Here is a 57,671-nt window from a genome sequence, read left to right as displayed (position 1 = left end):
TGTGTTGGTTCGGTAACGAGGCACGAAATTAAAAAGCGCGTATTATCATAAGGTTACCGGAATATTACCAATTTCAACAGGAAGCAGGTAATGCAATACAGAAAAGCTTCGATAGGCCGATAAACAAAAGGATGCCAACCCATTACTAATTGTTTTATATTTTTACACCGAAAATGTTAAAAAAACCGATCGTGAATTTCTCCTTTCCTGCATCCGTCCGAAAAAGCCTTTTATCGCTCGCATTATCGATTGCCGCCGTTCCCGGCTTCAGCCAGACCGACAGCGTTGTTACGGCAGCAGAACCGGCGCCGCTCCCTGCAAAAGAGAAAGTTTATCAATTGCACCGCAAATATGAGCTGAGCGGTTCGGCGGCCCTGGTCGTCGCTTCCTATTTCGGCTTCCGAGCGCTGGACCGTACCGCTACCATGACTGCCGATGAAGTCGCCCGGCTCAATGTAAAAAACATCAATAGTTTTGACCGGCCGGTCACGACAATGAATCCCGCCAACTTTGAAAGGGCGCAGGCACGGTCCGACTTCTTCCTCAATTTTTCGATTGCGAGCCCGGTATTACTTATGATGGATAAGAAGATGCGCAAAGACTGGCTGGACCTGCTTACGCTTTATGCCGTAAGCCATGCTGCCGATAATGCGCTTTATTTCGCCGCCGCTTTTTCTGTAAGACGGGCCAGGCCATTTACCTATATCCAGGAGATCCCCATGGAACTGCGTACCGGCGAGGCCAAAAGCAATTCATTCTTCAGCGGGCACGTATCCTTCGCCGCTACTTCGACCTTCTTCCTGGCCAAAGTATTGACCGACTATCATCATATCCGCGGCTGGCAGCGTATTGCCATTTTTTCGGCAGCGGCGATACCACCGGCTATGGTCGGTTATTACCGGATGCAGTCTGCACGCCACTTCCGCACCGATGTGCTCCTGGGCTTACTGGTAGGCGGCACCTCGGGTATTGTTATTCCCGAACTGCACCGCATTGCCAAAAAGCATGAGAACATCTCCATGGCTCCTTATTTCGCACCGGGCGGCGCCAGCGGTCTTACCCTAAATTTCAAATTGTAAGCAGTATAACATACTACCAGCCTATATACAAGGATACATTGCCCAGGCGCTGATGCCCGAAGCCATCGACCGCTTTGGAGAGGATACGCTGGGTAAAGGAAAGGCTTATATTGCCGTAACCCAATACCAGACCAAGGTCCAGCCGGCGGGACAGGCCATGATTGACGCGGGCGGCATCGTTCTGTTTATAATAATCTGATTTGCCACCGAACACGCCGCCTTCCAGCACCGCGTTATAACCGACCCAATCGAGCGCGGGCCGGGCAACCAGGTAAAGCTGCAGCTTGTTACGGTTACGGAAAGGCTGTACATACTGCTGCAGCAAGCCATCGAAGTAAGGTAGCATTTTACCGATACGCAATTGCGCATACACCGAAGCGCCATCCATCATCGTGCCCAGCATACCCTGGGCCCCGGTGGTAATATCGAGCAGGCGACGGTATTGCCAGAGCTGCTTTTCGGCGGCTATATTGATGTTCAGCAGGATATCGGTAGGATATTGGTAAGGCCAGCCCTGCGGATCGGGCGAGGCAATCACCTTATGAATGCCCTTCTGTAACTGTTCGGCCAGCGAAGCCCTACCCATAACCCCCAGCACGATCTCGGTCTGCAGGTTAAACTTCCGCACCGGGTCAACCGAATGCAGGCTATGACTCACAAACAAGGCGCCGGAATACGGCCAGTCTTCAACATCAGGCTGGGCAGCACGGATATCTTCCGGCGTATACATGATCTGCATCAGGCTCCAGCCATAGGTATTTACGGCAGCTTTGCCCGCCCTGGGCATCAGCCTGTCGGGCAGGAAACGCGGTGTGCCCGGCCGGGTATAATAATAATCGAACCGGGTACCATTGGTATACCCCTTATCGGATAAAGCGCCGAAAAGCTTGATGGCATCATTATCTTCATACACGCGGAACATATGCCTGCTGGCTGTGGTATCCTGTGCAAGGGCATGAAAAGGTATACAAAAGAAAAACAGCAACAGCCGGCTGATCTGGTTCATAAGGAGAGGGGTTGAAACAGCAAAGTTCAGCTTAGTATACAAACAGGATATTATTATTGTTCTATAGAATCATACCGTTTTGTAAGGACTGGTACCGCAACACGCCGGGAGCCTTTTTAAGCCTTATCTTTGTTGCATGTACGAAGCTATCAACCGCTACATCGGGCTGTGCGCCAACTTTACACCGGGAGAGACCAGTTATTTCAACTCCCTGTTGCAGTTTCGCAAGGTTAAAAAGAAGACCCTGCTGTTGCAGGAAGGCGAGGTCTGTAATTTTGAAGCATTTGTCAATAAAGGTTGCATCCGCAACTATTATATCGACGAAAACGGCGCCGAGGTTACGCTCCAGTTTGCTATCGAAGACTGGTGGGTAAGTGATATCGCCAGCTTCCACGACCGTAAGCCGAGCCATATGTTTATCGAAACCCTGGAAGACTGCGAAATACTGGTATTGACGCCCGAAACCAAGGAAGAGCTCTTACATAAGGTGCCGAAGTTCGAACGCATGTTCCGGCTGATGGTACAACGCAACCTGTCGCGCATGCAGGAACGCCTTTTCCAGACCATATCGACCAATGCCACCAATAAATACCTCGACTTCCTGGAACGCTACCCGAGCATCCCGCAACGGGTGGCTCAACATTATATCGCCTCCTACCTGGGCATGTCGCCCGAGTTCCTGAGCAAAGTCAGGACACGGCTGGCCAAAAAATAGGCCCTTTCATTTTCTTGTCCTGGTTCAATGGCCAGGCATGTTATTTCTTTGAATTTTGTGTTCAGCAAACAAAAAAATTACTGATCATGGAAAGAAAAGATTTTATCCGGAAAGGCCTGATGGGCACCGGCGTATTCGTAGCCAGCGCAGCTTTTGGCAATGTCCTTAAAAATGATATCGACGAGCTGAAAGAGCTTGACCCCGTTGGATTCAACCATTTGCCCAACCCGGCCACAGCCGTTAACCCCAGCACCGTACTGCATAAAGCCGATACCCGCGGGCACGCCAACCATGGCTGGCTCGACAGCCATCATACGTTTAGTTTCGCCAATTACTATAACCCCGACCGGATGCATTTCGGCGCGTTACGGGTATTGAACGACGACCGCGTAGACCCGGGTATGGGTTTTGGCAGGCATCCGCACGACAATATGGAGATTATATCCATACCGCTGGAAGGCGATCTCGAACATAAAGACAGTATGGATAACGTAGCCGTGATCCGCCATGGCGATATCCAGGTAATGAGCGCCGGTACCGGTGTGTTTCACAGCGAATACAACAAGAACGAAGATCAGCTGACCCGCTTCCTGCAGATCTGGTTATTCCCGAATAAAAAGAATGTAACACCCCGGTACGGCCAGCTCAGCCTGAAACTTGAAGACCGCCACAACCGCCTGCAGCAGGTCCTTTCGCCCAGCGCCGATGATGAGGGGGTATGGATCCACCAGGATGCCTGGTTCCATATGGGTAAGTTCGAACAGGGTGTAAGCAGCGAATACCGGGTTAAGAAAGCGGGCAATGGCGTATATGCCTTCGTGATCGATGGTGATTTCAGTATCGAAGGCCATAACCTTAACCGCCGCGACGGCCTGGGTATATGGGATACCGACCGCATCAGCCTTACCGCACAATCGCCCGGCGCCGAAATCCTGCTGATCGAAGTGCCCATGGTATTATCCTGATCTTAAAAAACAAACCAGTATTATGTTACAGAAAACAGAGATCCTGTATATAGGCTGCAACGAAGCTATCCGGGAGTTGGTCGTACGGCTGATCAACCAGGAAGAAACGTGGCAGGGAAGCGGCGCGGGCACCGGCGAAGAGGTTGCGCTGTACCTCGCGACCACGACACCGGCATTGGTTTTATTGGGCAACGGCCTGGACGAAACGGAAGAAGCGCGGCTCTGCGCACAGATCAGGACAGCCAGCCCGCAAACCCGCATCGTACAACATTATGGCGGTGGCAGCGGTTTATTAAAGGGCGAGATCCTGCAGGCCCTGTCCGCCGGGCAAGTGTAAGCCCGTTTTGATTTTCTTGTCCTGGTTCAATGGCCGGGGATCGAAAGGTTCCGAATTTTACATCATAAAACAACAAACATGGAAAATAACATTTTAGGCATACATCATATTACGGCTATTGCCGGTGATGCCAAACGCAATTTTGATTTTTATACCCAGGTACTCGGATTAAGGTTTGTAAAAAGAACCGTCAACTTCGATGATCCGCAGACCTATCACTTTTACTTCGGCGACGAACAGGGAACACCCGGTACGATCCTCACTTTCTTTCCCTGGGGCGACCGCGTGCGCAGGGGCAGCAATGGATCCGGCATGGCCACCGCCATCGGCTATTCCGTACCGCAGGACAGTCTTGACTTCTGGGCCGACCGCCTTACCGCCAATTTTACACCCGTAACCCGGGGTACGCGTTTCGGACAAGCGTTCCTGTCCTTTGCCGATCCCGACGGACTGCAGCTGGAGCTGATCGCCACCGATGCCGCTACCGACGACCGTAAGCCTTATGTAACAGAAGCCGTGAGCGCAGCTGTAGCCACCAAAGGTTTCTTCAATACCACGCTCACGTTAAACAGCATTAAAGCCACAGCAGCGATCCTTACCGAAGTGTTCGGTTATAAGCTGGTGGCACAGGAAGAGAACCGTTACCGTTATGCGACCGACAGTATTGCAACGGCCAATGTGATCGACCTGGTGGAACTGCCGGTGGAACCCAGGGGAATAGGCGCCGGTGGCACAATCCACCATATTGCATTCCGCGTAAAAGACGACCAGACGCAGATGGCTTATCGCGACAAAATCCAGAAACTGGGCCTGAACATTACGCCGCAGATCGACCGCAACTATTTTCATTCGCTGTACTTCCGCGAACCGGGCGGTGTATTGTTCGAGATCGCTACCGATAACCCGGGCTTTACTGTAGACGAACCGCTGGAAGAACTCGGCCAGCATTTGAAATTGCCGGTTCAATATGAAGACCAGCGTGCGCTGATCGAAAAACACCTGGTACCCCTGGATTAAAAGAGGTACCCTTTAACCGGAATGTTTTACCTTAATCAAAAATAATCCTATGGACTTTCAACCCTTAAAATATATCTACCAGCCTTCGGGCGATAAAGCGGCCTATACCCTGTTGCTGTTGCATGGCACAGGGGGCGATGAACAGGACCTCCTGCCCCTTGCACCTAATTTCGGGAAAGGGCTTAATGTACTCAGCCTGCGCGGCAACGTTTCGGAAGGTGGTATGCCCCGGTTCTTCAAACGCCTGGGTATGGGCGTCTTCGACGAACAGGACCTAAGCTTCCGGACCCATGAGCTGGTAGACTTCGTACAAACACTGGCCGGAAAAGAAGCGTTCGATCCCGCGAAGATCATTGCGCTGGGTTATTCCAACGGCGCCAATATCATCGGCAGTATCCTGACCCTGTATCCTGCCTTTCTGAAAGGTGCGATCCTGTACCGGCCCATGCAGCCTTTCCGGTCGCCTGCTGCCTTCAGCAATACGCTTCATACGCCGGTGTTTGCCAGCAACGGCGCCAGCGATCCGACCATTAACCAGGCGGATACCGAACGCTACCGCACCCTGCTGCAGGATGCCGGTTACGACCTGAGCGCCTATACCTTCAATACCGGCCATAACCTGAGCCACGAAGACCTTAACCAGTCTATCGCCTGGTTCCATAAATATTTTGGCTGATGGAAACCTACCGGATCACGAGGATCTATGCCGATGCAGCGGGCGACAGCCATTTCCAGGACCTGGAAATCCCGCTGCAGGATAGCGGGCCGATCGGCTTCCTGTCTACCGGAGTTACAGCGGGCCAGGTCATCTTCCGCAAAGTAAACGAAGGTTATGATTACGATTTTCACCGGGCCCCGGCCCGGCAATATATCGCACTGATGGACGGCGAGATTGAGATAGAAACCTCGCTGGGCGTGGTACGGCGTTTTGGTCCGGGCGAGGTACTACTCGTCGAAGACACCCGCGGCAAGGGTCACCGTAGCCGCAACCTGCAAGCGGCCGTGCGTCAATCCATCTTTATTACCTTACCGCCTTCGGATTGATTAAAATCAATAAATAAATTTCCATTTGGCGGGTAATAAAATCTAGCTGTAGTTTTGCAGCGTAATGAACAACTACACGATCCATATCCTTTCAGCCAGTGGCAACACCATGTGTTGTACCTGTTGTTGTATCCCAAAGGCTATGTGCTGATATTACTCCCCGTAAATAACAATACTGACAGCCTTCTTAACCGGAAGGCTTTTTTTATCCCCTTTTCTTTTACCTTTTATGTACCGGTCGCTTTCTATAATGTGTTCCATGTGTTGTTGCAGCCCTGAGGGCTGTTGCGGAAGCGTATACCTGTAAATGTTGTACAACCATTCTACCGGCCCCTCCGCAAAACAAGCGCAGGGGCTTTTTTCATTTTCATCCCTTTTAAAAAACATCTTAGTTTATGTCATCCCGCTCTTGCTCTTGTTGTTGTATGCCTTCCCCACCGGGGTAGCACCAGTGCGTATAAGTCTGTATACAGACCGCTGTAAGCCCTGCTGCACCTGGTGTAGCGGGGCTTCTACATTACCGGTCTTCATGACCGTTTCGTTTCCAATGTTTAAACAAAAAAAATAAAAAAAATGTCCTTCATTCAAAAACACCCGAAACTCTTGCTGCTCTTTGCTTTTGCAAGTATTTATATTATCTGGGGCTCCACCTTTCTCGCTATATCCTACGGTTTGAAAGGCTTTCCGCCTTTCCTCCTCTCCGGCCTGCGCTTCCTGATTGCCGGTATTATCCTGTTGGTATGGCGCGACCTTAAAGGCGAACGTACCTCCAGCTTCCGCGACTGGAAGAAAAACGGCATTACCGGAATCCTCATCCTGACGGGCGGTACAGGACTTGTAACCTGGGGGGAACAATATATTACCTCTACCGAAGCGGCTATTGCCATCGCTACCGGGCCATTCTGGTTTATCGCGATCGACCGCAAAAACTGGAAAAACTATTTTTCCAATATCAGCACCATTGCCGGGCTGATCGTAGGTTTTGCGGGCCTGTTGCTGTTCCTGAACGACAGCATCCACAGTGCGGGTGGCGCTGCGCCCAAGACCATGCGTATAGCGGCTTTCGCTGTACTGGCCCTGAGCTCCATCTCCTGGGTACTGGGCTCCCTGTATTCCAAGCATTACCGGGCCACCCACTCCACCTTCAAGAACATCTCCCAGCAACTGGTCGTAGCTGGCGTGGCTTCTTTTATCATCGCCACCTTCAGGGGCGAGTGGCATGCCTTCCCGGCAGCTACAATACCGGTATCCGCCTGGCTGGGCCTGGCTTTCCTCGTATTCTTCGGATCTATCGTAGCGTATATTTCCTATATCTGGCTGTTGAGTGTAAAACACCCGGTGATCGTAAGTACCCATACCTATATCAATCCTGTAGTGGCGGTACTGGCGGGCTGGTTGTTCCTCAACGAAAGCATTTCGCTGCTGCAACTGGCCGGGCTGCTGGTCATCCTGGCGGGCGTATTGCTGACCAATGCCGCTTCCTACAAGATCAACAAACGCCTGGTGGTCAAGATCCGCCGCGCATCCCGAACGCTTTTTTCCTCACCCTCCGGCGATAAATACCTGGTAGACTTTTAAAAATTATGCTGAAGAAATCTATAGAACGCCTGCAACTGGAAGCAGGACAGAGCGGGCAACACAGCCTGAAACGAAGCCTGGGCGGTATTAACCTGGTCGCGATCGGGATCGGTGTAATTATCGGCGCAGGGCTGTTTTCGCTGACCGGTATCGCTGCGGCGGGCAACTCGGGCCCCGCCGTTACCTTATCTTTTCTTATTGCCGCAACGGGCTGTGCCTTCAGCGCTTTATGTTATGCCGAGTTTGCCGCTATGGTACCGGTTGCAGGCAGCGCCTATACCTATGCCTATGCCACGCTGGGCGAGCTTTTTGCCTGGATCATAGGCTGGGACCTGATCCTGGAGTATTCGGTAGGCGCCGCAACCGTGGGCATCAGCTGGTCGCAATACCTCGTCAAGTTCCTGGATCAATTGGGTATACACCTGCCGCCGCAGCTTACCCATTCGCCTTTTGAAACTGTATTGGGACCAGGCGGTCAGGCCATCCAGACCTGGATCAACCTGCCGGCCGTGCTGATCATTGTGCTTATTACCGGTATCCTCATCAGGGGCACGCGCAGCTCGGCGCTTTTCAATATTATTGTCGTAACGCTGAAAGTAGGCGTAGTATTGGTTTTCATCGGCCTGGGATGGCGGTATATCGACCCGGCCAATTACCATCCTTATATACCGGCCAATACCGGCCACTTTGGCGAGTTTGGCTGGAGTGGCGTATTACGCGGCGCCGGTGTCGTGTTCTTCGTCTTTATCGGTTTCGATATCGTGGCCACCATGGCCCAGGAAACGCGCAACCCGCAACGCAATATGCCCATCGGCATCCTGGGTTCGCTGGTGATCTGTACTTTATTGTTTGTACTGTTCAGTTATGTAATGACCGGCCTGGCACATTATACATCGTTTAAAAACAATGCAGCGCCGGTGGCTGTTGCTATCGCGCAGACGCCTTACCTGTGGCTGGGTTACGCCGTAATCCTGGCGATCCTGATCGGTTATACTTCGGTGATCCTGGTCGATCTGCTGGGCCAGTCGCGGGTATTCTATGCCATGAGCCGCGACGGCTTACTACCCGATGTATTTTCTAAACTGCATCCGAAGTTCCGCACACCGGCTACTTCGAATATCCTGTTGTGTATGTTCATCAGCCTGTTCGCGGGTTTCGTACCCATCAGCGTCGTGGGGGAAATGACGAGTATCGGTACCCTGCTGGCCTTTGTAATGGTCTGCCTGGGTGTGTTGATCCTGCGTAAAAAAGCGCCGGATACGCCAAGACCTTTTAAAACGCCCTTTGTACCGGTAGTGCCCCTGCTCGGTATCGGTACCTGCCTGGTGATGATGGTCTCGCTGCCGGCCGGTACCTGGTTACGGCTGGCGGTATGGCTGGCCATTGGTTTCGCGATCTATTTCGGCTATGGCAAACGGCACAGTAAGTTACGGCAGGAGCTGGAAGACCCTGCTGCAGCGCATCCTGTTGAAGCAACGCAGGAGGTGTAAATCAAAATAAACCAAATGGGGGACTAACCTGAGGGGAGCAGGTAGCGCCTGGTTCATACAACGGACCAGGCTCCCTTTTTGTTGGTGACAATACCAACAAAGGCGGAGATTATAAATGAGGGATTAACCTGGGTGAAGCTGGTAAGGCCTGGTTCATATAATGAGCAAGGCTCCCCTTTTGTTGGTGAAAACACCAACAAAGGCGATACACCAACAAAGGCGGAACACCAACAAGGGCAAAGTCTCCACAAAGGGAAACAGCGCAAGCGCTGATGCCCGGCCTGCTATAAGCCGATGGCGATAAGGTAAAAAAATAAGCCGGTCCTGGGAACAGGACCGGCTTGCGCAAAAAAAACAAAACCAATATGCAAAGTTAAAAACGGGGAGCAACGTGACGCACCCAGCCCAACAATTTGCCGACACGGGCCAATACGGGATAGATATGTTTCTGGATAAAAACAGGGATCCCCGATTGGTAATATTCGCTTTTAACCTGGCTCAGGATATAAGCTTTTTCAAAAAAGGCAACAATACCCGGGCGGTTACGCTTCGCCGCAGCGCTGATCTCGTCGAACAGCCAGGGCGTATGCAGCGCGGGTTTCAGCATTTCTCGGAATTTAACTTCCGTTTCGTCTGCATTATAAAAAGCATGACTCGTATTGGGAGGGATCTGGAAACGCTGCCCGGGACGGATCACGACCCGCCGGTCGGGCAACATAATACCCAGCGTCCCGTCTATAGCTTCGATACAGGCCGTCTGCAAAGGATAAGTATGCAGCGCTTTCTCTGAAGCATATTGTGGCAAGGTTGCGATCACCTCCGCATATTCCCTGTTCTGTTCATCAGTTTTCGTTCTGAAACCGGCCAGGGGTACCGGTAAAGTTGGATTATCCGGGATCATGGTCATTTCTGTTTTAACGGTGATTATTTCCAGCCGCCGCCGAGCGAACGGTACAGATCGACTACGGCATTGAGCTGGTCTCTTTTCAGCATGCTGATCTCGAGCTCGCTCTTCAGCACATTACCCTGTGCGGTGATTACCTCGAGATAGGTAGCCATACCATTCTGGAACAACAGGCTGGCATTGGATATTGCCTGCTGCAGGGTGGCTACCCTTGCATTCGCGATCGCATATTGCGATTTAAGTTTGTCTATTTTCACCAGGGCATCAGACACCTCGCCCACCGCAGCGAGCACGGACTGGCGGAACTGTAATACCGCCTTTTCGCGCTCTACACCTGCCAACTGGTACTGCGTACGCAATTGCTTTTTCTGGATCAGCGGCTGGGCAAGGTTCCCGGCCACGGTACCAAATAAAGAAGCCGGTATATTGAACCAGTTGCTGGCCTTAAAGGCATTGACACCACCGTTTGCGGTAATGCTCAGCGTAGGATACATATTGGCTTTGGCGATGCCCACACGGGCATTGGCAATATCGAGCTGCAGCTCTGTGCTGCGCACATCCGGCCTGCGGCTCAGCAAGGCAGAAGGCAAGCCGGTACCCGGGTTTTCGGGAAACGCTACATTTTGCAAACCTGAGCTGTGTTTCAGTTCCGCAGGCAGTTCGCCGGCCAGGATGCTCAGGGCATTTTCCTGGATGGTGATGTTTTGCTCGAACTGGGGTACCAATTGTGCGGCTTCCAGCCGCTGGGCTTCGGCCTGTTGTACGGCCAGCGAGGTAACTTGTCCGGCATCGAACTGCAGGCGGATCATACGCAGTGTGCTGTCGTTGAGTGCCAGGTTCCTGCGGGCCACGTCCAGCTGGGCATCCAGCATCAGCAGGTTGTAATACCCTTTGGATACGCCGGCTACGATATCGGTCTGCACCAGCTTACGGGCTTCGCCGGTCTGCAGGTAAGCGGCAAGCGCGGCCTTTTGCTGGTTACGGATCTTACCCCAGATATCGGCTTCCCAGGACAGTACCAGGCTGGCCGAATAATCTTCGATATGCCGGGTACCGAGAAACTGTCCGAGGCTCAGCCCGTTAAGGCTGTTATCGGAGGGCCTCGATGTGCTGGCGCCCGCTTGTATACGGGCATCCGGCACATAACCCCATTTCGTTTGCTTCAGTTGCAATTGCGCGGCTTCTATATTTTTAAGCGCCAGCTGCATATCGTAATTCTGTTCCAGCGCCTTACCGATCAGTTGTTTCAGGGTAGCGTCGGTAAAGAAGCTTTGCCAGGGCAGATCGGCAATACCCGCGGAATCGGTGGCCTGGCCTGCATTCCGGAAGGTTACGGGCAAACCGGTATCCGGTGTTGCCACATCTTTCGATACCTTACAGGCACTCAGGAATACCAGGGCGAGGATGAAAAAATATTTATTGATAGACTGGTTCATGTTCTTTGGCATTTAATTTTTCTTCTTGTTCGTGATGCAGGACGCCTACCGGTTTACCCGATACTTTTTCCTGCAGGTACTGGAATAGGATAAATAAAACTGGGATGATAAAGAGACCGAGCACGACACCGCTGATCATACCACCGGCGGCGCCGATACTGATCGAGTGGTTACCCATAGCCGACGGACCGTTGTCGCTCATCATCGGCACCATACCCACCACGAAGGCAAGCGAGGTCATAATGATCGGGCGCAGCCTGAGTTTGGCAGCTTCGAGCGCCGCAGCCAGCAGGCTCTTACCCGCCCTGCGCCGTTGTACTGCAAACTCTATGATCAGGATCGCATTCTTGGCCAGCAAACCGATCAGCATCACCAACGCTACCTGCACATAGATATTGTTCTCGATACCTTTCAAACCGATAGCGGCGAATACACCGAATATACCGGTAGGTATGGAAAGAATAACGGCGATAGGCAGGATATAACTTTCGTATTGCGCTGCCAGCAGGAAGTATACAAACAACAGACAGAGTGCGAAGATCACCACCGACTGACCGCCTGAAGTAATCTCTTCCTTGGTCATACCCGAAAACTCGAAACCATAACCGGAAGGCAGGTGCTGCGCCGCTACTTCTTCTACTGCTTTGATGGCATCGCCCGAACTGAAGCCCGGCTTGGCAATTGCGCTCACACTGATCGAGTTGAAGAGGTTGTACCGGGAAGCCGTTTCCGGACCATATACCCTTTTCATTTTTACCAGGGTACTTACCGGCACCATTGCCCCGGTCTTATTCTTCACATAGATACCTTCCATAGATTCGGGTGTGGCACGGCTTACCTTATCGGCCTGCACCATTACCCGGTAATACTTGCCGAAACGGTTGAAGTCCGAAGCCTGGGCACTACCGAAATAAGCCTGCATGGTCTGCATGATATCCCTCACACTTACGCCCAGCTGCTCTGCTTTTTCATTGTCCACTTCCATTTCCAGCTGCGGGTAATCGGCCTTGAAGGCGGTAAACGCTACAGCGATCTCCTTGCGCTTCATCAGTTCGCCGATAAAGTTGTTGGCAATACCACTGAACTTATCCAGTGCGCCGCCGCTCTTATCCTGCAGTACGATATCCAAACCGTCTACGTTGCTGAAGCCCGGTACGGTCGGGAAAGTAAAGACAAAGAAGTTGGCATCCTTGATCACCGACAGGCGTTGCCTTACCTCGTCCATAATGGCATTGATGTCTTTGATCTTACCGCGGTCCTTGGCATGCTTCAGGTTAAGGAAGGCCACACCGGAAGAAGGGCTGGAAGACTGGGTAAGCATATTGAAACCGGAGAGGCCCATCAGGGTCCTGTTGGCTTCGATCGGCCGCAGTACTTCCTCTACCTGTTTCATAACTTCGGTAGTCCTTTCGAGCGAGGCGCCTGCAGGCATCGACATCGATACCGCGATAAAGCCCTGGTCTTCGGAAGGGATAAAGCCGGATGGCGTTTTCTTCACCATATACACCGTGGTAACCAGCACCAGCGCCAGGCCGGCCATACTGGCCCATTTATGTTTGATCAGGAAGCGGACACTATTGATATATTTATTCGTAAGCCTGTCGAAACCGGAGTTAAAACCGGCAAAGAACTTCTCTTTAAACGTCTTCTTACGCACCACACCATTAGCGTCTACAGCGGCATGCTCCTTAAGGAAAAGCGCAGCCAGTGCGGGACTCAGCGTAAGGGCGTTGACGGCCGAGATAATGATCGCGATGGCCATGGTAAAGGCAAACTGGCGGTAGAATACACCGGTAGAACCTTCCATAAAACCAACCGGCAGGAACACGGCCGACATTACCAGGGTGATCGAAATGATCGCACCGGTAATCTCGCTCATAGCCGAGATCGTTGCTGCGCGCGGCGGCAGGTGCCGGTGTTCCATCTTGGCATGCACCGCTTCCACCACCACGATGGCATCATCCACTACGATACCGATAGCCAGTACCAGGGCAAACAGCGTAAGCAGGTTGATGGAGAAGCCCAGCAGCGACATAAAGAAGAAGGTACCCAGGATCGCTACCGGCACGGCGATGGCCGGGATCAGCGTAGAACGGAAGTCCTGCAGGAAGAGGAACACTACGATAAACACCAGGATAAAGGCTTCGAACAGGGTATGTTTTACCTGGTCGATACTCTGATCCAGGGTATCTTTGGTATTGTACAGCTTCAGGTACTTAACGCCTTTCGGAAAATCTTTAGCCACTTTATCCATCAATTTGGCGGCTGCGATCTGGATCTCGTTGGAGTTGGAGCCGGCCAGCTGGAACATCGCGATATTGATACCCGGCTTACCATCCACGCGGGTATAGTTACCATAGGTGTAAGAACCGAGTTCGATACGGGCCACATCTTTAAGCCGCAGCATAGAACCATCAGCGTTCGAACGGATCACGATATTTTCATAGTCTTCCGGTTTGTTCAGTTTGCCTTTATACTTGATCACATATTCAAAAGCTTCGGTGCTGCTCTCCCCAAACTTACCGGGCGCAGCCTCGAGGCTTTTATCCTGTATCGAAGCCATCACCTCTTTGGGGGTAAGGTTGTAAGCCGCCATCTGCGTGGGGTTCAGCCATACACGCATCGAGTAGTCTTTACTACCGCCGAAGATGAGGGCCTGGCCTACACCGGGTATCCTTTTGATCTCGGGTATGATATTGATCTGCGCATAGTTGGCCAGGAAAGTCTGGTCGTAGGTCTTGGCATCTTCACTGTAAAGATCGAGTACCATGATCAGGCTGTTTTGTTGCTTGGCGGTCGAAATACCCGCCTGTACTACTTCTGCGGGCAGCTGGGAAGTAGCCTGGGCTACCCTGTTCTGTACGTTTACCGCAGCCTGGTCGGGGTCGGTACCCAATTTAAAATATACGGTAATCACCAGCGAACCGTCGTTACTGGCCGTAGAGCTCATATAACTCATGTTCTCCACACCGTTGATCGATTCTTCGAGTGATGGCGCTACGGAACGCAATACGGTTTCCGCGTTGGCGCCGGGATACAACGCGGTAACCTGTACGGCAGGCGGCGCAATATCCGGGAACTTCTGTAGGGGCAACCGAGTAAGACCCAGTATCCCTAAAATAACGAGTAAGATAGAGATCACCGTTGCCAGTACCGGTCGTTCAATGAATTTTTTAAACATTATGGTAAGTTTGAAAAATTAGGGGGTTAAGTTCCGGGCATACCTTGCCCGGTACCGCTCCGTGGAGCAGTTCGGGCAGGGTACCGCGCAGCTTGCGCTTTCCGGTTTAGTTTTTCATGGATAATTGTGCTGCAGCTTTAGGCGCTTCGGGTTTGATTACCGCGCCTTCCTGCAAATGATCGAGGCCATTGTATACAATACGGTCGCCTGCTTTAAGACCTTCGCTTACGAGGTAATTGTTACCGCTCTTGCCGACTACGGCGATCGGCTGTTTGCTTACCTTATTGCCTTTATCCACGGCGAATACAAATACTTTATCCTGGATCTCGACGGTAGCCGATTGCGGTACCAGTATAGCCGATTCATGCGTGCGGCTCAGCCTTACTTTGCCCGTGTTACCCGAGCGGATCAGTCCCTGTGCATTGGGGAATATAGCCCTTAAGGTAATGGCGCCGGTGTTCTTATCGAACTGTCCGTCGATCATATCGATCTTGCCGGTTTCGCCGTACAGGTTATTATCGGCCAGCAGCAACGATACGGGCGGCAGGTTCTTCAGCTTTTCTTCCAGACTGTTGCCGGGATACTGGGCCTTAAAGCTGATGAAATCATTTTCACTCAGCGAGAAATAAGCATACACTTCATGTACATCCGACAACTGGGTAAGGGCCTCTACATCGGCGCGGGATACCAGTGCGCCCTGTTTCTTGGGCAGGCGGCCGATATAACCGCTTACAGGTGCGCTGATCAGGGTATAACCCAGGTTGATCTGCGCTGCGCCTACCGTAGCGCGTGCCTGTTCGGCATTGGCTTTGGCTACCCTGTAGCTGGCCTGTGCGGCACGCAGCTGTACATCGGATACTACTTTATTCTGTACCAGCGGGGTCAGCTTATCCACCTCGAGCTGTGCATTGGCCATAGCTGCTTCGGCTGCATTCAGGCTTGCTTTTGCATTATTGAGCTGCTCGCGGAAGGGATGGTCGTTGATCTTGAATAAAGGCTGTCCTGCTTTTACATAAGCGCCTTCGTCTACATAAACCTTTTCCAGGTACCCTTCTACCTGCGGGCGGATCTCAACATTTACTTTGCCTTCGAGCGCTGCGGTATATTCATTTTGTGTAGTGGCATTGCCGGATGCGATGGTTACCACTTCGGCCGCCGCAGGCTCTGCTCCGGCGGTATTGCCGGAGGAGGTGCTGCAACTGCTTACGGCAACCAGCAGCAGCAAACCGGCTACAAACATAGATAGGTCAATCAGATTCCTTTTCATATTCTTTTGGTATTGTCGGGCGTAACCGCCCGTCTTCTGTTGTTTTTTGCTTTGAAATTTTTAAGATAAAACCGGGTAAAAGCCGGTCCCGTCAACTGCTCCGGCAGGCGTAACACCTGCAATGGATGATCGTGCGCATGGTTAATTGTTGCTATTGGTTTTAAAAGAAAAACAAATTTTATAACTGTGTTATATTTCCTAACGGTGTTAGATTACAAAGGCAAGGACACAGCAATACCGGTTACAATTTAAACGCAAATTGAAACGGCGCCGGTCTGCCGGCCGGGAGATCAACTCCTAACACTGTTAACTCTTTAAGGCAAAAAAAACGTTATTCCAGGTTCTTGATAAATCCTTCGATCGCATCGTTGAGCACACATTTGTTCAACTCTTCGCCGAAGTCGGAACTACCGGTCAGCTTGATGGAAATAAGCCCGTGCATCACTGACCAGAAAGCGTGGTATTTAAAACAGGCATTGAGGTCTTCTCTCTTATGCCGCTCCAGCAGGCGTTCTATGGGTTCCATAACCAGTTCGCGGAAGACCACCTTCTCCGGCATACACTTCTCGAACTCGCAACAGGGCATCCCGATGCCAAACATTAACTGGTAATACTCTTTATTATTTAAGGCAAAAGCCCAATAGGCGTCTGCAATTGCCTGAAGTTGTTCTGCGGGATCATCCGATCCGGATTTGGCCTGCTGCAGTTTTTTCACCAACAGCTCAAAGCCCTTTTTGCTGAACTCCAGTAATATCGCTTCTTTATTTTCGAAGTGGTCGTAAACTACAGGAACACTGTATTCGATCGCATCTGCGATCTTGCGGATGGACAGGCATTGCCAGCCATCATCCTTGACCATTCTCCAGGAAGTAGATAAGATATTATCCCTGATTTCTTTCTTTTGCCGTATACGCCTTTCCGTAATCCCCATAATCTATTTTTCTAACGGTGTTAGCAAAAGTAGAACCGTTTGCGATTTCAGCAAAATTTTTATCCTCGGAATTAAAAAATAGGAACATAAAATTTTTCGATAAGCCGCCGAAAGTGCCGCCCGGAGAGCCTTCCCGGTTGCATAACACAATCGATGGACTTAGCCGCAACAGCCGGCGACCTTTTTTACTTAACCGCCCTCTCCCCTTTGAAGCAGGGATGCCAACATAGTTATGTGGTGCTTGTATATGCTAATTAGTACAAACATATACACGATTGCCGGCTGTCTATATTAAATTTGGGGAAGACCAACTCAATCTATTATATGTTTTTATTAACCGGTGATGCTTTTCAAATAAAAGAAGCCTATGAAAAAGTTATTTTACCTTCTGCTGCTTACAGGCATGCAGGCCTTGCACCTCCTGCATGCCACCACAACCCCTACCCTGGGGCAAAAACAATACCGCTGGCGTAACAATAACGGCAGCGAAACTACGGCCACCTGGCGTGCTGCCGTAAATACCCCGGTAACCGTAGCCTCCTGGAACGATTCGCTGCGGCTGCGTATAGAGCTGGCCAATACCGGTAGCGGCGCCGGCGCCGTAACACAAACCCTCGAGTACTCCAGCAATGGCGGTACTACCTGGACGGTGATGAATAACCCGGCCACCAATGCCTTTACCTACCGGGCCAGCAGTTATGTCAATAACGGCGCCGCAACCACCAACCAGATGGGCACGGGCACTGCGGGCACCTATGCCGCCGGCAAAATCGTAACCAACCCGGGAACCGCAGTGAACCTGGCGGCCAATGCCCGTACCGAATACGAATGGGTGATACAACCCACCGCCAATGCCTCCCCTTCCACTACCTATACCTTCCGCTCCAGCGGCCAGCAGGCAACACCTACCGTGTTCCCGACCCTGACCATGATCTGCGCCGGTAAACCCGAAGCCGGCACCATCCAGGCGGGCTCACCGGTTGTAGCGTGTAATACGGCGACCACCGTAGCCCTCAATGGCAATACCAACGGACCGGGCATCGGCTACCAATGGCAATACAATACCGGCAGCGCCTGGACGAATTTCGGCTCCGGGCTGGCCTCAGAAAGCACACCTAATATTACACAACACACACTTTTCCGCTGCGTAGTGACCTGCAGCAACGGCGGCGACAGCGATACCACGGCCGAAGCTACGATCGATCCGCTGCCGCTCCAGGTAAACCTGGGCAATGACATCAACCGCTGTCTCAACGCGGGAGCCAGCCTGAAGCTGGATGCCGGCGTGTTTCCCAATAACCCGCAATACCGCTGGGACGATAACAGCAGCGGCCAGATGCGGGATGTAAGCCAGTCGGGCGTATACAGCGTAAGGGTTACCGACCAGTATACCTGCACCGGCACTGATACTATTAAAGTAACGATACGTACCAACCCCCATGTGGCTTTGGGCAACGATACCACGATCTGTAACAAGGCCACCCTGCGCCTGGATGCGGGTCCTGAAGGCGTTAGTTATTTCTGGAGCAATGGCGAAAGCACCCGCGAAATCATCATCAATAACCAGGGCAGCTATATCGCCTTTGTGACCAGCAACGAGGGTTGTATCGGCAGCGATACCATACAGGTAACCACTGCAGGCGAACTGCCGGGTATACAAGGCATCAGCGTACAGAATAACGGCCAGTACACGTTTAAATTTACTCCGGTAAACCCGCAATATGTTATCGCCTACGACTGGAACTTTGGCGATGGCAGCCCGCACAGCACCCAGCAAGCACCTACGCATACCTATGCCGACAACGGCAATTATATCGTGGTGCTGAAAATGCAAAGCAGCTGCGGTTATGCTTCCGACTCCACAGGCGCTGTGATCCTGGGATTGAATACCCTGAACATAGACATGCAGGAACTGATGATCTACCCGAACCCCTTACGGGAAAACGCGGTAATCGAAAACCGGGGCGCATTGAAGATGGAACAGGTGATCGTATACAACCTGGCCGGCCAGCAGGTATACCGTGCACCTGCCGACAGTAAAACCAGGCACAACCTGCAGCTGCAAAGCCTGGCAACGGGCACCTACGTGGTGGCCATTATAACCGACAAGGGTACTGTAATGCGTAAGATACAGTTGCGACCTTAATACAGCGGATCCAGCGGGCGCCGCTACCAAAGTTATGTACCAGAAAAGCAAGCCATTGTCGGTAGATTTTTGTCCCGACCGGATACAACCCGCATCAACAAGCGCATAACACCCAATACAAAAGCGGCCATAGCATGTGCTATGGCCGCTTCTATTATAAAAAAAACATTAAGCCTGTATGCGGCTCAGCTCTGCCAGTTGTCCTTCGGCGGTTACGTGCAGGTCGGTAATATCTTCATCTTCCAACGCTACCGCCACACGCAGGGCTTTGAGGCCGTTTACGCCCTGCAACTCTTCCAGGTCCAGGTATTCGATCTCGTCTTTGAGGATACCCTGGCTTTGTAAGAAATGGATATGGGAAATATATTCTTCCACATCCTTTTGCTGGAAATAGACCAGCGCGATCTTGCCCGGCTGGGTAAGCCTTTCGTCGGATCCTTTGATCAGCACCTTATCAATCCGCTTCTTGATCATTTCGTAACGGATATTATAAGCGCCTTCCACATCGAAGCGGTGCTCGTCGCTGCGGAAGCTGATATCGATCGTATTGGCATGAATAAAGATCAGCTGCGTAGTTTGCAGGGGCTTGGGTAACTGGGCCTGCAGCGACCGCGTCAGTTTGGCGATAAGCGCCATAGAGTTTAACTGCCACAAGCGCAGGTTACGCAGGTACAGGGGATGAAACTCCTTATCGGGTGTAACCGACTGCCCGATATAGATATCATACTCGATACCGTCGCTCCGGTATTTTTCAAAATAACAGGGATAAGCGCTTTGTATCTCTATATTCATTTGTTCGAGCAGGTTGCTGATGGTCTGGTTGATCATCTGGAACGACTCCTCGAGGTTGCGGCGGTTGCTGTGCGCCTCGCCGGTAGGCCCGATAGCGGCAAAGTAATCGTCGATAGCTGAAGCGGCGGCAGGATGCGTTTGCCGGAAATGTTTCAGGAACGGCGCTACCTCTTCTTCGAAAAACAGGTTAAGCTGGAACTCGTCGTCCGAAGTAATAAAATCCTGGATCCGGGTTTCCCATTGCCGGGTTTTAAAGATCATTTCGCTGATCAGTCCCATTTCCTGCTGCTCGCGCAGTTTTTCCCATACCTGGCTCAGCAACCGCAGCTGGTGCTGCATATCGGCCTTTAAGGCATTATTACGCTCCAGCGTGGAGTTGCGGATATCGATAGCGCCATACAGCGGGTATACATCCGGGAAAGCAACCTGCTTTACCTCGGCCCTGCTGTTGTGTTTGCGGCCTTGCAGGTAGTCGAAGGCCACCTCGTTAAAACGCCATTCCACAGCGGGCTGCAGCGATGTAAATTTCTCTTTTACGGTATTATCGAGGGTAATTTTAAAATCGTCGATGGTGGTTTGCAGCAATTGCTCGAGCAGCGGTATCGCGGGCTCTATGGCAGAGAGCAGGCTTTCGTCGAGTACATTATCGCCTTTGGCAATAATGCTCAGCACCCCCACCAGTTCTTTCTGGAAATAGATCGGCAATACGGCCACACCCTGCACACCAATTTCCCTCAGGATCTTAAACAGTTCGTCTTCGCCCGCACGCGGCTCTGCCACATCTTTACGGAAGATGATCTGCGGATCTTTGGTAAAGGCTTCGATCGCTTCGAGGAATGCATGCACCGGCAAACCATATTTATTACAGGTATGCTGCATGCCCGAGTTCAGGCCTTCGAAGCAATTGGTAACCAATTTATCGTTGACTTTAAGTACCGGCATCAGCATCACATCCAGGTGGCCATTGCCCATGATCTCTTTCAGGGCGTTGGCGATGTCGTTGTATACGAACTGGCCCGGGTTAAGGTTTACGATAATGTCTTTGATCTTTTCGATTACATGCTCGGCGGTAATATCTTTTACATTGATCAGCGAAAAACCGCTGAACCGGAATTTGTCCAGGGGCAGGAATTTCTGGATGGTGGCCATCGCCTCAAACCGCGTATCTTCAAGCATCTGGCGGTTCTCGAAATTGATATCCGGCAGTTTGCCTTCAAATTCGATATCCACGAAACGGGAATCCAGTTCTACTTTATAATATTTATTCTGCCCGGTGGCTTCGTCCTGTACATTATAGATCACATCGTCCTTGGTGGCGAAGGAAAAGCCGTAGAGTTTTTTAAAGATCAGCGCGTAGATCATCGAGAGCCGGGTCATTTCTTTCTCGGCGCGTTTTTCGGCGCTCATCAGGCTATCCTTTACCTCGCCTGCCTGTTTTTCCATAAAACGGTACAGGGCATTGGTGCCAAAGTAGATATTGGGGGTAAAAGGCATTGCCAGGGCCCATACATTCTCATTCTCGTCGGTAATAGGCGCCGAAAAGGTCATATAGATCAATTCGAACAGCTCCTGGAATGCAGGTGCTTTTTCGGGCGATATTTCCTGGTCCCAGTCTTCAAATTCCATGATACGGTCGAGTACCGACTGCAACTGCTGCATCCTGAGCCCGGTAGAGCCGGAGGCGATCTTCTCCCTCAGAAAATCCACAAAGGGCCTGATCGAAAAGGAGCTCCTGATCGGCTTCATATGTGTACTTTTTTCTGCAATATTCAGTATCTGCGTTTTCATTATTTGTTGATTTAAGCAACTTAAGCCGCTTTACCCGGTTATGGTTACAAAAAAGGTGCCGGGAATTTCCGGCTTCGAAACCGGTGCCATTTTGTTCGTTGGTGCTGACAATTTCACCTATTAAAACCGGAATCCCATAGAAAAGTTCGGATACCAGCCCTCTTCGGAGTATGCCATAGTAAACCGGAAGACTGCCAGGGCGGCGGGAGCGAAGTAAACACCGGCGCCGGTGCCGTTGTGCCACTTACCGGATTCTTCTCCTGTTACCCATACCCTGCCGATATCATAAAAACCGATAATACCCAACTGTCCCTTTATGATATAGTTACCGAAATCGGATAAAGCTACGCGAAGTTCGAGATTATTGCAGAAAGAATGTTGTCCGGCGAAACGATATTGTCTATAGCCTAATAAATTTCCTTGTCCTCCCAGGAACATGGACTGGTAAAAGGCTGATTTGCCGATGGTTAATCCGCCGCTTATCCGGTTGGCCAGCACGATGGTCTGGCGGGCATTAAGGCTTTTATACAAGGCCACTTCGGGCATGATGCGGCCATAAGCTTTGGAATCGCCGTTGGCGCCGGCGAAACCTTCGAATTGCACATGCACATAAGAGCCCCAGGTCGGCAATACTTCGCTGTTGCGCTGATCGAGGGTATAGTTGGCCACAATACCCAGGTGCAGCCGGTCGGCGCCCAGGCTGGCACTGTCGTAAGTGCCGATACGGTCGGTAGCGGTAAGCACAAAACGGCCGTCGTTGTCGTTAACCGGCATGCGGTAAAACTGTACCGCGGGGCCTATGCTGAAGGCGCTGCCTTTTTCGCCACGCCAGCGCAGGGCCATCTGGAACTGTACCAGGTTGAACCGCGCCCGGTAATACCGTTTAAAATTGCCGGTCTTGTTGAACTCCGTTTCGTTGCCCCGGCCAAAAAAGTTTTGCGTATTGTCCGGTGCTTTGATATTGGCATTTACGGTAAGGTCGGCCTTATTAAACACGTGCAACCAGGCCCCGCTGTATTTTATATTAAAGGCCTCGGTACTGAACGAATGTGACAGCATCAGCTGGTGTAAGGAACTGTATGGCGTTTTGCGAAAACCTTCCTGGCGCATGTACCGCAGGCCGAGCCCGAGAAAAAGACCGTCGTCGGGGTTGATGGCCGCAGTGGCCAGGGGCAAGACGGTATTGTACAGGTTAACCGGCACGAAGGCCGTTTGCAGGCTGTCGTCCCACAGGTGTTTTTTTAGCCGGCCGGTATTGCCATAATAACTTTCGGCCTCGCGGTCATACAGGCTTACCCGTTTGCGGCTGGCGGCTATGTTATAGGCCTTATCGCCCTTACCGCCGATAAGCCGCAGTTTGATGCGCGACTTTTCGTTTTGTACCCATACGCTGTCGTCGCCCTTACCGATATACATCCTGATCTCTTTAGTCAGCGAGTCGGCGTAGCGCTTGCTCATCAGGGTATCTTTCAATTGCCCTTCTTTGTTGATCTTGCGTACGGTTACCTGCAGGCCTTTGCCCGTTGCAGCATCTTCTATGGCTACGAATTCGTTTTTATTGCTGGTATGGATGTCGACCACTTTATTGCTGAAGCGATAATACTTATCGGCCGCATCAGGTACCTTATCGCGGCGGGTCTTCAACTCGTGGAGCAATTTATCGTGCCGCATGGCATTGATCTCCTGTGGCATGCCCTGCAGGGCCTGTTCGAGCACCGAATCGGTTACCTGAGCTTTGAATTCGCGGGCGGTGGCCATCCAGTCTTCATAGCCGATCTGGCTGGCCGGGTGGGCATTGAGGAACGACGATTTGTAAAAATAGTAATTGGAACCGGGCATAAGGTTTTCCTTAAAGCCCGGCACATGCGGCATCAGCACTACCCGCTTGATCAGCGTTGGCAAAAGCCCTTCGGTAATATTAAGCGCCATGTCGCGGTCGCGGGGAATAGCGATATAATATTTGTCTTCGCCCTTTTTATTTTTATTGTAAAAACGCCACTGGTCGCCATGGCGGTCCCAGTCGGCGTAGAGCAGGTCGATAAACCGGGCCTTCAGAAAATTGCGGGCATCGTAGCTGTTATCGTTATCCTTGGCCAGGTTCTTCAGCATTTTGACATAGTTGTCCGAGCCGCCCAGGGGTTCGCGTTGTTCCAACAGCACTACTTTATCTTCAAACAATTTTTGGTACATCCCGAGGTTCTTGTCGGGTGCTGCAATACCAATGATCGGTGTGGCATGAGGTACGCCCACGGCCTCGGCCACCGGCGCGATCGTTAGGGCCGAATACGGATGCTGGGCGCTGGTGGCATCGTCGAGCAGCTCTCTTACGAATGTGCCCTGGAAAGGCAAAGGCACGACCAGGTCGGGCTTTTTCTCTACGGTACGCAGGCTAAACTCGCGGCCGTCTTTATCTTTCAACCGCAGCGAGGTGGATTGAAAACCGCCACCCAGCTTATCGGGCACCAGGCCGCCTTCCAGCTCGGAGGCACGCAGTACGGGCAGTTTTACCCGGGCCGCCCATTCTTTACGGTAGTTCTTACCAAAGAGGAAATTGTAAAATTTGCCACCATGATCATAGGCCGCATGGGCCACACCCATGGTACTGTCGCCGGGTATAGATTTGAAATTGGCCTGCTCGAGGGCGTGATAAGGCTGGTACTTACGGGTATACACGTAGGCTTCTTCCACATTGCCGTTGCGGTACACATAATAGGTAAAGCGTACATCGTTGCCCTCCAGGAAATCGGCCACCACATAACCCTGTGTCTCTACCCCGAAAAGGGAGTATTTACCCTTGATGGTATAGTTCTGTTTGGCGCCGCCGCCGCTTACGATCTGCAGTTGTTTGGTCTTGGGGTTATCGATCAGCTGCAGGCCGTGCTCGTGGCCCGAAACATGTACCAGGTTGGGAAAGTCGCCGAATACGCCATCCACGTTTTTGATCATGTCCTTGTAAAGCGGGTGCCGCAGGTCTTCGGGATGGGTAAAGGATTTGCGGTAAAAGGGGTAAAGGCTGCCGATAACCGGCAGCGGGATATAGAGGTTGTGTTTGATTACGGTAAGCGGGAAGAGATGGTCTTTCCAGGAAAAGTAGCCGCCGTGGGTGCCATAACTCTGGAAGGGATGGTGGGTGGCCAGCAGGATGACCTTATAGCGGTTTTTATAAAAGATCTCCTGCAGGGAAGCGATCACTTCGCGCGAGGTGTTACAATTACAATCGGCATCGGGATTGTCTTTTTTAAAAGGGAACAGCCACCATTCGCTATCCATGGCTACGATCACCAGGCTATCGGATACATTGATCACCACCGGGTCGGGGCAACCGTTGGGTGGTATAACATGCAGCAGCGAATCGTTCTGATCTTCGAGAAACTGCCACTGGGCTTTGATTTTGCTCAGTCCTTTGGGGCCCATACGGTCCCAGTCGTGGTTGCCGGGTATAAAGTAAACGGGAGCGCCTTGGGCCCGCAGGGGTTCGTACTGCGACCGCATAATCTGCTGTGTCTCCGCCTCTTCGGGGCTACCGGGCAGCCCCATGCCATGGGGGTAGATGTTATCGCCGAGGTACATTACCGTTGTTTTGCCGGGCAATACGCGGGCGGCGGCATCGGGAATAATGGTTTTCTGTTCCTGGTCCATTTCACCGGCATCGCCAATAAAAATGACCCTTGCCCGGACGGGGTCCTGGGCACGGGCAAAAGGTAAACAACAACAGAAAAAAAAGAGCAAGGTAAAGGTTCTATTCATAGGTTATCCGATAATACGAATCCCCCCTGTTTCACGCGCTCTGCTGCTTAGGATCAGTATTGTTTTTGAAGATTATTTAAATATTTTTTTAGTGATCCAATGACTGAGATAACCGCTGCCGATACCGATCAGTGCGCCGCAAGCCACATCGGTAGGATAATGCCTGCCGAGTCGCATACGCGAATAACCTACGGAAGCAGCCCAGGCGTAAGCCGGCACGGTGATATACCATTTTTTGTATTCCAGGGCCAGGGTGGTGGCGGTGGCAAAGGCCAGCGTCGTATGCCCCGAGGGGAAAGACTTGCCTTTGGAATCGGAATACGAAACAATCTCGCCGGGGTACGACTGCGTAGGCCGGTTACGATTCACCATACTTTTAATACCGCCCGATACGGCCAGGCAGATACCCACGCTTAATGCCGATTCGAAACCATTCTTAAGGGCGGTCCGGTCTTTATAGATCAGGCCGTAAGCAATATTGCCCGCGGTAAAGGTAGGCGCGGCATAATAAACGGAGTTGCTGGTATGCATCCAGTAACCCTGGTCGGCCATACTGCGGGCATTGATCCTGCGCAGCAGGTTTACATCGAAATTCTGGGCCCGCAACTGGTGGCATGTACACAACACAACGACAAAAAAACAAACACGATACTTCATGCACACTAAAAATTTAGCAGGTTAAAAAGAATTTTATTTTCCAGGATTGCCGAAAGGGAACTTAAGAACCGTACCGTACTTGGTGTTGCCGCCTTCGTTAGAAATGTAGAGGTTGTTATCGATATCGAATGTAATGCCTTCTGGCTGATTAAATAATGCCGGGTTTAAGTTATATACCTGTTTGATATTCCAGGCGGTATCGGTTACCACGAGCATTTTGTTTACCGAAGATAATAAAAACCATTCCTTTGAATGTTTATTAAATGTTAACGCTGAGGGCTTGAACCGGATCTTTTTAGCGCCGGTTAAGGCTGCAATTTTGTTCGTATTGATTTTAAATGTTTTATCTAAACTCAGGCTTCCGGCCGCATCCAGCTTCAGGATATAACCGGTTACACTACCCGTTTTTTTATCGGCGCCGCAGTTTTTACACACCACGTACACCTCGTCGGCGCTGTAATTGGCGGCCATGCCCTCGTACTCGCCCGGCGGGATAAGGCCTTTCAGCTCTTTTACCTGTTCTGCCCTGCCCTGCTGCACCTCGCTGAAGGGTATGGTATAGAACACCCCGTCGCTGCGCATCATGATCACGTAATTACTGGTAATAGCGATATCCTCGTAGTCGCCATGGCCTGCGAATTTTACATGACTGGCCGTCGCATCGCCCGGTTTAAGCGCGAATATTTTACCGTCCTCGTCCTGCTCGGCATACAATACATCGGCTTTGCCCTCGTGAAAGGCAATACCGGATATTTCAAAAAGGTCTTCGGGCATTTTATAGGTTACCGGTTTGCCGAGGTCGTAACCCGCAGGGCTTTTAAAGGATTCCCCGGTTTGCGCACAGGCGCTGAAAGCAACAGTCAATAAAAGTATTCCGGCTATTCTGATCATCGTCTATCGTTCTTTTAAAAAGTTATAGATGGCCTGCTGCGAGGCTATTACAGGCGCTTCCTGCACCAGTTGTACGTTGCGGCCTTCGGCATCGAGCGCCACGGCAGCCGTGTTATCCTGCAGCTGCAAATTAATCATTTCCCGTATCTCCGCCCGTACCCGGGCATCATACACAGGAAAGCATACTTCGATCCGGCGGTAGATATTGCGGTTCATCCAGTCGGCCGAGCCCATATAAAGCTCTTCCTCGCCCCCGTTGTGAAAGATAAATACCCGGCCATGTTCCAGGTAGCGGTCTACGATACGGTGTACGGTGATGCCTTCGCTAAGACCCGCCACACCGGGCGCCAGGCGGCATATGCTGCGCACCAGCAATTGTATCCTTACACCTGCCTGCGCTGCCTCGTACAGTTTCCGGATCAGTACTTCCTCTTCGAGATTATTGAGTTTAATGATCACCGAAGCGGGCCTGCCCTGCTGTGCATGAGCGATCTCGCGGTCGAGCAATTGCAGGAACCGCTGCTGCAGGTTGAACTGGGCAATCAGCAGGTGTTGGGGCTCAAAATGATCGTCGAGCAAAGGTTTACGGCGTTTGGCCAGGAAGAGGAACAGCAGTTCCAACTCGCGCAATATGCCTTTATGCGCCGTAAACAGGATATGATCGGTATAAAACCTTGCCGTGCTTTCGTTGAAATTACCGGTGGCCAGCAAGCCATAGTAACGGGTACGCAGTCCCTCTTTCTTTTTAACCAGGGCCACCTTGGCATGTACCTTAAGCCCGGGTATGCTGTATATGATCCTGACACCGGCAGCCTTCATCTGTTTGGCCCAGCGTATATTATTGGCTTCGTCGAAGCGGGCCTTTAACTCTACAAACACCGTTACCTGCTTGCCATTACGGGCCGCACTGATCAGGGCATGGGCAATGCGCGAGTCGCCGGCCACGCGGTACATGGTAATACAGATCTCCTGTACATCGGCGTCGAGCGCCGCTTCGTTAAAGAAACGGAGCACGGTATCGTAACTCTGGTAAGGGGTATGTACTACGATGTCCTGTTGCGTGATAGCGGCAAACAGGCTTTCCCCGCCTACGCCAGCCTGCAGGGCAGGCCAGCGCTCATAACTCAGGGCATCGCGCCTTACCGGGAAGTCGGCAAAGTCTTTAAGATTATGATAGCGACCGCCGGCCACGTTATTGGCATGATCCAGCTTCAAAGCCGCCACGATGCGCTCCAGGTCTTCGTCCGGCATGGCGCTGTCGTACAGGAAGCGGGTAGCATAACCGAAATCCCGTTTTACGATCTGCTCTTCGATCAGTTGGGCGATATCTCCTTTGTATTCGTCATCCAGTTCCAGCTCGGCATCGCGGGTAATCTTGAAGCTATAACAACCGGTTACTTTCCACCCGGGAAACACCAGGTGTATATGGGCTTTGAGGATATCGTCGAGCATAACGACGTATTGTACATCGCCGGTCTGCGCCGGGAAGAACCGGCCCAGCTCTGCCGAAGGAATATTGACCACAGCCAGGCCGGCAAGACCGTCGCGTTCGATACTGACCGCCAGGTAGATCCGGTTATTTTCGGGGAAGAAGGTATTGTCCTGGCCCAGGAACACCGGTTGCAGGAACGCAGAGAGCTGTGCCTGGAAATAGGCCAGGAGCAAGGGCTGCAGGTGCTCCGGCAAGGGTTCGTTATACACCAGGTGTATCTTGTTCTGCCGCAGCGCGGGTATGATATCGGTGGCCAGGGTTTGCCCGAACAAGCGGAGTTGCCGGTTGATCAGGGCGCTTACGGTATCTGCTACCTGCACCTGCTCGCGCAGTTTGCCCAGGGCCATAATAGCCGGCATACGCACCCTGTAGAATTCGTCCAGGTTGGAAGAGTAGATCGACAGGAAGCGCAGGCGTTCCAGTACGGGCAATGCGGCTTTGGTAGCCTCGTCCAGCACCCGCTCGTTAAAAGAAAGCCAGCTGATATCCCGGTTGATGAATTGATGTTCCAAAGCTTGCAGGGAGTTTTAAAAATTTGTGGGTACGGCGCCTAACTTACATGAGCAATAGAAGCCGTTACGAAAGCCAGTACCGCAATGATAAGCCCGAACATGAAAATATTGTAGGAAATACGCAACAGCCGGTATTTGCGGCCCAGTACGATACCCTGCGAATACACATCCTTGATCAGCGAGCCGTATAGAAAATCGCGGTCGGCCATTACCTGGCGCATACCATCGGCATAGGCGTCGAGACTCATTTTATAGAAATTGCCAAAAAACAACAGGTTTACTTTTTTCTCGCTCAGGTCCTGCTCGGTATAGGTCCCCTTGGGCAGGGAGGGCCGGGTGGCCAGTATGGAAAAAATAATGGTCGATACGCTTACGGCCAGGATCATATAGGTAGGGATGGCCAGGTAATCCTGTTTATTATTGATCTTGCCCAGCAACAGGCTGATGATGGCGGAGAGGATGATGGAGTTGACCGTGATCATGATATGCGCCTTATTATCGGCCATATCGCTGAGGCGCTGGTTGTTGTTGGAGGTGATCCGGAACATGGTTTCGATGCCCCGTTCGGGTTTGTCCTTATCTTTTTTCTTACCCTCCTTCTGTACCGGTTCTTCGGCTATGGCGGCTACAGCGGCAGCGGGCGCCGATACTGACGTTGCCGGCTCCGGCTCCGGCGCTTCGGCCTTGCGTTTCAGCTTCTCCAGGTTCTTTTGTTTCTTATCGTCGAGCAACAGGCGGCAGTAGTCGGTATAATAGTGGTGCATGGTCAGCATCTGGATATTGCCCTTACGCCAGTCGTCCTTGGAGATACTACGGCCTTTCAGGGCTTCTATCTCTTTGCGCAACAGTTTATGCAATGTAGAAAACTCGTCGGTGCCGAGGTGGAACAGGTCGGCGTCGCACAGGATCTGCTCGTTGAGCTTACGGGCGCTCTGGGGCATACGGGTAGCTGCAATACAGTCTTTGATCTCGGTTACCAGGTCTTCCGGCACACCCTGTTCTTTCAGGAATGCTTCGGCCAGCAAGGCGCTTTGTTCCTCGTGGGCCGCGATATTGGTAAAGTAACCGATATCGTGAAACCAGGCAGCGGCCTGTACGATAAAGAAATTACGTTCGTCGAGCTGGTAATGATTGGCGATCTGCGTAGCGGCGGCCACTACCCTTTCGGTATGGTGCTGGTTGTGGTACACCAGGCGCCCGTCGGTATTGCCTGCAAAATACTCATGTACAAATACGCTTACCTTATTTTGAAGATCGCTATAGTTCATATGCTGGATAGTTGAAGAAACAAGGCCGCCCCGCGGCCGCTAAACTTTGACAAATATATTTAACAAGCGGTAAAAAAAACAACATCCGGCAACCGGCGCTTTTCCGTCCGGGCTTATACAGGGATAAACGACAACTGATTTCGGCTGCCGGCTTTTTTATCCGAACTTTGCATGCCCCCAGGGGAACCTAAAAATTAAGACTATGGACGGCCAGTACAGGAAGGATATTTATCCCGGATTAGTAGTAGCAATTATTCTAAAAAAAGACCAGCGCAGCGGTAAAAAGACCGAAGGGGTCGTAAAAGACCTGCTTACTTCAGCCGCCTATCATTCCAGGGGTATCAAGGTTAGGCTGCAGGATGGTCAGATTGGCCGTGTTGCCGAGATAATCGGCGATGAAGATTAAAACAGCGACAGTTGCTGTATCTTCTGCCGTACCGGTACAGCAACGGGTACAGCTGCCGTAGCGGAATTGCACACTTCGTATACCGGTGTTGCGGCAAAGCGCCCGGCCACGATTACCTCGGTGGCGCCGGCCTGCCTGCCAAACAGGTTCTGCACCAGTTCCGGCGAGTTATTGTCTTTGGAGAGATGCGATAAAAGCAGGTGGCTCATAAAGCGCGGACGGTGCTGCAGGAAAAGATCGAGCGCTTCGGTATTGGACAAATGCCCTTTACCGCCCGATATGCGCCGTTTCAGGTGGTAGGGATACGGCCCGCGATCGAGCATCTCCCTGTCATAATTGGCTTCGAGAAAGGCCGCATGACACCGGCCGAAATGCTGTACCAGATGGCTGCAAACCTGGCCCAGGTCGGTAAATACGCCGATGCATACCTGGTTGCCTTCAACGATAAAGCTATGCGGATCGGCGGCGTCGTGGTATTTAGGGAATGCTGTAATACGCAGCCCGCCTATCGTTACCGGTTCGAAAGCCCGGAAAGTATGACAAAACTCCGCCGCGAGCTGCAGCCCCGAATGCTGCAGGGTACCCGGGGTGATGTAAACCGGCAACCGGTACTTACGGCTCAGCACTTCCAGGCCGCGTATATGGTCGCTGTGCTCATGCGAGATAAATATGGCCTTTACTTTAGCGGGATCCAGGCCGCAATCCCGCATGCGGCGCTCAGTTTCCCGGCAGGATATGCCCGCATCGACCAGGATGGCCTCCCGGTCGTTGCCCACATAATAGCAATTGCCATTGCTGCCCGAATTCAGTGAAGCAATAAATAACGACATCAGGCGCAAATTAATAAGAATTCGGCCAACCGGTCTTTTTATTTGCACAACGTACAACAGGAACACCCTGCGCGGAATAATCTGCCGGGGTATTTTAAATCCTGATTTTTTTGAGATATTTGCATCTTCATAAGCAGGCAGGCCCCGGGGCTTGTTTTTTATTTACCCCTTTTATTTCTTCCAGGTTTTACATGGCTTTATTAGAAAAACAGCTGTTTGTTAAGGAATCTACTATTCCCGGCGCCGGCCACGGTCTTTTCACCGAAAAGGCAATCCCGAAAGGTGGTCGTATTATCGAGTACAGAGGCAAAGTAACCAACTGGGAAGGCGCCAATCATATGGACGGGCTCAACCCTTATATCTACTTCGTTTCCGACGATCATGTGATCGATGCACTCCGGCATAAAAAATCGCTGGCCCGTTATGCCAACGATGCCCGCGGTATGAAAAAGATCAAAGGCGTACTCAACAACGCGGAGTATGTGGAGGAAGGCGTACGTGTTTTTATCGAAGCCAAGAAAGATATCCCCGCAGGTTCCGAAATACTTGTTGCCTATGGTAAAGAGTACTGGGATGTATTGAAAGAAAACCTGAAAGACGCAGGGAAGTAATGCAGGCCGCCGACAGCGATACAGCGATGCTGGCCCGCTGGGAACAGCGTTTCCTGGATTACCTGGCCACCCACTTCGACAGTACGGACGCCTCGCATGATACCGGCCATTTCAGCCGGGTGTGGCGTCATGCCCAAAAGATTGCCGCGGGCGAAGGCGGCACTGCGGATCAATTGATATTGCTTACAGCCGCTTATTTCCACGATTTTGTAAGCCTGCCCAAAAACCATCCCGACCGGGCACAATCTTCCCTGCTTTGTGCCACCAGGGTGCGTACCTTGCTGCAGCAGGACTTCCCCGACTTCCCGGCCGCTAAGATCGAAGGGGTTTGTCATGCGATCCATGCACATAGTTTTTCGGCCGGGGTAAGGCCCCGCACGCCCGAAGCCTGTATCCTGCAGGATGCCGACCGTATGGAGGCCCTGGGCGCCATAGGCCTGAGCCGGGTATTCTATATTGCGGGGCAACTGGGCACAGGCCTGTTCGACGCTGCCGATCCGCTTGCCCGGCACCGCACACCCGACGACCGCCTGTATGCGCTCGATCATTTCCGCATCAAATTATTACAGTTACCGGCGCTGATGCGTACCGCCACCGGCCGGCGTATCGCCGGCGCAGAGGCCGCCTACCTGCAATCTTTCCTCGACAAGATCAACACCGAAATATCCGGTTCCTGATATAGAGAAAGGCCGCGCCCTGCGCAGCCTTTCTCTATACACCAATTATCAAACTATCAGAAACTAAGAAAAATTTTCGAATCGTTCCCGGGCATCATCCGCCATATCTTCGGCGCCTTTCTTGATTTTAGTCTTGGCAGCGTTGAATTTGTCTTTAACACCACCGGCTAGGTCCTTGGCTTTTTCCGAGATCATGTCGCGCGTTTCGGCACCGCTCTGGGGCGCCAGTAATAAAGACACCACGGCGCCGGCTGCGGCACCGGCCAGTAAAGCGATGACTACTGCTGTATTGTTGGTCTTGCCTGGCATGCAGCCGGATATCATTTTTTTGTAATTCATGTTCTTCGTTTTTGTTTGTCTGAATAACATGCTCAGGGCCAGACTGTTTCTTCAAAAATGTTAAAAGAGAAAAACAGGAGGATAAAAAAAACGCCGGCCCAGGGAGGCCGGCGCACTGAAATCAGATACTGTCATAATGCGGCTTATTGGTTCAGATATCCGAATCAGGTTTGTTTTTTGTTTTCCGGTGAGGTATAAACCCACCAGTTTACTGTGTTTACAGGTTAGGCATAACACGGTGTTTTCCTGCATATAAAAACTCCAAATGCACCGCAAAAATGGTAAAATGATTCCGATTGCGCAACCCCCTTTTACGAGGGGGTACCAATATGGGGGTTTAATATGTAACTGGTTAGTAGTACATTGCGTACAACCCGGTAAACAACCATAAAACAAATCATGATCCGTCATATACAATCCCCCACCCTGTTGTGGGGACTTATCTTTATGCTGGCCGGCGCCCTTATCGTATTGCTGCTGCGGTACCGGCATTATATACACCATGCCGGTCTGCAGGCAGCCGCCACCCGGCAGTACGATTACGAGATACTGCGTATACGTCACGAAGTGGAACGGGAAGCGCTCGACCTCGTATCCCACGAACTGCAGGATAATATAGGCCAGCTGCTGGCCGGTTCCTATATGCAGCTCGCCATTGCATCGGAGCGGTTGCAGGACCGTAATGAACTGCGGGAACTCATTGGCCCGGCAGTGGGCGGTATTGTAAAATCCTTAAAAGCGCTGGGGCAATTAAGCCTCGTATTAAATGCACAAACAGTTGAGAAAATGGGCTTTATAGATGCACTCGAAAAAGAGTTCGCGTTTATAGCTTCCGTTTACCGTCTTGACTGTATCTTTAGCTGCACGAACCAGGTACCCGAACTAAACCGGGAGCAGGACCTGATGCTTTTCCGCATCGTACAGGAAGCCCTCGCCACGATTTGCCGGCATACCTCGGCTCAAAAAGCTGTAATAGACATCGCGTCGTCGGGCAGCCGGATCCGGATCCATATAAGCCATAATGGCATCCCCCGCGCTACAAACACAACACACCATTCGGACCTGCACCACCTGCGGGAACGCATGAAACTGCTGAACGGCAGCCTGGCAGAGCAAACCGCGCCGGGCACAGGGGGCAGCCTGATCTTAACCTGCAACTTAACAACATGAGCACACCATCCACCATACGCATTGCGATCGCCGACGACCATACGGTGATGCGCAGCGGCCTCGCAGAACTGATCAGAACCCTTGGCGACTTCGAAATTATTATGCAGGTCAATAACGGCCTGATGCTGCTGGAAGCGCTGGCCCGGGCCGAGGTGCTGCCCCATATCTGTATACTCGACATCAATATGCCCGAGCTGAATGGCTACGAAACCACCATGCGCCTGCGTACCGCCTATCCGCAGATACCCGTACTGGCACTGTCCATGTATGAAAATGAGTTCAGCATTGTAAAAATGCTGCGTTGCGGCGCCAAAGGCTTCCTTCATAAAGGCGCCGACCCTGAAGAGCTGTTGCTGGCCCTGCAAACCGTGCATTCCGGCTCTTATTTCCATTCGGAAATGATGCTGATCAATACCATAAGGCGCGCCGGCAGCGCCCAGAGCATGAATATTACCGATCGCGAAACCGAGTTCCTGGAAAACTGCTGCTCCGACCTGTCCTACAAGGAAATTGCCACGAAGATGGGCGTAAGCCTCCATACCGTGCATGGCTACCGCGATACGCTGTTCTCCAAACTGCGGTTAAAGAGCCGCACGGCGCTTGCCGTTTATGCCTTAAAAAAAGGCGTGGTTACCGATTAATCAGGCCGGGGGCGACCCTGTACTCCCCTCTTTCTGCGCCGGATCTATCTTACCCGGTAGCATACCCAGTATAAAGTCCTTATGCGGCGCCAGCATATCCCACAGTTTGCGGTTATTGTCGTACCCGGTCTCGCCGCAGTCGATCACATCGCTTTTGGCCAGCAGGGGCTCCAGCAGATCGGCGACCAATTGCAGGCGCACCAGCTCTTTAAGGATCAGCAGGTAATATTCGAAGTAAACATGGCCCCAGATCTCCACTGCCAGCGAGTCGCCGGTAATGGCCAGGTCGCGGCCCTGCAACTGCCTGTATTGTTCAACAATCCAGGCCACCAGGGTGGTCGTATTTTCTTTGATCTTTCCCTCCAGTAAAGCCCACAACTGCGTATCGTTTACAATATGGACGCTACCCTCCTGGAACAGCACTTCTACGATCCCGCCTTCGAACCGGTATTCCTTTTTATTCATCCGGTTAAGGTAAGGCACTGCGGCATTTTATCCAAAAATGACCGGCAACGACAAAGGGTCGGAGGCTACTGCCAATTATAACCAGGGTTTTACCTGTAGCATTTCTTATATATTCGTTAAAGTCAATTAAATTATTTACATTATTTATAGCTTGCCTATACCAAAACGCCTTTAAACTGCGTTTTCTAAGTTTTAGGCATTTTATAACTTTTTATGCAGCGGGTTATACCCCCGTTCGGAACAGATTTTGTACGTCTATATATTAAGAAAATTGCCGGTAAGATCCTGGCGGCTTTTGTTGCACCAGGGGAGCCCCGCTCCCTGGTAACTCAAGAAACGGATCGGGCCGGTAACATACTCAACCGAAAATTCGTCAGCGTATGAACACCGATAAGAACAAGCAACTGGAAGACGCCATCATCGCACAATTTGAGCGTTTCCTGGAACAGGAAGAACAATACCTCGACCAGGAACAATATGGCACAGAAGAACAACAAATAGAATTACAACTGAAATGGTTTACGGCCTATGTGATTCTAAAAGCCGTATGTACCGAGATCATTGCCCCCTACTGCAGCGATACGGATGCCGTTATCGATCATTTCTGGCACAGCTACCGGGGCAAAGGACAGGATACGGAATGCGTACCGGGTATTGACGCCTTTTTTGAATGGTATTGTTATAACGACGAGGTATTCGCCTTTATGAAATAACCCGGAAATATCTTTTGTTTTATCTGCAAGGCCGTCTTCGCGACGGCCTTTTTCACAGGCAAATTTCCGATGGGCAATAGTTACCACATACAGGGGAATATTCGCCTTTTTTCTACATTAACATTTACGAAAACCCGCTACCCGAAAGGGCTGCGCAAAAGCAGGAAAGGGCAATATACCGGTTCCGGCATTTTGGGTATAGATTTTGCAACAGTCCTTATGGTCCGTATTTAAAACCAGGTATTATGGAAATAATTCTTTTACTCGCTACCGCGGTCGTTGCCACCGCACTAATGAACCTGTTCATGTATGGCATGGAGTATATTACCGGCAGCCCGCTCAGCATATCGGGCATACTGGGTACGATGCTTACCTTCGAGACGCACCGCGACGGCGCCTTGTCGGGCAGCCGGCGCGCCCAGGTAGTGGGCATCGGCAGCCAGTACATCCTGGGCTTTGTCTTTACTTTCCTGTTCTGGCAGCTGTGGCATATGGGCGTAGGCGTGCCGGGTATTTCCTCCGTCATATTGCTGGCCATCCTGAGCGGTATAGCCGGCATCGTGCTCTGGAAGATCTTTTTGGGCTTCCATCCTTACCCGCCCACCATCCGGATACCCTTGTACCAGCTCAGCCTGTTCTGTGCCCACTTTATCTTTGCGGCTACGGTTTGTTATTTCTTCTCTGTCTTTTCGAAACTGGCATAACCGGCCGGCAGGACCTTCCCTGATTTTTTTCCCCGTATTACCCGACGACCATTAAACCCAATCCCTGTTCCGGTGTTCCATACTATGGCATTTTAAAACACCGCTCCACAAGATGACATTATCGTTCCGTACCGGCTTAGCCGCCCTGCTGTGCAGTTTTGTCCTGTTCTTTGCTCCTGCTGCGCAGGCCAGGGACCGCGACATGACCGAAGACATCCTTTATTTCACCAATAAGTTCCGGAGCTCGAAAGGGCTGAAGCCCCTGGTATTGCTCGACGAGCTGAGCGAACAGGCGCAGGCCCATAGTAAGAATATGGCCCGCAAAAAAGTAGGCTTCGGGCATAAGGGCTTCGACAAACGTACCGCCGCCATCCGTTCCGAACTGGGCTGGGGCTCGGCCTTCGCAGAAAATGTGGCTTATGGCCACCTGGATGCCGAAGCCGTGGTCAACCTCTGGATCAATAGCCCGGGGCACCGCAAAAATCTATTGGGCGATTATACGCATATCGGCATCGGTATTGCCGAGGCCCGCGATGGCAGCCTGTATTTCACCCAGATCTTCCTCGCTAAATAATCAAGTCTTCCCGCTCAATAAATAAAGGCTCCCGGCTATACAGCCGGGAGCCTTGTTGTATAAGATGCGCCTGGGGCGTTGTTTATTCTACTACGAATTTACCTTTGGCAAAACGACCATTCCTGGTGTTGCCCAGGTTATAAAAATAAGCGCCTTTAGCCCAGCTCTTCACATTTTTGGCGTTCACCGCTTCTTTCAGTTGTTCGTGCAATACAACCCTGCCGCTGACATCGGTAATGGTCAGCATATATTCTTCGGCACGCTCTCTTGGGTTGAGGTTAAAGTAAACCGTACCCCTGGCCGGGTTAGGATATACGAGGGCTACCTGCTCGGCCAGCAGGGGCTGCTGAATGCTGGTACCATTGGATTTATAAGAGAACGCGACATCGTCTACCAGCAGTTTATTACCGGAATGAACGGTATCAGCCATAGGATCGCTGCTGGTAAATACCACGATCAGCTCCTCGGGCACGTTACTGCCCTGGTAAAGCACCGGTACTGCTACCCGGGTATAAGCATTCGTACCCGGCAGTATCCTGTATTCGCCTGCTCCCAGTACCGCGGTAGAGTCGCCGCCACCGGAAGCCTGTACTTTTTTAACCGCCATTACGGTAATCATCGCCGTGTCCAGGTTGGCGCTTTCCAGCTTTACCCATGCACTTACGGTATCTACCATATTGGTAATAGGGGTAGCCTGGGAATAAGACAGGTATTGGAGAATAGCGGCAGGATCGCTAAGGTTGCCGCCGGTAACCAGTCCTATAAAATCGATCGCGATTTTTGCATTGGAAAATACACCCGGAATATTACCAACGGTATTGCCTACGAATTTGGACTGTACCTCTGCAGCAAACTGGCCGCTATGGCTATCCGTGCTTTTATACAATTGTTTGGCAGCGGTGATGGAATAACCGAAAGAGCCGGCAACCGGGGCAATAGCCGCGATCAGCGAATCGGTACCATACCAGTTATTGGGCGCTTCGAGCGCCAGCGTAGCGGAAGTAAAGTTATGCCAGGTTTCGAGGCCGGCATTGGTAAAGCTCTGGGCATGGCTGTCCGTTGCTGCAAAGAGGGAAGACGCCAATAATGCGCCAAGGAGTAATTTTCTTTTCATCGGTTTAGTTTTAAACAAAAAAAATAATGCGGGGATAAAGGTAAGTTATTGCGCCCAACAGGCGCCGGGCGCAATACTCCCTTGTCCATTAAGACGACAGGAATCAGGAAAGGCTTTGCAGGGTTTCCTGTATTTTATCAAAATCAGGTATTTTACCGGCATCTTCCAACACTTCGGCATACCTTACCACGCCTTCTTTGTCCAGTACGAAGGCCGACCTTTTGGAAACACCTTTCATATCCAGTACAAAGTTTTCGTAAAGCGAACCATAGGCTGCAGACACATCCTTATTAAAATCGCTCAGCAGCGGGAAATTGAAGCCTTGCTCTTTTTTGAACTTATCGAGCGTGAATAAAGAATCCACGGAGATCGCCAGTACCTGGGCATCCAGGTTATTGTAGGTAGTCATATTGTCGCGCAGCGAACACAACTCGGCGGTGCACACGCCTGTAAATGCCAGCGGGAAGAATAAGAGCACCACGTTGCGGCCCTTATAGTCGTTGAGTTTTACTTCCTGTTTGTCGCTGTCGCGCAATGTAAATTCGGGAGCTTGTTGCCCGGTTTGAATAGCCATAGTTCAGATAATTAGGACACAAATTTAGCCTTAAAATATTGATTTGTGCAATAAGGTCCCCGGCTCCCCCCTAACGGGGGAAATTACGGTCCTAAGCCGCCTGCAACCGCTTATTATCTGTCTTGCGACACCTTTTTTGATAAAAAAAACAGAACTTCACGGCCCAGCCTCCGGGCACATCACAACAAACAATCCTCAAGTCAAATGAAAAAACTGGTACTCACCGTAGCAGCGGCCGCCTTTTTGTGCAGCCCCTCCTATGTGCAGGCGCAGGCTAAACTTGTAGAAAAAGTAAGCCGTAAAGGGAGCGATATCGTAATTCCCTACGAAAAATATGTATTGCCCAATGGCCTGACCCTGCTGATCCACGAAGATCACAGCGATCCTATTGTACATGTCGACGTTACCTACCACGTAGGTTCTGCGCGGGAAGAGATCGGCAAATCCGGTTTCGCCCATTTTTTCGAACATATGATGTTCCAGGGATCGGATAACGTAGCCGATGAAGAACACTTTAAAGTAATTACCGAAGCCGGCGGTACCCTTAACGGTACTACCAACCGCGACAGGACCAATTATTTTGAAACCGTACCGGCCAACCAACTGGAAAAAATGCTTTGGCTCGAATCCGACCGTATGGGCTTCCTGATCGATGCCGTTACCCAGAAGAAGTTTGAAGTACAACGTGCAACCGTAAAGAACGAACGCGGACAGAATTACGACAACCGGCCTTATGGCCTGGTGGGCGAGGTTACCAGCAAAAACCTGTATCCCTACGGCCACCCTTACTCCTGGCTGACCATCGGGTATATCGAAGACCTGAACCGCGTTAACGCCGACGACCTGAAGAACTTCTTCCTGCGTTGGTACGGCCCCAACAATGCCATCGTAACCGTTGGCGGCGATGTAGACCCCAAGCAGGTGGTAGCCCTGGTAACCAAATACTTCGGTTCTATTCCCGCAGGACCTAAAGTGGAGCCCGTAAAACTGCCGGCGCCGGTACTGAACCAGGACCGTTATGTATCCATGACCGACAACTATGCCAAACTGCCTATGCTGCGCATGGTTTACCCCGGATCTGCTTCCTTCACCAAAGATGAGGTAGCGCTGGATTGTCTTGCCGAGATCATCGGTCAGGGTAAAAATTCTATTTTCTATAAAAACTTTATCAAGACCAATAAAGCGGTAAGCGCGAGCGCCTCTAACCCGGCTACCGAACTGGCCGGCGAATTTTCCATTACCGTGCTGCCTTACCCGGGCCAGAAGTTATCGGATATGGAAAAGCTGGTGCGCGAATCCTTTACCGAGTTCGAAAAACGCGGCATTACCGACGAAGAGCTGAGCAAGTATAAAAACAGTACCGAAGCCAACCTGATCTACCAGCTCGAAAGCGTATCCGGAAAAGTATCGCAACTGGCCTCTTATGCTACCTTTACCGGCAATCCCAACTATATCGGCAAACAACTGCAGGCAACACGCTCGCTGACCAAGGCCGATGTAATGAGTGCCTACAACCGGTACATCAAAGGCAAATATGCAACTATCGTAAGCGTGCAGACCAAAGGCAGCGAAGGCAATGTAGCGGCAGCCGATAACTATACGGTATCCGAAGCCGGTTATAAAGCACCCGACTATGGCTACAGCAAACTGAAATACAACAAAGCAAAAGATAACTTTGACCGTTCCAAAATGCCCGCAGCGGGTCCGGGTGTGGTGGTAAAAGCGCCTGAATTCTGGCAAAAAACCTTACCGGGCGGCATCAAAGCCATTGGTACGGTAAGCAACGAGATCCCGGTGGTTACTATTTCCATCAATATCAAAGGCGGAAAAATGATCGATGGTTATACCCCGGATAAAACCGGCCTGGCCAGTCTCTTCTCCGACATGATGAATGAAGACACCAAAAACTATACCGCCGAAGCGTTTGCCACGGCGCTGGACAACCTGGGCAGCAGCATCGATGTAAGCACCGGCGAAGACAATACAACGATTAATGTGCGTACGTTGCATAAAAACCTGGACAAGACCCTGCAGCTGCTGGAAGAGCGCCTGCTGCATGCCCGTTTTACCCAGGAGGCCTTTATCTCTAACCAAAAGAAAACATCGGAGAGTGTAAAGAATGCCCTGAACCGCCCTACCTATGTAGCCGACAACGTGTTCAGCCGTATGATGTACGGTACAGAAAGCCCTTACGGTAAATCGACAGATGGTACGGAAGCAACCATTGCCCGGATCCAACTGGCCGATATCGAAAACTTCTACAAAAATTACTTCTCGCATAAAGATGCGGAAGTGATCGTAGTAGGCGATGTGCCTGAAGCCGAAATCACCGGCAAACTGGGCTTCCTGCAACAAATGCCGGGCAACGACGTACAGCTGCCCGCACTCCCTGCTACACCGGCATCCGGCCCCATGAAAGTATATTTCGTAGATGTGCCCAATGCAGCGCAAACCGAGTTCCGCGTTGGTTATGTAACCGACCTGAAGTACGATGCACTACAGGATTATTATAAAGCAGGCGTGATGAACTACCCGCTGGGTGGCGCTTTCAACAGCCGGCTTAACCTGTACCTGCGCGAAGATAAAGGATGGACTTATGGTGCCCGCTCTTACTTTACCGGCGATAAATATACCGGCAGTTATACCTTTGGCGCCGGCATTAAAGCCGATGCTACTGATAGCGCACTGGTAGATGTATTCCGCATCATAGACGAATACCGCAAAGGTGGCATTAAGGAAGACGAGCTTAAGTTTACCCAAAGCTCGATGACCCAGAGCGAGGCCCGCAAATATGAAACCGGCTTCCAGAAGGCCATCTTCCTGGATCGCATCCTGACTTATAACCTGCCTAAGGATGTATCCGAACAGCAGAATAAAGTACTGAACCAGCTTACGGTTTCGGACATCAATGCACTGGCTACCCGTTACGTGCCGGAGCAATCCAAACTGATCGTGGTATTGGTAGGCGATAAAGCCAAACTGATGGACCGGATTAAAGCCAAAGGTTACGAAGTGGCCGAACTCGATAAATTCGGTGCTCCTGTAAAATAAAGAAAACGCTTAAGCAATAGCGCCGCATAGTAGTGCCGCTTTTCCCGCTTAAGCATAAAACAGTAAAGAGGCTGTCCTGCAATAGGACAGCCTCTTTTTGTACACGGGCAGGTCAACAGCCCCCGTAGTATTTTCCCGTTATAAGCACCGGCTTTTTAACAGCCGGGCTGTAGTCGGGTATATATGCAGTGGTAACCTAAGTTACGGTTGCACCTTAAAGCAGGCATCAATGTTGAACCACCAGCTTACCTACAGATTTTTTGTCTCCGCTGTTTAGTTCTACCAGGTAAATGCCATTTCTAAGGCCGGAAACATCCAGTTTTAAAGGTGCTTTATCGCCGGCTGGTACACGGCCATAATCGCGGGTCATTACCTCACGGCCCTGGATGTCTCTTACGGTCGCGCGTACAGCGGCTGTATTTTCCAGGCTAAGCAGGAAGCTCACTTCGCGATTGGCCGGGTTGGGACCCATTACCAGCGATTCTTTAACACCGTCTACATCGAAGAGGCCTACCGGTTTTCCTTTTAAAGTAATTTTTGCACAAGCCCGGTTGTTGGTGGTATCGGTATCATCCCACTTCTCTTGTAATGGACTGGTCCTGCCCTGCAGCGTGATGTTCGAGCGGTTCACATCCAGCAAGAGGGTACAGAAGTCTGCGGTCTGGTCAGAGCCGGTATTGTTATTCTGATAGCTGCCAAGCGAGAGCACAGGCGAGGTAGCGCCGACCGCCAGGTTGCCGCCGCCGGTTATGGAGCCGATAGCAACCCGTAATATCTCCCCACTCTGTAAAGCGCTGTGGAGCAAAACCATAGTATCCGTTGGCAACAAGGCATCCGGACCAAGATTCTTGATAGTGACAGAGACATTTAAATTGGCGCCATTGGCGATAGTCGCATTAGCAGCCGGGCTCACCATTTTCAACTCCATATTCGTTTTGCGGTTCTGAGCCATAACGTTAACCTGCGCGGCTATCATCACCAACAATACCGCAAGTAGTTTCATGTAGTTCTTCTTCATGTTCAAGTTTTTTTGTTGTTACTTAATACCTACAAAAGAAGAGATTACTAAAAAAAACGAACGTCAATTTATGAGAATGAATGTAAACAATGTTAATTACTGTAAACAATTGCACAGCTGTTATGCGTTATACCTTATCCATTGACCTTATGAAAATACCATACCTGGTTAGCCCGGTCCCGGTCGTCCTTCTGTTTATGTAAAATAAGCGCAGCGCCATCCCGGGTTTTAAAACCGCCCAGGTCCAGGCAACAGCCCGGTGCATGTTTAGGCGCCAGGTAGTAAAGCCCCGGCGCATGAGGGGCCGGCAGGATTTTCCACTGCTGGTTGTCGCAACGGTTGCGCTGAAAAGCGATGATGCCCGTACCGTTCCCTGTACCTCCCGCTTTTACATCGAGCACTTTATCCTGTCCTGCCTGCGATTCGAGGTAATGGTAACCATCGCCGGCATCGGTCAGCTTCCAGCGCTGGCCTGGGGTACCGTTTACCGAACGGATCACGATATCCGTACCATTAGCGGCTATATCCAGGCATTTATCGATATCCAGCATACTGCGGATCTCGACAATATCCTGGTTGGCCGGCGCGCCGGCGGGTTGCCGGCTATGACTGAGCAATGTTTGTTCGTTATAGTTTACCGCCTTTTCTTTTGCCGGCTTTTCTTCCGGTTCGCCCCATAGGCCCCAGGCCTGCTGCATATCCGGGTTGGGAATGGCGCGCAGCACGGGTTGCGTCTGCCCCGGCAGGGTGTAACTCAGGTATACCTGGGCGCTGTCGTCGAACTTCAGCAGCCGTGCATCGGTTAAAGGCAGGCCTTCCTGCTCTTTCCCGGCTACGAAAGCCCATTCGCGAAACCAGCAAGGATCTTTACCCAATAGTCTGCCGGCTATATCCGGCCCAGGTATGTGGTGCAACTGCCCGTCGAATACCAGGTACTGCTTATTATCCATCCTGTTCCGCACCCGGAAGTCTTCCATAAAAGCATGGCCGCCAAGCGTCAGCGCCGGCCCCTTTTCAAACTGCCGGATATAAACCTCCTTGATCTCATCGGGCTTACCCTGAAAGCCGTACAGGTCCTGCATTTCAGCAGACACAATGCGCCTGATCACAGCCTTGCCATTGGTACCGTTATAGGCAAGGTACAACTCGCCACCAGGCAGGGTTTTAACGAGATGACTCTCCACCATATTCGGGGCCTCAAGCGGGCAGCCCAGGTTGGCCCAGTCCTGCCAGTTCCAGTTACCACCCCATAAGCGGTGGCCGTAACGCGGGTTCAAAAGCGCGTGCAGGCCGCCGTCGAAACGCAGCAATACCCGGTCGCCCTTACGATTGGTCATACGGGGCAGGAATGCGGGATCCTGGTAATTACATTCGATCAGCTTCTTGATCAGTTCCGGTTCCAGTTCCGGAAAATCCATAGCTATAATGCCATAGCGCGCCTGGGGCTTATTATTGAGGTATGCCAGCAATAAACGATTGGTAGCCTCCGCCAGCAACCTGGGCGGGGCCGGAAGGCTACCACCGCCGTCCAGTACCGCGCTGGTAAAATTGATATACAGGCGATCAGCGTTGTTTGCCGCTTCATTTAAAAGCGGCAGCACATGGTCGTTAAACTTATCGCCTCTCCTTACCGAAAGAAAACCGGAGTACTTGTCCTGTACCGTAAAAGGGATGTCCGCAGCATTGGTCCAGCTATGCTTACCGTTTTTATAGTTGCCGCCATCGGGCCAGCCGCCGGTTACATCGATACCTTCGCTGGCATTGGCCCAGCAACGGCGCAGCAATACGATCCGGCCGCGCACCTCGCCCAGGACGGGTATTTTAGGCTGCAGGAAAAACAAGTGTCCGAAAGAAAGCATATCGTCATGCAGCCTGTTGTAAAAAGCTTCTTTCCGGACATAGGTCTGGCTTTCGTCCTTGATCGACATGATGATCGTTTCCGAAGGATTTTTAGCAAGGAAATCGCGGCATACGCCCACGATGTCATTCCGGAAATTCAGGTGGGCATTACCGCCGGCATGCCACACTTCCAGTTCATCGGCTTTACCACTCGGTTTGAGCCGGATATCCAGGAACCGGATACCGGCCTGCAATTGCTCGCCCAGGCTTCTGTCCTGGCAATGATATAAACCACTCAATTTCCAGGTACCACTATCATGAGTACCGGGTATCGTCAGGTCGCTCAGTTTTTTACGGCTGCTTACAAAGTTCATCCAGTTATGCGTCGGGAAAGACATAGGCTAAAGATTTTTATCGTGATCGTTCGTTGCCTGCAGGTGTATAAGCCCTATGCATAAGGGTCCTGGCCTGGGTTATATGCCTGTAGACAATTTGGCTTTACGAAAGTACCAAGCCCTGCCCGCGGGGCAAAAAGTAGAAACACCTGTTTTGACAAACAGGTGTTTCTACTTTATATAAAATGATTAAGATTATTGTTATTATAAGAACCATTGCGCACCAGCAATCAATATATCATCATAAGCAGGAACGACAGTCGAACGGACAAACCTATATGTTCAAAATCCATAAAAGCGACCGGTCACAGCGCGCCTGTGCGCTTATTCACTCAACACATAAATAGCTTCCAGCACCTTAGAGCCCTTGTAGGTATCGCCCTCCCAGCTGATCAGGAAGGTGCCGCCCCATACCTTTGTGCGGTCTTTCAGTATAGGCTCCGTCTGCTCGCGCAAAAATTCGAAATGAAATTTGTCCAGGCATTCTTTTACCGGTATCCAGTGATAACTGGTTTCGCCCTGCGCCGGTTGCCGGATATCACCGCTTACATAGGTGGCCGTATAATGGCTCCTGAAGCACGCTTCAGGGTGATCCGGCAGGCCTTCGAATTTATGTGTATACAGACCGCCCAATTTGATATCCTTTACCTGAAGCCCGATAGAGCCGGCCAGCCCCTCTAATGCCTCGCGGATAGCCAGGGGCTCATTCGAGCGGATAACCAGCGTATGCCAGCCTAGTTTGTTCTTCATCATCAATATCTCCTGCTTATCGTTAAAAATGATGAGGTACTGGATCGTATAGTTATCGATCTTTTTAACCGCCGCTGTGGTACTGCTATCCGTTGCCGGGATAAAAGCAAAAGCAGCAGGCATCTGCAAAAGAGCACCGGGCAAAAGGAAAAGACAGGCAATGATTGTTTTCATAGGTTTCCGGTTTAGTTTGTGGGTCTGCCGGGGTTAGAAGCAGCATTCAAAAATATCGAAAAAAGACAAACGCTCTCTTGTAACCGGCTATGCCTGCACAGATACTTTACCCGGTTTGCCCGACCAGGCCCGCAATAGAGAAGCGGCCGTAGGAAAGCATTCCTACGGCCGCCGAAAACCCAGCCCGGTAATATACCCGGAGGACAGGTCGTTTATAATTTCACCACTTTAAATACTTTGCCATTGGAAAGCTTTACCAGGTAAGTACCACTGCCCCAGTTGCGGGTATCCAGGGTAGTAGCCGTACCGGATAGCAAAAACTGCTGTACCAGCCTGCCCGTCAGATCCACGATGGAGCCGGTCAGTCCTTCCGCCGGCAGACCAACAGCGATAATCTGCAGCTGGTTGTTTACCGGGTTAGGACGAACGTCGAGCCAGGCGCCGGTTTCGCGGAACAGCAGCGGACGCGTTTTGCTGTATACATAACTGCCATCGGCATCTTCCATCTTCAACCGGTAGTAGTTGACACCCTGCGCCGGCGTTTCATCCCTAAAGTCATATTTATTTTTACCCGTCGCGGCAACGCCACCCAACGCTGTAAAGCGAATCGCATCCGTACTGCGTTCCACGATATAGGCTTTCAGCTGATGTTCGCCGGCTACCTGCCACTCGAGCAAGGCGGCCTGCTGATCCGGCGAAGCAATTGCGGTAAAGGCCACAAGGTTTACCGGGAGCGGCATACCGGGTCCGGCTTTCAGCCCCAGGCCAAGGTAACCGTTCAGGGTATCCTGCATAGAGAAGGAGAAAATGGCCGTGGTATTATTCACAGGCAGGGAGTCGAGTACCTGGTAGGCCGTATTATCACCGGAGTGCAAGAGGTACACCATACTGGTCGTGTCTGTAACCTGCAGCAGGCTGTCCCTGTAAAATTCCAGGTGGAGCTGGCTGTTACCAATCCCTTTCTTGCTCATATACCATACCCGCTTCAACTGTTTGTAAGCCACGGCAGCCGTAGTGTCCAGGCCATCGCAATTGTTGGTCTTGTGCAAGAGATAGGCGGCCTCGCCGGTATAGGCCGTTGTAATTTTCAGCCCTTTGTTATAGCTACCGGCTCTTGCCGCCCAGTTACCGTTATAGGACAGGAAACCACTCAGGGGTTGCATATCCACTGGTGCATAAGAGGCAACCAGGTTATTGACACTCATACCACCCGCTGCCGTACCATTCAGTGCAGCCCCTGTTTCGTTGATGAGCGTAGTACCGCCCGCCAACGAATCCAGCTTGTAATAAGCCTTAAGCATCGGGTTGGCCGGGCTCACCTGCAGATGCATCGAATCTTTAATCTCGGTTGCGGTGAGCGCCTTGTTCCATACCCTTACTTCGTCGATAGCGCCTTTAAAACCGTTGCCTGTATAGGCATCCGAGCCCCCTATACCAAAGGGACGGGTGCTGAATAACGCTGCGTCGCTACCCATATTGGCGGTTGCTACGGGTACGCCATCCTGGAAGAGGGTAATCGTGCGCGTTGTGGCGTTATAGGTCATCGCTACATGATGCCATTCGTTGGGTTGCCAGTTGGCGGTAGCATATTGTGCCGTCAGCCAGTTACCATTGCTACGGGCAATACCCGTTTTCAGACCCGGGGTCGCAGAGTTGGCATAACCATACTCGATAAAATAACCTTTACGGCCGCTTACGTTTTCATTGGCATTGATCAGCGCATCGTCGCCGCTGCCGTTCGCGCCGATCCGCGCCCAGAGCTCGATCGAGAAGTCGCCGGCCGGGTTGCCAAAGCTGGTATAAGGCACCCTTACGATATCGGCAGCACCATTGAATTCGATTGCTTTATTGCCGGGTACCTGCATATAGGTAATGGGCTTCCAGCCTATCGTATACCAACCTTCGCGGATGGTAATACCGGCAAACACGAGACTGTTATTGGCAAGCAAGGCGCCCGTGGCCGACAGGGCCTGGTAGTCGGCGCCGTTTTCAGAGAACAACAGGAAGTACTCCCGGTTCGCATCCAGCACGCCTGCGCCCAACTGGGCAGTATTAAAAGCCAGGTTCATGGATTCGGTCACGTTGCCGAATTTATCGGCCAGCCAGCTGCGGCGTAACCGCTTGTTCAGACCTGCAGGTACACCGGCAACGGTATCGCCGGTTGCATTGTTATGCGCCAGCAGGAGGTATTTATTTTCGGCCGTAAATGCAGCCGATACTGTTGTGCCGCTACGTACGCTGGTATTGTAAGCCGACCAGTTGGCGCCAAGTTCAGACAGGCTGTCGAAGCGTGCCCCGGCTATGGGTGCATAGGAGGCAACGATATTGTACAGGTTCATATTACCGGCAGTCGTGCCATGCGTACCGGCGGCACTGTAGTCCTTTACAGGGCTTAAGGTAAAGTCGTCGAACTTATAATAAGCGGTAAGACCGGCAGCCGTTTCGGTTACATTGCGGTGCATATTAGCCCTGATGTCCTCCTGGCTCAGCTCCCGGGACCAGAAGCGCACTTCGTCCATACCACCTTTAAAAGCGTTGGCAGGATAAAAATCAGAGCCGCCGATACAGAGATTATTGGTGCTGAATACGGGATCCGGCACTACCGTCGCACCGGCAAATTCACCATCTACATAAAGCCGGAGGCTGTCGGTAACCGGGTTATAGGTCATCGCGAAATGATGCCACTGGTTAGCCTGCCAGGAAGGGGTTGTAGCGGTAACCGCGCCCCAGCTGTTATTGCTCCGGCCTATACCTGCACTCAGTTTATTATTGCTGTAGCTGTATTGGATATAATAACCCTTACGGCCGCTGGTGTTATCGTGTTTGGAGATCAGGGCATCGTCGCCGCTGCCGTTGTCGACCCTGGCCCAGCCCTCTACCGAAAAGTTGCCGGTAGGGTTGCCGATATCGCCATGTGGAATCACCACCCGGTCATCTGTGCCATCAAAAGCAAGCGCAGAGCCCGAACCACGCCGGGTGCGGGGAATCAGCAGCAAGGCATTCGGATTCGCCCTTTCGCCCTCGTGATCGAACACACCATTATCACTCGGATAATTCACCACGTCGCTGTAGGTAGCCCCTTCGATAGCCATCGTGCTCGATCCGCCGCCATCCAGTTTCAAGGCGTCGGTACAACCGAGGGCTTTCATCAGGTAGGCGACCTGCTCTACCGTAAGACCGGCCACTCCGCCTACCGCGGCGGTACGCCCATCGCCGGTAGCCAGTATAAGGTGGTTACCGGCCGTTACACCAGCCGCGGTAAAAGGATAATAGGACATATGCCACCTCCAGGTAGAACTGCCACCGGCGCCTTCGTGCGATACTTCCATTGGAACATATTCGTAGGTCACATTACCACTGGTAAGCAAGCCGGGCCCACCCGACAGCACATTATCAAAACCGGAGAATCCATTCCAGCCGCTTTGAAATACAGGACTGCTTTGGTTTGCAGCCGGCCGGTCAATCACCTGCATATCCGCGTTACCGGTATTGAACACGATTGCTTTTTCGTCGGGATAACCCACGCCGTGCGCCTGGTTGGTAGCGGCGGCAGTAGTGCCGGCCTCCCGCAGGAAGGTAGCAGCGCCATAAGGGCTTGCCGTATTATAGTAGCTACCATTCACCGCTGCGATAGCCCCGTACTTTTTCAGCATATCGCTGGTCTTCATTTTAGCCAGCGCGCTATTGGTATTTGCCGGTAAGTTGGCAATACGCAGGTCTACATCGGCAACAGCCAGGTCGATGTCCAGGATATTGATGCTTTGCCGGTTGTCGAACAAAGTATCATACAGTTTATACTTCCAGGTAACGCCGGTTGCGATCGTCTTTTCGATGTCCCAAACCGTATTCTGGATGCGGCTGGTGTAGTAGCTTACCTTAGCCGGGATATGGGCCGTAGAACCTACCCTATTGGCTGTTGTCATATTATAACCGGTAAGCGCGGGCCCGCTGCCCGTAGGTGCGGCCAGGGCAGCGGTCGCCTCGTCGAAGCGGTAATAAGCCACCAGGCCGGGTTCCGAGCCGGTTAAGGTATTATGTTTCGCTGCGCGGATGCCCGCCTGCGTGCGTTCCGTATTCCATATCCTTACCTCGTCGATCCTGCCATTAAAAGATTGCGACAGGCCGGTATTGCTACCGATGGTCAGCCGGCTGCCGGCATTATAAAAAATATCGAAAGCAGGGATACCGGATTGCTCGTAATATTTAAAGCCATCGATATAAAGCACCACCTTCTGCGCTGCCTTACTCCAGGTTACGGCAATATGGTAATCGCGGCCTGTATTCAGCTGCTCGTACTTTACCGTACGTTTTACATCGGTAAATACGCCTGCTGCATTTTGTAACTGCAGTCGCGGACCGTAGGCACCGACAGACAGGATATAACTATCGTTCACTCCGTCGCCATAAGCCAGGACCGTATGCTCCGTGGCCTGGCAGCAGGGTACATTTACCCATGCTTCCAACGTGATCGCATCGGCCGGTTGCAGTGCGGCGATACCAGTTCCCGATTCCATTCTTACGGCGGTGGCGCCGTTAAAGTTGAGTGCATTACCCGAAAGCGCCGTATACGTTTGCGCCTGCCCCCTGTCTGCCAGTGCAAGGAGCAATACCATTGGTAGAAGTTTTTTCATTAATCAGATTTAGAGGCGCAAAACTATCCGGGCAATATGACCCCGAGGTCACGAAGGCGTTAAGAAATTATTGCTATAACGCCGAAAGCATTGCCTGTAGGGCACTTGAGCAATCGTCACAATGAAATAAAATGTATTTATCATCCGTCCATACGACGGTACCGGCAATACCCCGGTACAAGCAGGCGGACCAACAAGGCGCCAGTAGTGATCAGCGAAACAAAGACCGGCGACAACGGTATACGCCATCAACCAAACGGCCTTGTCTTTAAGAGGATATAAATTTAAACGGGAAGACCCGCGCATACCTGCTTACAGGAGCAGGTACAGCCAGGAATATAACAGGCAGTAACCCGGCAGTTTTATCTACCGGCCGCCTTATCCTTAAGCTCAAGCCTGGTGCGGGGAAGACTTTCAGGGTACCGGCTTTGCACAAAGGCGATCATCGCTTCCCGCATATGGCAACGCAGGTCGAAAGCACGCGAAGAGTTGGCCGCGCTCATCAAGAAGCGGATCTCGACGAGGCCGTCGCGCGTATTATCGGTAACCTGTACGGCATTTACCCTTTTATCCCAAAGCGGGTGCGCCTGTAGCAGCCGGTTATATTCCTGCCGCAATTCTTCTACGGGGATGGTATAATCCAGGTAAAGAAAAACGGTACCCAGTAGTTCGGCCGATACACGGGTCCAGTTTTGAAAAGGCTTTTCGATAAAATACGTGATCGGCAGGATCAACCTTCTCTGGTCCCATATGCTGACCACGACATAGGTGAGCGTAATCTCTTCTACCCTGCCCCATTCTCCTTCTACAATCAGTACGTCATCGATCCGGATCGGTTGCGTAAAAGCTACCTGGAAGCCCGCCAGGAGATTGCCCAGCGATTTCTGCGCAGCAAAACCAATAATGATGCCACCGATACCCACACCAGTCAGCAAGCCTGCGCCGATCTTGCGCATGCTTTCGAAACTCAGCAGGATGATCGCTATCGCAATGAGCACAATGAGTGATATGATGAACTTCCGGATAAACTGCAACTGCGTCCGAATCTTCCGTTCTTTAAGATTATTCTCTTTGTTCAGATCATACTTAAAATAGAAATAGTCTTCCAATACTATGACCATACGTACCAGGATCCAGGCAAAAACAGCAGTCAGCGCTATTTCCAGCATTTTCTCCAACGGAGCACGTAATGCGGTGTCCAGTACCATTAAAGACAAGGAAGCATTCAGGAAAGCCAGGGGCAAAAAAAATGCCACCGGCCGGCGCAGGTGTTTGATGGTAGATTTTATGAGAATAAAGTCCCACCATTTAGACAGGAGCACAAATAACTTATGGATGAGGAACCTGATGAGCAAGCCAAGCAAAACAGCCACAGCCGCAATGACCAGGTTTTTTAAGAACAGGGGAATCCTGTAGCCCAAAAATTGATCGAGATACTGCATGGTACGTTATCATTAAGCAAACCGGGTTAACAAACTACAGCCGCTATTGTTGCCCGCTGATCCGCACCGGCAGGGCATTACAACAACATAATATATTCCCTCGAAAACAGGCAGGGCTGTATATAGCTACAGTAAAGCCATACAGCGATCCGGACAGCAACACGCAGAAAACATTTTTTTATTTAAAAAGTGTACTGCACAGTTATGAACCCATACGTTGCAATGACGGGAGCAAATGACACAGTTACGAACTAGGGGCTTTTGCCTTAACCTTTCTGTTTATATTGCAAAACACCAAATATATTAAACCACATGAAACACACCCTCTTACTGGCAACCGCCCTGAGCTGCGCGGCCACCGCCATCGCCCAGACCACCGTAACCTTTAAGTCCGATGCTACCGCCGGGCAGGACGCCGGTCTCTACCGGATGGATAACAATGTAATCCCGACGGGTTACCCCGCCACACCGGCTACGATGAACTTCGGTAACGCCGCAGAAGCCTCCATATTACGATGGACCTTTAATGGCGACCCGGGCACCACGCGGTTGCTGATCCGATTTACCGGTTTAAACTCGATCCCGGCCGGCAGCCAGATCCTGAGCGCCCAGCTCAACCTCTTTACGCCTGCCACCACGAGCAACTGGGGTAACAGCTATTTTTCGGGCAGTCCTTATCCGCTGGCCAACAACGGTTGGGTAAAACGCGTACAACCCGGCAGCGCCGGCGCATCCAACAACTGGAACGAACAAACGGTAACCTGGAACAACCAGCCGGCTGTTGATCCAAATTCAGCCAACTGGGTATCGCTGCCGCTTACTACCTCCCGCTGGAACTATACCGCCAGCGTAAATGTTACGGCTATGGTACAGCAAATCATGAATGGCCTGCTGTCCGACCCCAATGCCAATAACGGTTTCCTGGTGATGATGGCGGACGAGATCAATTATTACCGTTCGCAGATTTTCGCCACCAGCGATGATCCGAACTGTGCCTACTGGCCGGAGCTGATCGTACGATATAACCCCAGGCAGAGTGTTGCCAGCAGCGCACCACAGGAAGCCACTGCCGTACTGCAGATGGACCGCATCGCTATTGGCGACGGGCCGGAAAAAGCCCTGAACCTTAAGGTAAAAACAGAGTCTAAACTGAGCATATCGCCCAACCCGGCAAGCAACGGCTGGAACATCCGTTTTGTTGCCGAAGCGGCATCGACTGTTACGGTTAATGTTTACGACATGGCGGGCAAGCTGATCCGTACCACGCAACAAGAGCTGCCCAAAGGCATTTGCAGCATCTATCAGTCTGCAACACAACTTGCACCGGGCGTCTACTTTATCGAAGTACTGGGCGCCGGTGTCGATAGCCGTGAAAAAGTAGTGAAGCAATAACAGGCGCGGTCTGCGACCGGATCGCTATTGTTGCAATAATGCAAGCGGAGGCCTTTGGGTCTCCGCTTCGTCTATACGGCTATTCCTGTACACGATGACCAACAACAAAACACAGCCTTGCTTGCATAGGTAACGGGCTTTATGGCTCCTGTACACGCGCTGCACCGGCTGCTTCGTTGCTGATGTGTATTCAGTATTTTCGGTTGATACCGGATATTGGTTATCGCCGCTTGCGGAATACCCTTACCCGGCAACCACCAGTTTTTGAAATACCAATTTGCCCTGTACGTATTCGAATATATACACGTAACTGGCTTCAGTCATATATTCCCTCGGATACAAAGCTCCTTCGCGGTCTATAACCGATCCGCCTTTCAGGCTAAACTCAAACACAACCCGGTTACCATCTATCGCCAGGCTGTATGCTTTTACGATATCTCCGTTGTCCTTCTCTACTCGGTAAAGGCCTTTATGCCGGGTCCAATGGATATCGTCCATAAAAATTTCATCGGTAACATTTTTAATAAAATCGCTGTTGCTTTCTACGCGGTATTGGTATTGCCGGGCCAGGGCTTCTTTATCTCCCGCATCCAGCAAGGCTTTGAATCCTTTCAGGGCTTCTGTCAATTGCTTCCGTTGCGCGGTCAACTCTTTGGTACGGTCCTGGAACAGTTTGATATTCTGCTTTTCTACCGCGTTATATTCGATCGTATAATTGGCATTAACCGGCTTGTACCAGGTTTTGTTGGCGTAATAGGCATCTATTTCCGAACTCTGGAATACATAACCCCTGCGGGCAAAAAGATCATTGGTCAGGTAACGGATATCGTCGATGCTCTTGTCCGCGATCTGTGCCGGTTTGATGACCTGGGTAGCGCAGGAGGAGCAATCTTTCAGGGTTTGTGCAAAGCCGCCGGTGGCAGACCCCAGCAGGGCCAGGAGCAGTATTTTATATTTCATAGATCAGGGCATTAAACTCTTATTCGGTATACGGCAAAATACGGTATTTCTTATCCGTCCTGCAAACCCGGTCTACGGATTTGGATGAGGCAACTGCAATTATCCTACCGCTGAAATGCCGCTTTATAAACAAAAATCATACCCTGGTAAAGAATACTCCGGCGTTGCTAAGAACAAGTTCCTGCCCGACGTCCTAACGAGCATAGTCCCCCTTTTGTTTATTATTTCTTTAATCCACAAACAAGAAGCTACATTTGATGAACGCAAAGCAACATCTTATCCTGGTATGGATCGCCCTTACTTTAGCGCTGGCCAACCGCGCCGCCGGACAAATAACGCCCTTACCCTATTACGAGAACTTCGACAACGCGGCCAGTAGCCGTTGGACGGCCTTCAGCCTGGGCACAAGCGACCCGGACGATTTCCCCTGGAATATAACCATACATAACCCCTATAGCGCGCCCTTCTCCATGATGCATACCTGCACAAACGGTACGGCCCAGGCTAACAACTGGACCGTGTGTAAAAACGCATTCTCCTTTACTTCCGGGGGTAAGATCGATTCCATCCGCAGCTGGATTACGGCAAACAATCCACCGGCTACCAATGATACCATCGGTATTTACCTGCTCGTTGGCAATGCGAACCCGGCTTTGGCCAGCACTGCAATACTATTGCACGACTTCAGGGCTGCCAACTTTCAAACAGGCAGCTGGATAAAAACAACGAATATCAATATCCCGCCGACACCGGGATCGTGTTATATTGCGTTCCGGTATAAAACGGCCAATAACTGCATCAATATCTTCCTGGATAATATGCAGCTCTCCGCAAATGTTGGTACAGGCATATTGCCCGTATACAAAGCCGGCGATGATTTTATAATCGCTCCCAATCCCGCTGTGAAAGACCTGGTTATCCGGAGCAAACATGATTTTGAGCAGATCCACATTTATAATATTGCCGGTCAAAGAGTGCATACACAAGCATTCCAACCGGCGATCGATATCTCCTACTTAGCCCCCGGCGCCTATATCCTCGAACTTATAGACCGCAACAAACAAACCGGGATCCAGAAAATTGTGAAGCAATAACGCTAACCATAACCTACCGGTAGGAAACACACCAGCCGCTTCTTTTACAGGAAGCGGCTGGTGTTATTATTGTTGGTAACAGGATGTCATGCCAAGCGGGCTATCGTGAGGAATAAAACATCCTATTTAAAAGGGCATATACCCGGTGTATTACCTGCCTCCGGATCAGGCCCGTGTTTTCTTAAGCTTTACCTCAACTTTCTCACCGGGATTGGTTACCGTTACCACTTTTTTAATAACAGCGTTTGCGCCGGTACTGTAATTCCGGTTTACCGTATTGGCCGTACTTCCCTGGAACATACCGTTCAGGTAATGATCGGTATAGCCCACTACTTCCGACTGGCTATAACTATGATCATAGCCGAATTCCGTGTAAAGCAGGTATTCCCCAGGCATCAGGTTTACAAATTCGAAATGCCCTTTATCGTCATACACATTCGTGCTCTTAATACACTGGGCAGCATCATCCGATAAGGCAATACCTTCCCTGCCTTTTTTCCGCTGCGACTCATTCACCTTGATCCACTCTTTAAAGTAGGCATTGTAGGGAATGAGGATGACCTGGGTACCGCGCGGGGCCACCTGTTTCGCCTGGATATTCATGACCTGCATCTTTGCAAATACCGTACCATTATCATCGAAATCGCGGGCAAATACCTGTCCCGAGATGACCGACTTCCCACCCTTGATCATCTGCAGGGTAGCTGCCTTATCAAAAGGACTTTTAATCGAATTGAAGTCCGTTTCCTTATCTACCATCCTGATCAGGTGATCATTGCTCCAGGTATCGATCTGCCACAGCCGCCGCGTCTGCTGGTCGATATAGGAGACCGACTTCTGCCCGGTTGCGGGTTCCGATACCGTTACCTCCCATACCTCGTGCGTACCGGTAAACTTGCTTACATACGTACTACGCTTCACTTCTTCTACTATGGCTTTTTTAATATTGCTGCTATTGGCCGGCAGGTATTCATACACCGGGATCTCGGTACTGTAACCCGAAGAAAGCGGCAATAAAGAAAGCAGGAAGGGATAGGTATAGCTGTCAACAAAATAAGCGCTCCCCGCTTCTTTGATCTGGGTTTTCTTACCACTTTTTTTATCCAGGTAATAACCCGTAACCTCGCTTCCATAATGCAGCACCATATCTTTCAAGGTACTGGAAGAAGAACGGTATACCGGTTTGAAATTACCCAGGTTGGAAATAGCCGTGTCTTTCCATTCCTCCAGACCGTAAAGGGCCATCACCGTAGTCAAGACCAATTTATTGTCTGATACCCGGATATTGATGGCGAAAGTACCGATATCCGTTTCACTGCCTCCTTCAACGGTGTAACAAGTTAGGGTATACTTCCCGGTCTTCAGCAACTTATTATCAAATTGAGACTGGGACCGGCTTTTGCCGGCATGCAATATTAAAAACAGGGAACCTGAAAGGACCAGGACAGATCTGCGGAATGGCGTGAACATAGTTTATTATTTGCTCTGAAAGCCACAAATTTAGGGCATTCGATCACCGCTACATATACCTGCTTAGCAGGATCAATTTATACCGGGTTTTCGGTAGAAAGCGAGTTATGGGGCAAAAGACTAGGAGAGGATAAGCGAGCGACGAATTTAATAAATGAGTCCTTTATGCTTTTCCACCAACTGCATAACATGAGCTTTATTTTTCCTGATTAGCTTTGCCAATTCTGCGCCGCAAAAAGGACAATACTTGATCCCTATGTCCGCAATTTTTACAATGCCTTCTTTTACGCTTGTACTTTTGTAAGCTTCCCTTAAAACCGTAGTGTTTAAAAGTAGATAAAAACACTAACTTTAAAGTTGAAGCAATGAAAAAGTCAAAATTCACAGAAAGCCA

At 51.2% G+C, this 57,671-nt stretch carries 46 protein-coding genes; 21 read left to right on the top strand and 25 right to left on the bottom strand.

The features are described 5' to 3' along the window. Nucleotides 1–191: 191 nt before the first annotated feature. Nucleotides 192–1,079, top strand: a complete 888-nt coding sequence (locus B0I18_RS07695; protein ID WP_181358374.1) for a phosphatase PAP2 family protein — start codon at nt 192–194, stop codon at nt 1,077–1,079. Between the two features lie 13 nt (nt 1,080–1,092). Here B0I18_RS07695 and B0I18_RS07690 read toward each other — a convergent pair whose 3' ends face one another. After that, nucleotides 1,093–2,085 (bottom strand): lipid A deacylase LpxR family protein, encoded by a 993-nt coding sequence (locus tag B0I18_RS07690; RefSeq protein WP_106522107.1) that lies wholly within the window; start codon nt 2,083–2,085, stop codon nt 1,093–1,095. Nucleotides 2,086–2,221: 136 nt separating this feature from the next. Here B0I18_RS07690 and B0I18_RS07685 point away from each other — a divergent pair, with 136 nt between their 5' ends. The 8 genes from B0I18_RS07685 to B0I18_RS07650 all read left to right on the top strand — a co-directional run bounded on the left by B0I18_RS07685 (nt 2,222) and on the right by B0I18_RS07650 (nt 9,231). Beyond that, complete coding sequence (locus tag B0I18_RS07685; protein ID WP_106522106.1) at nt 2,222–2,800, top strand: Crp/Fnr family transcriptional regulator; 579 nt, start codon at nt 2,222–2,224, stop codon at nt 2,798–2,800. A gap of 86 nt (nt 2,801–2,886) precedes the next feature. Continuing rightward, nucleotides 2,887–3,765, top strand: coding sequence for a pirin family protein (locus B0I18_RS07680; protein WP_106522105.1), 879 nt, complete (start codon nt 2,887–2,889; stop codon nt 3,763–3,765). Nucleotides 3,766–3,787: 22 nt separating this feature from the next. Beyond that, entirely contained in the window at nt 3,788–4,102 is a 315-nt protein-coding gene (locus tag B0I18_RS07675) for a response regulator (protein ID WP_106522104.1), read from the top strand. Between the two features lie 78 nt (nt 4,103–4,180). After that, entirely contained in the window at nt 4,181–5,119 is a 939-nt protein-coding gene (locus B0I18_RS07670) for a ring-cleaving dioxygenase (protein WP_106522103.1), read from the top strand. A 49-nt stretch (nt 5,120–5,168) separates the two neighbouring features. Continuing rightward, nucleotides 5,169–5,795: an alpha/beta hydrolase gene (locus B0I18_RS07665; protein WP_106522102.1), complete on the top strand. Its 627-nt coding sequence runs from the start codon at nt 5,169–5,171 to the stop codon at nt 5,793–5,795. Further along, nucleotides 5,795–6,163, top strand: coding sequence for a cupin domain-containing protein (locus B0I18_RS07660; RefSeq protein ID WP_106522101.1), 369 nt, complete (start codon nt 5,795–5,797; stop codon nt 6,161–6,163). The genes B0I18_RS07665 and B0I18_RS07660 overlap by 1 nt, the downstream gene beginning before the upstream one ends. Before the next feature lie 573 nt (nt 6,164–6,736). Further along, nucleotides 6,737–7,741, top strand: a complete 1,005-nt coding sequence (locus B0I18_RS07655; protein WP_106522100.1) for an EamA family transporter — start codon at nt 6,737–6,739, stop codon at nt 7,739–7,741. A 5-nt stretch (nt 7,742–7,746) separates the two neighbouring features. Then, on the top strand, nt 7,747–9,231 hold the full coding sequence (locus tag B0I18_RS07650) for an amino acid permease (RefSeq protein ID WP_106522099.1): 1,485 nt from the start codon (nt 7,747–7,749) through the stop codon (nt 9,229–9,231). A gap of 373 nt (nt 9,232–9,604) precedes the next feature. On the opposite strand, the gene B0I18_RS07645 is transcribed toward B0I18_RS07650, so the two are convergent. The 5 genes from B0I18_RS07645 to B0I18_RS07625 all read right to left on the bottom strand — a co-directional run bounded on the left by B0I18_RS07645 (nt 9,605) and on the right by B0I18_RS07625 (nt 16,950). Then, complete coding sequence (locus tag B0I18_RS07645) at nt 9,605–10,132, bottom strand: cupin domain-containing protein (RefSeq protein ID WP_146146683.1); 528 nt, start codon at nt 10,130–10,132, stop codon at nt 9,605–9,607. Between the two features lie 23 nt (nt 10,133–10,155). Next, nucleotides 10,156–11,571 (bottom strand): TolC family protein, encoded by a 1,416-nt coding sequence (locus B0I18_RS07640; protein ID WP_106522097.1) that lies wholly within the window; start codon nt 11,569–11,571, stop codon nt 10,156–10,158. After that, nucleotides 11,552–14,752 (bottom strand): efflux RND transporter permease subunit, encoded by a 3,201-nt coding sequence (locus B0I18_RS07635; protein WP_106522096.1) that lies wholly within the window; start codon nt 14,750–14,752, stop codon nt 11,552–11,554. The genes B0I18_RS07640 and B0I18_RS07635 overlap by 20 nt, the downstream gene beginning before the upstream one ends. Nucleotides 14,753–14,858: 106 nt before the next feature. Then, nucleotides 14,859–16,019 carry an efflux RND transporter periplasmic adaptor subunit gene (locus B0I18_RS07630; protein WP_106522095.1) on the bottom strand — a complete coding sequence of 387 codons (1,161 nt, stop codon included), beginning with the start codon at nt 16,017–16,019 and terminating at the stop codon, nt 14,859–14,861. Between the two features lie 331 nt (nt 16,020–16,350). Beyond that, nucleotides 16,351–16,950 (bottom strand): TetR/AcrR family transcriptional regulator, encoded by a 600-nt coding sequence (locus B0I18_RS07625; protein WP_106522094.1) that lies wholly within the window; start codon nt 16,948–16,950, stop codon nt 16,351–16,353. A 367-nt stretch (nt 16,951–17,317) separates the two neighbouring features. Between B0I18_RS07625 and B0I18_RS07620 the strand changes: the two genes are divergently transcribed. Further along, nucleotides 17,318–19,096: a PKD domain-containing protein gene (locus tag B0I18_RS07620; RefSeq protein ID WP_106522093.1), complete on the top strand. Its 1,779-nt coding sequence runs from the start codon at nt 17,318–17,320 to the stop codon at nt 19,094–19,096. A gap of 168 nt (nt 19,097–19,264) precedes the next feature. On the opposite strand, the gene B0I18_RS07615 is transcribed toward B0I18_RS07620, so the two are convergent. From B0I18_RS07615 to B0I18_RS07590, 6 genes are all read right to left on the bottom strand, one after another. Continuing rightward, nucleotides 19,265–21,676 carry a GAF domain-containing protein gene (locus B0I18_RS07615; RefSeq protein WP_106522092.1) on the bottom strand — a complete coding sequence of 804 codons (2,412 nt, stop codon included), beginning with the start codon at nt 21,674–21,676 and terminating at the stop codon, nt 19,265–19,267. 120 nt (nt 21,677–21,796) lie between these two features. Next, a complete protein-coding gene (locus B0I18_RS07610; RefSeq protein WP_106522091.1) occupies nt 21,797–25,423 on the bottom strand; it encodes a BamA/TamA family outer membrane protein in 3,627 nt (1,208 codons plus the stop codon). Between the two features lie 72 nt (nt 25,424–25,495). Then, nucleotides 25,496–26,080: a phosphatase PAP2 family protein gene (locus B0I18_RS07605; RefSeq protein WP_106522090.1), complete on the bottom strand. Its 585-nt coding sequence runs from the start codon at nt 26,078–26,080 to the stop codon at nt 25,496–25,498. A 33-nt stretch (nt 26,081–26,113) separates the two neighbouring features. Further along, nucleotides 26,114–26,971, bottom strand: coding sequence for an SdiA-regulated domain-containing protein (locus tag B0I18_RS07600; RefSeq protein ID WP_106522089.1), 858 nt, complete (start codon nt 26,969–26,971; stop codon nt 26,114–26,116). A gap of 3 nt (nt 26,972–26,974) precedes the next feature. Further along, on the bottom strand, nt 26,975–28,975 hold the full coding sequence (gene ppk1, locus B0I18_RS07595) for a polyphosphate kinase 1 (RefSeq protein ID WP_106522088.1): 2,001 nt from the start codon (nt 28,973–28,975) through the stop codon (nt 26,975–26,977). A gap of 38 nt (nt 28,976–29,013) precedes the next feature. Then, entirely contained in the window at nt 29,014–30,243 is a 1,230-nt protein-coding gene (locus B0I18_RS07590) for a Pycsar system effector family protein (RefSeq protein ID WP_106522087.1), read from the bottom strand. Nucleotides 30,244–30,445: 202 nt separating this feature from the next. Here B0I18_RS07590 and B0I18_RS07585 point away from each other — a divergent pair, with 202 nt between their 5' ends. After that, nucleotides 30,446–30,649 carry a YwbE family protein gene (locus B0I18_RS07585; RefSeq protein ID WP_106522086.1) on the top strand — a complete coding sequence of 68 codons (204 nt, stop codon included), beginning with the start codon at nt 30,446–30,448 and terminating at the stop codon, nt 30,647–30,649. On the opposite strand, the gene B0I18_RS07580 is transcribed toward B0I18_RS07585, so the two are convergent. After that, complete coding sequence (locus B0I18_RS07580) at nt 30,646–31,479, bottom strand: MBL fold metallo-hydrolase (RefSeq protein WP_106522588.1); 834 nt, start codon at nt 31,477–31,479, stop codon at nt 30,646–30,648. The two genes, B0I18_RS07585 and B0I18_RS07580, sit on opposite strands and share 4 nt — an antisense overlap. 191 nt (nt 31,480–31,670) lie before the next feature. On the opposite strand from B0I18_RS07580, the gene B0I18_RS07575 reads away from it, so the two are divergent. Next, nucleotides 31,671–32,090, top strand: a complete 420-nt coding sequence (locus B0I18_RS07575) for an SET domain-containing protein (RefSeq protein ID WP_106522587.1) — start codon at nt 31,671–31,673, stop codon at nt 32,088–32,090. Beyond that, a complete protein-coding gene (locus B0I18_RS07570; protein WP_219905941.1) occupies nt 32,090–32,767 on the top strand; it encodes a phosphohydrolase in 678 nt (225 codons plus the stop codon). Before B0I18_RS07575 ends, B0I18_RS07570 begins: the two co-directional genes overlap by 1 nt. A gap of 63 nt (nt 32,768–32,830) precedes the next feature. On the opposite strand, the gene B0I18_RS07565 is transcribed toward B0I18_RS07570, so the two are convergent. Next, nucleotides 32,831–33,106 carry a YtxH domain-containing protein gene (locus tag B0I18_RS07565; RefSeq protein ID WP_106522085.1) on the bottom strand — a complete coding sequence of 92 codons (276 nt, stop codon included), beginning with the start codon at nt 33,104–33,106 and terminating at the stop codon, nt 32,831–32,833. A 399-nt stretch (nt 33,107–33,505) separates the two neighbouring features. On the opposite strand from B0I18_RS07565, the gene B0I18_RS07560 reads away from it, so the two are divergent. After that, complete coding sequence (locus B0I18_RS07560; RefSeq protein WP_106522084.1) at nt 33,506–34,276, top strand: sensor histidine kinase; 771 nt, start codon at nt 33,506–33,508, stop codon at nt 34,274–34,276. Continuing rightward, nucleotides 34,273–34,917, top strand: coding sequence for a response regulator transcription factor (locus B0I18_RS07555; protein ID WP_106522083.1), 645 nt, complete (start codon nt 34,273–34,275; stop codon nt 34,915–34,917). Before B0I18_RS07560 ends, B0I18_RS07555 begins: the two co-directional genes overlap by 4 nt. Here B0I18_RS07555 and B0I18_RS07550 read toward each other — a convergent pair whose 3' ends face one another. Beyond that, nucleotides 34,918–35,382 (bottom strand): hypothetical protein, encoded by a 465-nt coding sequence (locus tag B0I18_RS07550; RefSeq protein WP_146146682.1) that lies wholly within the window; start codon nt 35,380–35,382, stop codon nt 34,918–34,920. Nucleotides 35,383–35,762: 380 nt separating this feature from the next. Here B0I18_RS07550 and B0I18_RS07545 point away from each other — a divergent pair, with 380 nt between their 5' ends. From B0I18_RS07545 to B0I18_RS07535, 3 genes are all read left to right on the top strand, one after another. Then, nucleotides 35,763–36,095 (top strand): hypothetical protein, encoded by a 333-nt coding sequence (locus tag B0I18_RS07545; RefSeq protein WP_106522081.1) that lies wholly within the window; start codon nt 35,763–35,765, stop codon nt 36,093–36,095. 245 nt (nt 36,096–36,340) lie between these two features. Beyond that, nucleotides 36,341–36,799 carry a hypothetical protein gene (locus B0I18_RS07540; protein ID WP_146146681.1) on the top strand — a complete coding sequence of 153 codons (459 nt, stop codon included), beginning with the start codon at nt 36,341–36,343 and terminating at the stop codon, nt 36,797–36,799. A 112-nt stretch (nt 36,800–36,911) separates the two neighbouring features. Further along, nucleotides 36,912–37,373 (top strand): CAP domain-containing protein, encoded by a 462-nt coding sequence (locus B0I18_RS07535; RefSeq protein ID WP_219905940.1) that lies wholly within the window; start codon nt 36,912–36,914, stop codon nt 37,371–37,373. Between the two features lie 82 nt (nt 37,374–37,455). Here B0I18_RS07535 and B0I18_RS07530 read toward each other — a convergent pair whose 3' ends face one another. Next, nucleotides 37,456–38,487 (bottom strand): T9SS type A sorting domain-containing protein, encoded by a 1,032-nt coding sequence (locus B0I18_RS07530; RefSeq protein WP_106522079.1) that lies wholly within the window; start codon nt 38,485–38,487, stop codon nt 37,456–37,458. 103 nt (nt 38,488–38,590) lie between these two features. Next, complete coding sequence (locus B0I18_RS07525) at nt 38,591–39,061, bottom strand: peroxiredoxin (RefSeq protein ID WP_106522078.1); 471 nt, start codon at nt 39,059–39,061, stop codon at nt 38,591–38,593. Nucleotides 39,062–39,265: 204 nt separating this feature from the next. On the opposite strand from B0I18_RS07525, the gene B0I18_RS07520 reads away from it, so the two are divergent. Further along, on the top strand, nt 39,266–42,112 hold the full coding sequence (locus B0I18_RS07520; protein WP_106522077.1) for a M16 family metallopeptidase: 2,847 nt from the start codon (nt 39,266–39,268) through the stop codon (nt 42,110–42,112). 226 nt (nt 42,113–42,338) lie between these two features. On the opposite strand, the gene B0I18_RS07515 is transcribed toward B0I18_RS07520, so the two are convergent. From B0I18_RS07515 to B0I18_RS07495, 5 genes are all read right to left on the bottom strand, one after another. Continuing rightward, nucleotides 42,339–43,130, bottom strand: coding sequence for a T9SS type A sorting domain-containing protein (locus tag B0I18_RS07515; protein ID WP_106522076.1), 792 nt, complete (start codon nt 43,128–43,130; stop codon nt 42,339–42,341). Between the two features lie 134 nt (nt 43,131–43,264). After that, complete coding sequence (locus tag B0I18_RS07510; RefSeq protein ID WP_106522075.1) at nt 43,265–45,367, bottom strand: phosphatidylinositol-specific phospholipase C domain-containing protein; 2,103 nt, start codon at nt 45,365–45,367, stop codon at nt 43,265–43,267. A gap of 321 nt (nt 45,368–45,688) precedes the next feature. Beyond that, on the bottom strand, nt 45,689–46,288 hold the full coding sequence (locus B0I18_RS07505) for an NUDIX hydrolase (RefSeq protein WP_106522074.1): 600 nt from the start codon (nt 46,286–46,288) through the stop codon (nt 45,689–45,691). Nucleotides 46,289–46,500: 212 nt separating this feature from the next. Continuing rightward, on the bottom strand, nt 46,501–50,919 hold the full coding sequence (locus B0I18_RS07500) for a LamG-like jellyroll fold domain-containing protein (RefSeq protein ID WP_106522073.1): 4,419 nt from the start codon (nt 50,917–50,919) through the stop codon (nt 46,501–46,503). 362 nt (nt 50,920–51,281) lie between these two features. Beyond that, nucleotides 51,282–52,292 (bottom strand): mechanosensitive ion channel family protein, encoded by a 1,011-nt coding sequence (locus tag B0I18_RS07495; RefSeq protein WP_245882073.1) that lies wholly within the window; start codon nt 52,290–52,292, stop codon nt 51,282–51,284. Nucleotides 52,293–52,673: 381 nt separating this feature from the next. On the opposite strand from B0I18_RS07495, the gene B0I18_RS07490 reads away from it, so the two are divergent. Further along, a complete protein-coding gene (locus tag B0I18_RS07490; RefSeq protein WP_106522071.1) occupies nt 52,674–53,753 on the top strand; it encodes a DNRLRE domain-containing protein in 1,080 nt (359 codons plus the stop codon). 243 nt (nt 53,754–53,996) lie between these two features. On the opposite strand, the gene B0I18_RS07485 is transcribed toward B0I18_RS07490, so the two are convergent. Then, nucleotides 53,997–54,713, bottom strand: coding sequence for a YARHG domain-containing protein (locus B0I18_RS07485; protein ID WP_106522070.1), 717 nt, complete (start codon nt 54,711–54,713; stop codon nt 53,997–53,999). Nucleotides 54,714–54,970: 257 nt separating this feature from the next. Here B0I18_RS07485 and B0I18_RS07480 point away from each other — a divergent pair, with 257 nt between their 5' ends. Beyond that, entirely contained in the window at nt 54,971–55,807 is an 837-nt protein-coding gene (locus B0I18_RS07480) for a T9SS type A sorting domain-containing protein (protein ID WP_106522069.1), read from the top strand. 165 nt (nt 55,808–55,972) lie between these two features. Here the strand turns inward: B0I18_RS07480 and B0I18_RS07475 are convergent, their stop codons facing one another. Together B0I18_RS07475 and B0I18_RS25210 are read right to left on the bottom strand one after the other, a co-directional pair. Next, complete coding sequence (locus B0I18_RS07475) at nt 55,973–57,175, bottom strand: DUF3108 domain-containing protein (RefSeq protein WP_181358373.1); 1,203 nt, start codon at nt 57,173–57,175, stop codon at nt 55,973–55,975. Nucleotides 57,176–57,473: 298 nt separating this feature from the next. Beyond that, a partial coding sequence (locus B0I18_RS25210; protein WP_219905939.1) for a hypothetical protein occupies nt 57,474–57,671 on the bottom strand: 198 nt, incomplete at its 5' end.

Source organism: Taibaiella chishuiensis, assembly GCF_003014535.1.
In the GTDB taxonomy this organism is placed as follows: Bacteria; Bacteroidota; Bacteroidia; order Chitinophagales; family Chitinophagaceae; genus Taibaiella; species Taibaiella chishuiensis.
Note: the sequence above shows the minus strand (reverse complement) of the source record. Positions and strands in the feature narration are given on the sequence as shown.

What these genes read in the sequence shown, in the direction of transcription:
- B0I18_RS07690 (WP_106522107.1), bottom strand. Translation starts at nt 2,085, where the DNA reads ATGAACCAGATCAGCCGGCTGTTGCTGTTTTTCTTTTGTATACCTTTT.
- B0I18_RS07685 (WP_106522106.1), top strand. Translation starts at nt 2,222, where the DNA reads ATGTACGAAGCTATCAACCGCTACATCGGGCTGTGCGCCAACTTTACA.
- B0I18_RS07680 (WP_106522105.1), top strand. Translation starts at nt 2,887, where the DNA reads ATGGAAAGAAAAGATTTTATCCGGAAAGGCCTGATGGGCACCGGCGTA.
- B0I18_RS07675 (WP_106522104.1), top strand. Translation starts at nt 3,788, where the DNA reads ATGTTACAGAAAACAGAGATCCTGTATATAGGCTGCAACGAAGCTATC.
- B0I18_RS07670 (WP_106522103.1), top strand. Translation starts at nt 4,181, where the DNA reads ATGGAAAATAACATTTTAGGCATACATCATATTACGGCTATTGCCGGT.
- B0I18_RS07665 (WP_106522102.1), top strand. Translation starts at nt 5,169, where the DNA reads ATGGACTTTCAACCCTTAAAATATATCTACCAGCCTTCGGGCGATAAA.
- B0I18_RS07660 (WP_106522101.1), top strand. Translation starts at nt 5,795, where the DNA reads ATGGAAACCTACCGGATCACGAGGATCTATGCCGATGCAGCGGGCGAC.
- B0I18_RS07655 (WP_106522100.1), top strand. Translation starts at nt 6,737, where the DNA reads ATGTCCTTCATTCAAAAACACCCGAAACTCTTGCTGCTCTTTGCTTTT.
- B0I18_RS07650 (WP_106522099.1), top strand. Translation starts at nt 7,747, where the DNA reads ATGCTGAAGAAATCTATAGAACGCCTGCAACTGGAAGCAGGACAGAGC.
- B0I18_RS07645 (WP_146146683.1), bottom strand. Translation starts at nt 10,132, where the DNA reads ATGATCCCGGATAATCCAACTTTACCGGTACCCCTGGCCGGTTTCAGA.
- B0I18_RS07640 (WP_106522097.1), bottom strand. Translation starts at nt 11,571, where the DNA reads ATGAACCAGTCTATCAATAAATATTTTTTCATCCTCGCCCTGGTATTC.
- B0I18_RS07635 (WP_106522096.1), bottom strand. Translation starts at nt 14,752, where the DNA reads ATGTTTAAAAAATTCATTGAACGACCGGTACTGGCAACGGTGATCTCT.
- B0I18_RS07630 (WP_106522095.1), bottom strand. Translation starts at nt 16,019, where the DNA reads ATGAAAAGGAATCTGATTGACCTATCTATGTTTGTAGCCGGTTTGCTG.
- B0I18_RS07625 (WP_106522094.1), bottom strand. Translation starts at nt 16,950, where the DNA reads ATGGGGATTACGGAAAGGCGTATACGGCAAAAGAAAGAAATCAGGGAT.
- B0I18_RS07620 (WP_106522093.1), top strand. Translation starts at nt 17,318, where the DNA reads ATGAAAAAGTTATTTTACCTTCTGCTGCTTACAGGCATGCAGGCCTTG.
- B0I18_RS07615 (WP_106522092.1), bottom strand. Translation starts at nt 21,676, where the DNA reads ATGAAAACGCAGATACTGAATATTGCAGAAAAAAGTACACATATGAAG.
- B0I18_RS07610 (WP_106522091.1), bottom strand. Translation starts at nt 25,423, where the DNA reads ATGAATAGAACCTTTACCTTGCTCTTTTTTTTCTGTTGTTGTTTACCT.
- B0I18_RS07605 (WP_106522090.1), bottom strand. Translation starts at nt 26,080, where the DNA reads ATGAAGTATCGTGTTTGTTTTTTTGTCGTTGTGTTGTGTACATGCCAC.
- B0I18_RS07600 (WP_106522089.1), bottom strand. Translation starts at nt 26,971, where the DNA reads ATGATCAGAATAGCCGGAATACTTTTATTGACTGTTGCTTTCAGCGCC.
- B0I18_RS07590 (WP_106522087.1), bottom strand. Translation starts at nt 30,243, where the DNA reads ATGAACTATAGCGATCTTCAAAATAAGGTAAGCGTATTTGTACATGAG.
- B0I18_RS07585 (WP_106522086.1), top strand. Translation starts at nt 30,446, where the DNA reads ATGGACGGCCAGTACAGGAAGGATATTTATCCCGGATTAGTAGTAGCA.
- B0I18_RS07580 (WP_106522588.1), bottom strand. Translation starts at nt 31,479, where the DNA reads ATGTCGTTATTTATTGCTTCACTGAATTCGGGCAGCAATGGCAATTGC.
- B0I18_RS07575 (WP_106522587.1), top strand. Translation starts at nt 31,671, where the DNA reads ATGGCTTTATTAGAAAAACAGCTGTTTGTTAAGGAATCTACTATTCCC.
- B0I18_RS07570 (WP_219905941.1), top strand. Translation starts at nt 32,090, where the DNA reads ATGCAGGCCGCCGACAGCGATACAGCGATGCTGGCCCGCTGGGAACAG.
- B0I18_RS07565 (WP_106522085.1), bottom strand. Translation starts at nt 33,106, where the DNA reads ATGAATTACAAAAAAATGATATCCGGCTGCATGCCAGGCAAGACCAAC.
- B0I18_RS07560 (WP_106522084.1), top strand. Translation starts at nt 33,506, where the DNA reads ATGATCCGTCATATACAATCCCCCACCCTGTTGTGGGGACTTATCTTT.
- B0I18_RS07555 (WP_106522083.1), top strand. Translation starts at nt 34,273, where the DNA reads ATGAGCACACCATCCACCATACGCATTGCGATCGCCGACGACCATACG.
- B0I18_RS07550 (WP_146146682.1), bottom strand. Translation starts at nt 35,382, where the DNA reads ATGAATAAAAAGGAATACCGGTTCGAAGGCGGGATCGTAGAAGTGCTG.
- B0I18_RS07545 (WP_106522081.1), top strand. Translation starts at nt 35,763, where the DNA reads ATGAACACCGATAAGAACAAGCAACTGGAAGACGCCATCATCGCACAA.
- B0I18_RS07540 (WP_146146681.1), top strand. Translation starts at nt 36,341, where the DNA reads ATGGAAATAATTCTTTTACTCGCTACCGCGGTCGTTGCCACCGCACTA.
- B0I18_RS07535 (WP_219905940.1), top strand. Translation starts at nt 36,912, where the DNA reads ATGACATTATCGTTCCGTACCGGCTTAGCCGCCCTGCTGTGCAGTTTT.
- B0I18_RS07530 (WP_106522079.1), bottom strand. Translation starts at nt 38,487, where the DNA reads ATGAAAAGAAAATTACTCCTTGGCGCATTATTGGCGTCTTCCCTCTTT.
- B0I18_RS07525 (WP_106522078.1), bottom strand. Translation starts at nt 39,061, where the DNA reads ATGGCTATTCAAACCGGGCAACAAGCTCCCGAATTTACATTGCGCGAC.
- B0I18_RS07520 (WP_106522077.1), top strand. Translation starts at nt 39,266, where the DNA reads ATGAAAAAACTGGTACTCACCGTAGCAGCGGCCGCCTTTTTGTGCAGC.
- B0I18_RS07515 (WP_106522076.1), bottom strand. Translation starts at nt 43,130, where the DNA reads ATGAAGAAGAACTACATGAAACTACTTGCGGTATTGTTGGTGATGATA.
- B0I18_RS07510 (WP_106522075.1), bottom strand. Translation starts at nt 45,367, where the DNA reads ATGTCTTTCCCGACGCATAACTGGATGAACTTTGTAAGCAGCCGTAAA.
- B0I18_RS07505 (WP_106522074.1), bottom strand. Translation starts at nt 46,288, where the DNA reads ATGAAAACAATCATTGCCTGTCTTTTCCTTTTGCCCGGTGCTCTTTTG.
- B0I18_RS07500 (WP_106522073.1), bottom strand. Translation starts at nt 50,919, where the DNA reads ATGAAAAAACTTCTACCAATGGTATTGCTCCTTGCACTGGCAGACAGG.
- B0I18_RS07490 (WP_106522071.1), top strand. Translation starts at nt 52,674, where the DNA reads ATGAAACACACCCTCTTACTGGCAACCGCCCTGAGCTGCGCGGCCACC.
- B0I18_RS07485 (WP_106522070.1), bottom strand. Translation starts at nt 54,713, where the DNA reads ATGAAATATAAAATACTGCTCCTGGCCCTGCTGGGGTCTGCCACCGGC.
- B0I18_RS07480 (WP_106522069.1), top strand. Translation starts at nt 54,971, where the DNA reads ATGAACGCAAAGCAACATCTTATCCTGGTATGGATCGCCCTTACTTTA.